This is a genomic window from Amycolatopsis sp. NPDC004625, assembly GCF_040609695.1.
GTDB lineage: Bacteria > Actinomycetota > Actinomycetes > Mycobacteriales > Pseudonocardiaceae > Amycolatopsis.
The window spans coordinates 64,537-121,363 of the sequence record NZ_JBEXKX010000021.1 but is presented as its reverse complement, the minus strand read 5'-3'; the positions used below and the strand labels follow the sequence as shown (position 1 = coordinate 121,363).

General features: G+C 73.3%; 46 protein-coding genes and 2 pseudogenes (2 of these 48 running past the window's edge). 33 read left to right on the top strand and 15 right to left on the bottom strand.

Going from position 1 to position 56,827, the window contains the following annotated elements:
- The 11 genes from ABZW17_RS24465 to ABZW17_RS24415 form a co-directional block, all read left to right on the top strand.
- A protein-coding gene (locus ABZW17_RS24465) for a hypothetical protein (RefSeq protein ID WP_354818408.1) crosses the window boundary here: on the top strand, positions 1–1,836 show its 3' portion. The gene continues 201 nt to the left of window position 1, outside the view; the window shows 1,836 of its 2,037 coding nt (coding positions 202–2,037); its start codon lies off the left edge, out of view; it ends in the stop codon at positions 1,834–1,836.
- Positions 1,836–2,198: a hypothetical protein gene (locus ABZW17_RS24460; protein ID WP_354818405.1), complete on the top strand. Its 363-nt coding sequence runs from the start codon at positions 1,836–1,838 to the stop codon at positions 2,196–2,198. The genes ABZW17_RS24465 and ABZW17_RS24460 overlap by 1 nt, the downstream gene beginning before the upstream one ends.
- 10 nt (positions 2,199–2,208) lie before the next feature.
- Positions 2,209–2,754, top strand: coding sequence for a hypothetical protein (locus tag ABZW17_RS24455; RefSeq protein ID WP_354818402.1), 546 nt, complete (start codon positions 2,209–2,211; stop codon positions 2,752–2,754).
- Positions 2,751–4,220 carry a hypothetical protein gene (locus ABZW17_RS24450; RefSeq protein ID WP_354818399.1) on the top strand — a complete coding sequence of 490 codons (1,470 nt, stop codon included), beginning with the start codon at positions 2,751–2,753 and terminating at the stop codon, positions 4,218–4,220. The genes ABZW17_RS24455 and ABZW17_RS24450 overlap by 4 nt, the downstream gene beginning before the upstream one ends.
- Before the next feature lie 3 nt (positions 4,221–4,223).
- Positions 4,224–6,476 carry a hypothetical protein gene (locus tag ABZW17_RS24445; RefSeq protein ID WP_354818396.1) on the top strand — a complete coding sequence of 751 codons (2,253 nt, stop codon included), beginning with the start codon at positions 4,224–4,226 and terminating at the stop codon, positions 6,474–6,476.
- The gene (locus ABZW17_RS24440) at positions 6,473–7,222 is read left to right on the top strand and encodes a hypothetical protein (protein WP_354818393.1); all 750 of its coding nucleotides are present in this window, start codon (positions 6,473–6,475) and stop codon (positions 7,220–7,222) included. Before ABZW17_RS24445 ends, ABZW17_RS24440 begins: the two co-directional genes overlap by 4 nt.
- 1 nt (position 7,223) lies before the next feature.
- Complete coding sequence (locus ABZW17_RS24435) at positions 7,224–7,931, top strand: hypothetical protein (protein ID WP_354818390.1); 708 nt, start codon at positions 7,224–7,226, stop codon at positions 7,929–7,931.
- 43 nt (positions 7,932–7,974) lie between these two features.
- Positions 7,975–8,913, top strand: a complete 939-nt coding sequence (locus ABZW17_RS24430; protein ID WP_354818387.1) for a RimK domain-containing protein ATP-grasp — start codon at positions 7,975–7,977, stop codon at positions 8,911–8,913.
- Positions 8,910–9,632, top strand: coding sequence for a hypothetical protein (locus ABZW17_RS24425; RefSeq protein WP_354818384.1), 723 nt, complete (start codon positions 8,910–8,912; stop codon positions 9,630–9,632). The genes ABZW17_RS24430 and ABZW17_RS24425 overlap by 4 nt, the downstream gene beginning before the upstream one ends.
- 124 nt (positions 9,633–9,756) lie before the next feature.
- The gene (locus ABZW17_RS24420; protein WP_354818381.1) at positions 9,757–10,698 is read left to right on the top strand and encodes a GH25 family lysozyme; all 942 of its coding nucleotides are present in this window, start codon (positions 9,757–9,759) and stop codon (positions 10,696–10,698) included.
- 163 nt (positions 10,699–10,861) lie between these two features.
- Positions 10,862–12,517 (top strand): long-chain fatty acid--CoA ligase, encoded by a 1,656-nt coding sequence (locus ABZW17_RS24415; RefSeq protein ID WP_354818378.1) that lies wholly within the window; start codon positions 10,862–10,864, stop codon positions 12,515–12,517.
- Here the strand turns inward: ABZW17_RS24415 and ABZW17_RS24410 are convergent.
- Positions 12,470–14,152 (bottom strand): GAF domain-containing protein, encoded by a 1,683-nt coding sequence (locus ABZW17_RS24410; protein ID WP_354818375.1) that lies wholly within the window; start codon positions 14,150–14,152, stop codon positions 12,470–12,472. The genes ABZW17_RS24415 and ABZW17_RS24410 overlap by 48 nt on opposite strands.
- A gap of 146 nt (positions 14,153–14,298) precedes the next feature.
- Between ABZW17_RS24410 and ABZW17_RS24405 the strand changes: the two genes are divergently transcribed.
- Both ABZW17_RS24405 and ABZW17_RS24400 read left to right on the top strand, forming a co-directional pair.
- Positions 14,299–15,666 carry an MFS transporter gene (locus tag ABZW17_RS24405; RefSeq protein WP_354818372.1) on the top strand — a complete coding sequence of 456 codons (1,368 nt, stop codon included), beginning with the start codon at positions 14,299–14,301 and terminating at the stop codon, positions 15,664–15,666.
- Between the two features lie 12 nt (positions 15,667–15,678).
- Positions 15,679–17,289 carry a tannase/feruloyl esterase family alpha/beta hydrolase gene (locus ABZW17_RS24400; RefSeq protein ID WP_354818369.1) on the top strand — a complete coding sequence of 537 codons (1,611 nt, stop codon included), beginning with the start codon at positions 15,679–15,681 and terminating at the stop codon, positions 17,287–17,289.
- Positions 17,290–17,292: 3 nt separating this feature from the next.
- On the opposite strand, the gene ABZW17_RS24395 is transcribed toward ABZW17_RS24400, so the two are convergent.
- The 3 genes from ABZW17_RS24395 to ABZW17_RS24385 form a co-directional block, all read right to left on the bottom strand.
- Entirely contained in the window at positions 17,293–20,940 is a 3,648-nt protein-coding gene (locus ABZW17_RS24395; protein ID WP_354818366.1) for a glycoside hydrolase family 3 C-terminal domain-containing protein, read from the bottom strand.
- Between the two features lie 173 nt (positions 20,941–21,113).
- Complete coding sequence (locus tag ABZW17_RS24390) at positions 21,114–21,332, bottom strand: hypothetical protein (protein ID WP_354818363.1); 219 nt, start codon at positions 21,330–21,332, stop codon at positions 21,114–21,116.
- Positions 21,333–21,349: 17 nt separating this feature from the next.
- On the bottom strand, positions 21,350–22,990 hold the full coding sequence (locus tag ABZW17_RS24385) for a phospholipid carrier-dependent glycosyltransferase (protein ID WP_354818483.1): 1,641 nt from the start codon (positions 22,988–22,990) through the stop codon (positions 21,350–21,352).
- A 215-nt stretch (positions 22,991–23,205) separates the two neighbouring features.
- Here ABZW17_RS24385 and ABZW17_RS24380 point away from each other — a divergent pair, with 215 nt between their 5' ends.
- The 6 genes from ABZW17_RS24380 to ABZW17_RS24355 all read left to right on the top strand — a co-directional run bounded on the left by ABZW17_RS24380 (position 23,206) and on the right by ABZW17_RS24355 (position 32,777).
- Positions 23,206–24,129 (top strand): ABC transporter permease, encoded by a 924-nt coding sequence (locus ABZW17_RS24380; RefSeq protein WP_354818360.1) that lies wholly within the window; start codon positions 23,206–23,208, stop codon positions 24,127–24,129.
- On the top strand, positions 24,129–25,124 hold the full coding sequence (locus ABZW17_RS24375; RefSeq protein ID WP_354818357.1) for an ABC transporter permease: 996 nt from the start codon (positions 24,129–24,131) through the stop codon (positions 25,122–25,124). The genes ABZW17_RS24380 and ABZW17_RS24375 overlap by 1 nt, the downstream gene beginning before the upstream one ends.
- Before the next feature lie 10 nt (positions 25,125–25,134).
- Positions 25,135–26,808: an ABC transporter substrate-binding protein gene (locus ABZW17_RS24370; protein WP_354818354.1), complete on the top strand. Its 1,674-nt coding sequence runs from the start codon at positions 25,135–25,137 to the stop codon at positions 26,806–26,808.
- A complete protein-coding gene (locus ABZW17_RS24365; RefSeq protein ID WP_354818352.1) occupies positions 26,805–28,514 on the top strand; it encodes an ABC transporter ATP-binding protein in 1,710 nt (569 codons plus the stop codon). The genes ABZW17_RS24370 and ABZW17_RS24365 overlap by 4 nt, the downstream gene beginning before the upstream one ends.
- A 272-nt stretch (positions 28,515–28,786) precedes the next feature.
- Entirely contained in the window at positions 28,787–31,105 is a 2,319-nt protein-coding gene (locus ABZW17_RS24360) for a beta-L-arabinofuranosidase domain-containing protein (protein WP_354818349.1), read from the top strand.
- 274 nt (positions 31,106–31,379) lie between these two features.
- Positions 31,380–32,777, top strand: coding sequence for an endo-1,4-beta-xylanase (locus tag ABZW17_RS24355; protein ID WP_354818346.1), 1,398 nt, complete (start codon positions 31,380–31,382; stop codon positions 32,775–32,777).
- A gap of 47 nt (positions 32,778–32,824) precedes the next feature.
- Here the strand turns inward: ABZW17_RS24355 and ABZW17_RS24350 are convergent, their stop codons facing one another.
- On the bottom strand, positions 32,825–34,021 hold the full coding sequence (locus ABZW17_RS24350; RefSeq protein WP_354818343.1) for a helix-turn-helix domain-containing protein: 1,197 nt from the start codon (positions 34,019–34,021) through the stop codon (positions 32,825–32,827).
- A 165-nt stretch (positions 34,022–34,186) separates the two neighbouring features.
- Here ABZW17_RS24350 and ABZW17_RS24345 point away from each other — a divergent pair, with 165 nt between their 5' ends.
- The 7 genes and pseudogenes from ABZW17_RS24345 (at position 34,187) to ABZW17_RS24315 (ending at position 41,063) form a co-directional block, all read left to right on the top strand.
- Complete coding sequence (locus tag ABZW17_RS24345) at positions 34,187–34,444, top strand: phosphopantetheine-binding protein (protein ID WP_354818340.1); 258 nt, start codon at positions 34,187–34,189, stop codon at positions 34,442–34,444.
- Positions 34,441–35,681 (top strand): annotated as a pseudogene (locus tag ABZW17_RS24340) (beta-ketoacyl-[acyl-carrier-protein] synthase family protein). The gene ABZW17_RS24345 and the pseudogene ABZW17_RS24340 overlap by 4 nt, the downstream one beginning before the upstream one ends.
- A 19-nt stretch (positions 35,682–35,700) precedes the next feature.
- Complete coding sequence (locus tag ABZW17_RS24335; protein WP_354818480.1) at positions 35,701–36,705, top strand: ketoacyl-ACP synthase III; 1,005 nt, start codon at positions 35,701–35,703, stop codon at positions 36,703–36,705.
- Positions 36,702–37,460 carry a glycosyltransferase gene (locus ABZW17_RS24330; protein WP_354818337.1) on the top strand — a complete coding sequence of 253 codons (759 nt, stop codon included), beginning with the start codon at positions 36,702–36,704 and terminating at the stop codon, positions 37,458–37,460. The genes ABZW17_RS24335 and ABZW17_RS24330 overlap by 4 nt, the downstream gene beginning before the upstream one ends.
- A complete protein-coding gene (locus tag ABZW17_RS24325; protein WP_354818334.1) occupies positions 37,457–38,638 on the top strand; it encodes a cytochrome P450 in 1,182 nt (393 codons plus the stop codon). The genes ABZW17_RS24330 and ABZW17_RS24325 overlap by 4 nt, the downstream gene beginning before the upstream one ends.
- Complete coding sequence (locus ABZW17_RS24320) at positions 38,635–40,173, top strand: class I adenylate-forming enzyme family protein (protein ID WP_354818331.1); 1,539 nt, start codon at positions 38,635–38,637, stop codon at positions 40,171–40,173. Before ABZW17_RS24325 ends, ABZW17_RS24320 begins: the two co-directional genes overlap by 4 nt.
- Positions 40,170–41,063 carry an NAD(P)-dependent oxidoreductase gene (locus tag ABZW17_RS24315; protein WP_354818328.1) on the top strand — a complete coding sequence of 298 codons (894 nt, stop codon included), beginning with the start codon at positions 40,170–40,172 and terminating at the stop codon, positions 41,061–41,063. Before ABZW17_RS24320 ends, ABZW17_RS24315 begins: the two co-directional genes overlap by 4 nt.
- Here the strand turns inward: ABZW17_RS24315 and ABZW17_RS24310 are convergent.
- Positions 41,053–41,622: a TetR/AcrR family transcriptional regulator gene (locus tag ABZW17_RS24310; protein ID WP_354818325.1), complete on the bottom strand. Its 570-nt coding sequence runs from the start codon at positions 41,620–41,622 to the stop codon at positions 41,053–41,055. The two genes, ABZW17_RS24315 and ABZW17_RS24310, sit on opposite strands and share 11 nt — an antisense overlap.
- Positions 41,623–41,746: 124 nt before the next feature.
- Between ABZW17_RS24310 and ABZW17_RS24305 the strand changes: the two genes are divergently transcribed.
- A complete protein-coding gene (locus tag ABZW17_RS24305; protein WP_354818322.1) occupies positions 41,747–42,283 on the top strand; it encodes a hypothetical protein in 537 nt (178 codons plus the stop codon).
- On the opposite strand, the gene ABZW17_RS24300 is transcribed toward ABZW17_RS24305, so the two are convergent.
- A complete protein-coding gene (locus ABZW17_RS24300) occupies positions 42,271–42,846 on the bottom strand; it encodes a TetR/AcrR family transcriptional regulator (RefSeq protein WP_354818319.1) in 576 nt (191 codons plus the stop codon). The two genes, ABZW17_RS24305 and ABZW17_RS24300, sit on opposite strands and share 13 nt — an antisense overlap.
- A 103-nt stretch (positions 42,847–42,949) precedes the next feature.
- Between ABZW17_RS24300 and ABZW17_RS24295 the strand changes: the two genes are divergently transcribed.
- The gene (locus ABZW17_RS24295) at positions 42,950–43,999 is read left to right on the top strand and encodes an aldo/keto reductase (RefSeq protein WP_354818316.1); all 1,050 of its coding nucleotides are present in this window, start codon (positions 42,950–42,952) and stop codon (positions 43,997–43,999) included.
- Positions 44,000–44,019: 20 nt separating this feature from the next.
- Here the strand turns inward: ABZW17_RS24295 and ABZW17_RS24290 are convergent, their stop codons facing one another.
- Together ABZW17_RS24290 and ABZW17_RS24285 are read right to left on the bottom strand one after the other, a co-directional pair.
- A complete protein-coding gene (locus tag ABZW17_RS24290) occupies positions 44,020–44,268 on the bottom strand; it encodes a hypothetical protein (RefSeq protein WP_354818313.1) in 249 nt (82 codons plus the stop codon).
- A gap of 21 nt (positions 44,269–44,289) precedes the next feature.
- Entirely contained in the window at positions 44,290–44,586 is a 297-nt protein-coding gene (locus ABZW17_RS24285) for a hypothetical protein (RefSeq protein ID WP_354818310.1), read from the bottom strand.
- Positions 44,587–44,852: 266 nt separating this feature from the next.
- Between ABZW17_RS24285 and ABZW17_RS24280 the strand changes: the two genes are divergently transcribed.
- Entirely contained in the window at positions 44,853–46,592 is a 1,740-nt protein-coding gene (locus ABZW17_RS24280) for a protein kinase (protein ID WP_354818307.1), read from the top strand.
- Positions 46,593–46,639: 47 nt separating this feature from the next.
- Here the strand turns inward: ABZW17_RS24280 and ABZW17_RS24275 are convergent, their stop codons facing one another.
- A complete protein-coding gene (locus tag ABZW17_RS24275) occupies positions 46,640–47,632 on the bottom strand; it encodes an SEFIR domain-containing protein (RefSeq protein ID WP_354818304.1) in 993 nt (330 codons plus the stop codon).
- Positions 47,633–47,950: 318 nt separating this feature from the next.
- Between ABZW17_RS24275 and ABZW17_RS24270 the strand changes: the two genes are divergently transcribed.
- Positions 47,951–50,653, top strand: coding sequence for a BTAD domain-containing putative transcriptional regulator (locus tag ABZW17_RS24270; RefSeq protein WP_354818301.1), 2,703 nt, complete (start codon positions 47,951–47,953; stop codon positions 50,651–50,653).
- A gap of 55 nt (positions 50,654–50,708) precedes the next feature.
- Positions 50,709–51,043 (top strand): annotated as a pseudogene (locus ABZW17_RS24265) (integrase core domain-containing protein); the annotation flags it as partial.
- Positions 51,044–51,082: 39 nt separating this feature from the next.
- Here the strand turns inward: ABZW17_RS24265 and ABZW17_RS24260 are convergent.
- The 4 genes from ABZW17_RS24260 to ABZW17_RS24245 form a co-directional block, all read right to left on the bottom strand.
- On the bottom strand, positions 51,083–51,946 hold the full coding sequence (locus tag ABZW17_RS24260; protein ID WP_354818298.1) for a helix-turn-helix transcriptional regulator: 864 nt from the start codon (positions 51,944–51,946) through the stop codon (positions 51,083–51,085).
- A 139-nt stretch (positions 51,947–52,085) separates the two neighbouring features.
- A complete protein-coding gene (locus ABZW17_RS24255; RefSeq protein ID WP_354818295.1) occupies positions 52,086–53,099 on the bottom strand; it encodes a TIR domain-containing protein in 1,014 nt (337 codons plus the stop codon).
- A gap of 133 nt (positions 53,100–53,232) precedes the next feature.
- Positions 53,233–53,583 carry a UBP-type zinc finger domain-containing protein gene (locus ABZW17_RS24250; protein ID WP_354818292.1) on the bottom strand — a complete coding sequence of 117 codons (351 nt, stop codon included), beginning with the start codon at positions 53,581–53,583 and terminating at the stop codon, positions 53,233–53,235.
- 46 nt (positions 53,584–53,629) lie between these two features.
- Positions 53,630–54,625, bottom strand: a complete 996-nt coding sequence (locus tag ABZW17_RS24245) for a LysR family transcriptional regulator (RefSeq protein ID WP_354818289.1) — start codon at positions 54,623–54,625, stop codon at positions 53,630–53,632.
- 141 nt (positions 54,626–54,766) lie between these two features.
- On the opposite strand from ABZW17_RS24245, the gene ABZW17_RS24240 reads away from it, so the two are divergent.
- Positions 54,767–55,564 (top strand): alpha/beta fold hydrolase, encoded by a 798-nt coding sequence (locus ABZW17_RS24240; protein WP_354818286.1) that lies wholly within the window; start codon positions 54,767–54,769, stop codon positions 55,562–55,564.
- 1 nt (position 55,565) lies between these two features.
- Positions 55,566–56,360, top strand: a complete 795-nt coding sequence (locus ABZW17_RS24235) for an SDR family oxidoreductase (protein ID WP_354818283.1) — start codon at positions 55,566–55,568, stop codon at positions 56,358–56,360.
- Between the two features lie 70 nt (positions 56,361–56,430).
- Here the strand turns inward: ABZW17_RS24235 and ABZW17_RS24230 are convergent, their stop codons facing one another.
- A protein-coding gene (locus tag ABZW17_RS24230) for an SDR family NAD(P)-dependent oxidoreductase (protein ID WP_354818280.1) crosses the window boundary here: on the bottom strand, positions 56,431–56,827 show its 3' portion. It continues 299 nt past the right edge of the window; the window shows 397 of its 696 coding nt (coding positions 300–696); the start codon falls outside the window, past its right edge; it ends in the stop codon at positions 56,431–56,433.

Sequence of the window (56,827 nt, the reverse complement as noted above, 5' to 3'; positions counted from 1 at the left end):
CTGACCGACGCCGACTACCAGCAGATCCACGTCGCTCCCGGCCGGCACCTGGCCGCCTCTCTCCACCTGTGGTGGCAGGACTCGCCGACCGGGGTGGCCGGCGACCTGGCCCGGTTCACCGGCCTCGACCACCCGCTCGGGGCGATCACCCCGGACCCGCCGCCGCTGAGCCTCGTCGCCGTCCTGCGCGTCGACCGGCTGTGGCGCCGCTCGGGCACCCGCCGGTTCGAGGCCGTGGTGAGCGGGCGTGAGCTGGTGACGGCGCAGCTGTCCGAAAAGGACGCCGATCCGGTGCCGCAGCCGGGGCTCCAGGACGCCGTCCGGGCCATCACCGGCAAGGCCGGGATCGAGCTCGTCCGCTACTACGGCCTCGCCGACGTCCCGCCGCCACCCGGCGCCCTCGCCCCGGTGCAGATCCCCGTGCGCGAAGGCACCTGCCTGCAGGCGCTGACCGGGGTGCTGGAGGACCAGGCGCGCAAGCTGCTGCGGCGCTACGGCCAGCCGCTCGCCCTGATCCGCAACGGCGTCCTGCACGTCGGCGTGTGGGCCGGCGACGCCGGACCGCGGCTGCCGGCGGAGCGCCGGGTCGACGACGACAGCGGCCTGCTCGTGATCGAGCGCGGGTCCGCCCGCCCGCGGGAGCAGGCGGCGGGTGACCGGCCGGACGCGCCGCAGTCCCGGCTGACGGTGTCGGTGACGACGCTCGGGCGGCCGGACTTCAAGCCGGGCGACACGCTCGTCGTCGAGCTGCCGCCGGAGGACTTCCCGCAGGTCGAGCCGCCGAGCATCGGGGCGACGCTGCTCGGCTCGCTGAACGTGCGGCCGTTCGGCGACCCCGGCTCCGGCGGCCCGCCGGTGCACTGCCGGATCACCGAGGTCAGCCACCGGATTTCGCGGGAGGAAGGCTTCGTCACGGTCGCGAAGGCGTTCGTGCTGGCCGACGGCGACGACGGCTGGGACCTCGGCGGCACCCCGGCGCCGGACGTCCGGGCCGCCCCGCAGGTCGGCGAGGCGGCCGCGGATCCCGCGCAGGCGTTCGCCGTCAGCCTCCGCGGTGCGACGGCCGGCCTCACCGCCGGGGTCGCCCAGCGGGCCCGCTCCCACGTCGGCCTGGTGCACGACCATGTGGCCGCCGAGGCCACGGAAACCCGGCACACCAGCGACTTCTGGGTTTCCCGGGACCCCGGTGACGGCTCGGGCAGCACCGCGCAGCGGGTCGTGATCGGCCGGGACGTACCCGCCGAAGCGCACCGGGTGCCCTACGCGACGCCGTTCGCGTGGGGGAACTTCGGCCTGGTGCTGCCGCGCTACCCGGGCACCCGGGCGCTGCTGGTCGACGGCGCGGGCGGGCCGGGGGAGTACGTCGACGCCGGGGCGCTGTGGGTGCTGGGCGCGGGCCCGGCGGCCCAGGCGGGCGACTACTGGCTGGCGCTGCCCGCGAACGTCGACGCGCCCGAGCACCTGCCCCACGACGGTTCGCCACCGTCCGAAGTGGACCAGGTACCGCTGGACGGCGCCGCGGCGCACGACCTGACCGACCGCCGGGGCAACCGGGTCGTCGAGACCGCCCGGTTCGTGCTGCGCGTCGTCGACGACCCCGCCGACCTGACCCCCGTCCCGCAGCGACCGGACCCGGAATCGGGCGCGCCCGCCGGCAGCGTGCTGATCGAAACCAAGCCCGGATCCGGGACCCCGGCCCGGATCCTGCTGCAGGCGGACGGGAGCGTCACGATCACCGGCTCGTCGATCGCCTTCGACGCCGGCGACGGCGAGATCACCTTCAAGGCCAAGGACGTCCGGGTGGCGCTGGCCGGCGGAACGATGGACGTGAGCTGATGGCCTTCCCCGTCACGATCTCCGGCCGGTTCACCTGCGCCCACCAGGGCGTCCGCCCGGCACCGGCCAGCGATGCGAAGCTCACCGTCGGCCGGCAGCCCGTGCTGCTGTTCTCCCAGGCCGCCGCGCCCGCGACCTACCTGGGGTGCGTCTTCCCGCCGGGTTCCCCGCCCACGCCGTGCAAGACGACGTCGGCCCCCGAACCGAATCCCGGGGCGGCGCGGCTGCTCACCGTCGGCGGCGCGCCCGTGCTCCTGGACGCGCTGCACGCCACCACCGAAAACCCCCCGTCCACCCCGCCACCGGACCCCACGAAGACCGTCACGGTCGACGCGGGCCAGGACAAGCTTTCCGCTTCGTGAAGGAACGACCATGACCGCTGCTCTGCCCCCGCCCCCGCCGGGCGACGACTCCGCCGTCCGCCGCCGCCAGCTGCTCGGGTTCGGCCCGCGCGCCGACCTGACCGACAGCGCGGACACCGCCCGCGACCTGGTGCTGCGGGCCGGCCCGGCCGGCGTCGACCTCGACCTCGTCGAGGGGGTGGACGCGCTCGGCCAGGACCTCGCGATCGGGCTCACCACGCTGCGCGGCAGCGACCCGTTCAACGTGCGGTTCGGCTTCCTCGGCCTGACCCCGCTGGTGCGCCAGACGTCGCCGGTGCTCGCGCGGGAAGGGCTGCGCAGCGCGGTGATCGAGATGGTCGCCGCCGACCCGCGGGTGCGGCGGGTGGTCGACCTGACCACGCCGACGCCGACCGAAGGCCCGGCCTCGCGGACGTTCGCCATCACCGTCTCCTTCGAGGCGATCACCGGCGACCCGGCGACGCTGGCCACCGGCGGCCTCGCCACCGGCGCCGAGTGGGGCGCCGTCGACACCCCGGGCGTCGAGGCGTCCGGCACCCCCGGGAGGACGCCATGAGCTCCGAAACCAGCATCGACCTGACCGACGTCCTGGCCGTCGACGAGAGCGTCACCCGCGCCACCGGCAGCGGCTCGTTCGGCGTCACGCCGTCGGGGTTCCTGCCCAAGCCGTTCACACGGCTGCTGGCCGAAAAGATCGCGCTCGCCCAGCAGCTGATCGACCCGGCCATCGACCTGACCAGCGGCAGCCTCGTGCGCAAGCTGCTGGAGGTCACCGCCCTGGAGGACGCGCGGACCTGGGCCGCGCTGGCGGCGGAGTACGACGACAGCTTCGTCAGCACGGCCCGCGGCCGCGCGCTGTCGGACCTGGGCGCGGAACTCGGCATCGCGCGGCCGTTCCGCACCGCGACCGGGGCCGTCACCCTGACCCTGGCCCAGGCGCTGCCCGCCGGCGTGCCGACCCTGGTGCTGCCCCGCGGCGCGCGGCTGTCCACCCCGGGCGGGCACCGGATCGCGCTCGCCGCGGCCGTGCAGCTGACCGCCGGTGTCACCTCCGCCGTCGCGCCGGTGACGAGCTTCGACCCCGGCCCGGTCGGCAACCTCGACCCCGCGGTGACCGACGCCGGCGGCGGGCACCCGCAGCGGATCGACCGGTGGGAGATCGCCGACCCGAAGCTCGCCCCGATGCTCGCGGCCGACGTCGCCGCGGGGTTCCCCGAGACGGCGTCGTCGGTCGGCCAGGGCCTGGTGCGCGTCTCGCACACGCAGCCCCTGACCGGTGGCAACGAGCAGTTCGACGACGACCGCTACCGGGCGCTGCTGCTCAACGCGCCCAGGTCGCTGTGGACGGCCGACTCGATCGCGGCCACCGTGTCGCTGGTGCCCGGCGTGCGGCAGGTGCTGGTGCGCGACGGCTGGGGCGGGCTCGACCTGTCGCAGTCGATCTTCGGCCAGTTCACCTTCCTGGAGCGGCTGTTCGCGGCCGACCGCGATCTGTCGTCGCCGTTCTTCGTCACGGTGCTCGTCGCGCCGACCGAAGCCGCGGTCTGGGAGGGGGCGTCCGGCCTGCGGGTGGCCGTCGAGCAGGCGATCCGGGACGTCCGCCCGGTCGGCATCTTCCCCGACGTCGTGCGGGCCGAGCAGGTGTTCGTCACCGTCGACGTCGACGTGGTGACTTCCGGCGTGCCGCTGCCGTCCGGCTCCATCGCCGTCCGCAACCTCAGCCCCGGCGCGCTGGCGCTCAAGCAGCGGCTGGCGGCCCGGCTGCGCGCGGTCGTCGACGGGCTGGCGCTGGCGGAACCGGTGCGGGCCGCCGCGCTGTCCGCGGCGATGATGGCCGAACCGGGGGTCGTCGACGTCACCGGGCTGCAGCTGGTGCGGTTCCCGTACTCGGTCGATCCGGTGGGCTCCGGCGGGGAGGACGACACCTCGCCCGACGTGCTCGACGTCGACGAGAACCTGGTCGTCGGCGCGGACCAGATCGCGGTCTTCGTCGAGTCGCCCGGCCGGCTGACGGTGCGGTGACCCATGACGAACTCCGTGCTCGACCCCGACGGCCTCGGCGCCGGCGTGCTCGCCGCGGCGGCGGCCGAGCTGATCGGCCCGCTCGCCCCGGCGGCCACCCCGCACCCCCTGACCCTGCGCCCGTCCGGGCCGCCGGGCCAGGCCGAGGCCGTGGTCGACGTCGTGACCACCCGGCCGCTGGTGCTGTGCACCGTACTGTCCGATGTGGACGTCCAGGGCCTGACGATCCTGCCCGCCCTCAAGTCCGGCGCCGGTGCACCGCAAACCCTGCCGGTGCTGACGTTCGCGCCGCACACCGCGGCCGGCACCGCGCTGGTCGCCGCCGTCCCGGCCCCGGGCAAGGGCGACGTCGTCACGCCGTTTTCCGTGCTGGTGCGCGGGATCCGCGGCGGGCCGGGCGGCACCGGGCTCGACGCGGCGCAGCTCATCGCCGCCGTGCGGTTCGACCTCGTCCAGGGCGTGCTCGGGCGGCTGCTCACCGTGCTGCTCGACGAGAAGGGCCGGATCCGGCGGACCGCGCGGCAGATCCGCGCGATGCGCGCACTGGCCGTGGCGAGCGGCAACGCGCTCGACCGGATCGGCGCCGACCTCGCCTGCCCGCGGTTCGCCGACGAGCTGTTCTGGGACGCCGACGACCAGACCCCGGCCACCCGGCCGCTGCAGCCGCCCGGCACCCTCGAAGACGACGTGTCCTACCGGGCCCGGCTGCGCGTCCTGCGCGGGGTGCGGCTGCCCAGCAAACCGTGGATCGACTCCGCGCTGAACGGCGGTTTCCTCGGCGACGTCGGCGTCGCGGGCCCGGTGACCGCCGACGAGACGGCCGACCCGCAGCTGATCGCGCTGCGGCTGGTCGCCCCCGGCGCGCCCGGCAAGATCCCCGCGCTGCTCAACGCGATCCGGCGGGTGCACCTGGTCTGGCCGGCCGGCAGCACCGAAGGCGACGACGCCCACGCCCACCGCCTGCTGCCGCCGGAGGAAGCCGCGCGCGTGGACGCCCAGCGGGCGGCCCTCGCCACCTGGCAGGTGCAGCCCTTCCAGCCCCTGGCCCCGACCGTGGCCGCGGCGCTGACCACCCTGGACGCCCGGTGCCGTCAGCTGGGCGCCCGGCCGTGGCCGCGCGTGCTCAAGGGGCAGGACAACGCGGGCGGCTCGCGGTTCGAGCTCGGGTTCGGGGCGCTGTTCGCCGCACCCGTCGCCGCCCAGCTCGACGCGGCGGTCACCGCGGCCGGCAAGCTGAAGGACCCGGACCTGGTGCCGGTGCCGCGCTCGGCGGACCCGGCCGGGGCGTGGCTGCTCAAGGCGTGCGGGCTGGTGACGGTCGAGCCGGGTGCCGACGGGACGGTGTTCACCAGCACCGCGCCGATGGGCCCGCTGGTCGTGGACGTCGACCCCGACTCCGACGGCGACGTCCCGCTGACGCTGACCGCGCGGCTGGTCTCGCCGGCCGACCCGGACCACGACGTGCCGGTGGTCTCGGTGATCACCGCGCTCGCGGGCGCGCAGCTGACGCCGGTCGCGGACCCGGCCGCGGTGCTGGCGAACGCGCGGGCCACCTCGGCCGTCCCCGGCCTGGACGCCGCGCTGGACAGCCGGGGCGTGCCGAAGGTGGCCGACGTCGCCGCGTTCCGCCGTCAGCTGGGCACCGTTTCGGCCCGCGACTACGTGCTCTTCGACCTCGGGGCCACCCGCACGGCCGCCGCGATCGCGAACTCCGCCGTGCTGAGCCCGCTGTTCACCACGGCCGCCGCGGCCGGCGCCAGCAGCGTCGTCGCGCTGGTCACCGGCAGCGGGACGCTCGCGCTCCTGTTCGGCGTCGCGGGCCTGCCGCTGGCGGGCAGCAACCTGGCCGGCGAGCACACGCTGATCCACCGCTGGCAGGTGCGCGGGCTCGGACGGCAGCACGCCACCCTCTCGTCGCGGCGGGGATCGGTCGTCACGATCCCGGTCGTCAACGACGGAATCAGCGTCGTGTCCTGCGTGCTGGGGCAGCGATCCGGGGCGAACAACCCCTACACCTGGCGGCCGGCGCTGCCCGGCGGCGCGCTGCTTTCCCTGCGCCAGTACGAACACCTGCTCAACATCGTCGAACTGGTGACGCCCGCCGGGGTGCGGGCGGACACGTTCGAAATCCGGCGGCGGCACGTCGACGTGGACGGCTCCGGCCACGCCACCGGCCTCTCGATCGCCGCCGCCCGGGCCTACCGGCACTACCGCCTGGCGCCTTCGGCCCGGGCAGGACAAGGAGAAAGCTCATGAGCGACGAGGAACAGCTCGTCTACGGCGTCCCGGCGCACACGATCGTCGACGCCCTGCGCGGCGCGGGCGTCGCGGAGGACGACGTCATCGCGGTGCTGGGCCGCGCCATCGCCCGGCAGTCCGGGCCGGGCCTGACGACGACGGTGACGCCGCCGTTCGTCTTCCAGACCAACGTCCCCCAGCAGGCGCCCCAGTGCGAGCTGCACTTCGAGCCCACGTTCACCCACCCCGACTTCGTCGACGGCGTGACCGTGGTGCAGGCCGGGGAGACCCCGACCGAGCTCGGCTTCAACCACCGGTTCCACGCGATCGAAGCCGACCTGGCCGCGGTCGCCGACGCCCTGCGCACGGTCAGCAACTGCATGAAGGAGCTGCGGCTGGAGCTGTTCGGGGTGGTCCAGGAGCTGCAGGTGAAGATCACCGCGATCGACCACCGGATCGACCCGCTCAAGGACAAGGCGGAGACCAAGGAGACGAAGGAAAAGGAGAAGGAGAAGGACGACAAGGAGAGCAAGGAGAAGGAAGGCAAGGACGGCAAGGAGAAAGAGGGCAAGGAGAGCAAGGACAAGGAGGACAAGGAGCGCGGCAAGGACGGGCGCAAGGAGTTCGTCGACCTCGCCGGGACCGCCGCGCCGGGGTCCCCGCCGCCCGCGTCCGACCAGCCCGAAGGCGACGAGCGGACGTTCATCTCGCTGGCGGACCGCCCCGAGGTGGGCCGGGACGCGCTGGCCGGCGAGGACGGTTGAGATGCTCCTGATCCTCGCGCACGCCCACGACCACGCCGCCCGGGCGCTGGCCGTCCGGTGGGGCAGCGACGCGCTCCTGCTCACCACCGGCGCGCTCGACGAGGTCCGGTGGCGGCTGGAGGTCGACCGCGACGGCCGGGCCCGCACCGGGCTGGCGACCGCCGGCGGGACGGAGATCCCGGTGACCGGCGTGGTCAACCGGCTGAGCGTGCTCACCGGCGCGGACCTGCCCGCGGTGCACTCGGAGGACCGGGCCTACGCCGGCGCCGAGCTGACCGCGTTCCTGCTGGCCTGGCTCGACGCCTGCCCGGCCCCGGTGCTGAACCCGCCCGACCCCCGCAGCCTCAACGGACCACCGTGGTTCCCGGAGCAGTGGGCCGCGGAGGCGCTGGCGGCCGGCCTGCGGGCCGAGGCCCCGGGCCGCCGGCTCGGCCTCGGTCTCCCTCCGCTGGCGGCGGTCCCGGCCTGGGGCGGGGCGGTCCGCGCGCACGTGGTCGGCGAGGTGTGCGTCGGTGACGTGCATCCCGAGGTGGGCGAGGGCCTGTGCGAGCTCGGCCGCAGGACCCGGACCCCCCTGCTCGCGGCGACGGTGTCCGGCCACGGGCCGCGCGCCCGGGTGCGGGACATCTCGGCGTGGCCGGACCTGTCCGTTCCCGAGGTGGCGGACGCGGTCCTGGCCGCGCTGCGCGGGGACGTGGAGGCGGGATGACGATTCTGGTGGCGGCCGGGCCGATGGCCGCGGAGGTGACCCGATGACGATCCTCCTCTGGGGCCTGCTCGCGGACGACCCGATGGCCGCCGTACTCGCCCGGCTGCGGCAGCTGGATGCTCCCGTCCGCTTCCTCGACCAGCGCCGTGTGCTCGACACGACCGTGCGGATCTCCGCCGGCCGGACCCGGGTGACCGTCGCCGGGGCGGAGTTCGACCTCGATGCCGTGCGGGCGGCCTACGTGCGCCCGCACGACAGCACCCGGCTGCCCGCCGTGCGGGTGCTGCCGCCGTCGTCCGCGCAGTGGCGGCACGCCGCCGAACTGGACCAGGTGCTGAACGCCTGGACCGACCGCACGCCCGCCTACGTCCTGAACCGGCCGGAAGCCGGCGCGAGCAACGGGTCCAAGCCGTACCAGCTGCGGCTCGTCGCGGCCGCGGGGTTCCGCGTGCCGCCGACCCTGGTGACGAACGACCCGGCGCGGGCCGAGGCGTTCCTGGCCGAGCACGGCGACGTCATCGTCAAGTCCACCAGCGGGATCCGCAGCCGGGTGCGCCGCGTCGGGGCGGCCGACCGCGCCCGGCTGGCGGCCGTGACCACCTGCCCGACCCAGTTCCAGCGGTACGTGCCGGGCACCGACGTGCGCGTGCACGTCGTGGGCACCGAGGTGTTCGCCGCCGAGGTGGACAGCGAAGCCGACGACTACCGCTACGCCCGCTCGCAGGGGTACCGCGCGCCGGTGCTGACCGGCGTCGACCTGCCCGCGTGCGTCGCGGACCGCTGCCGGGACCTGGCGAAACGGCTCGGGCTGCCGGTGGCCGGGGCCGACCTGCGGCGCACCCCGGACGGCGAGTGGTACTGCTTCGAGGTCAACCCGTCGCCCGGGTTCACCTACTACGAATCGAGAACCGGCCAGCCGATCGCGGCGGCCATCGCCGGGCTGCTCGCCGCGGCGGCGTTGTGCAAGGAGCGTTCCGCATGACCACAGTGGACACCGGCGTCCGGCCGGCCGGGGAGATCGCCTTCGGCCGCGCCCGCGCCTTCACCGCCGACCTGTTCACCCCGGCGGAGGTGGCGGCGGTGCTCGCCGCCGTCGATTCGGTGCCGGCCGCGCTGCGGCGGGGGGACACCCCGGGCCTGAGCACGATCGGCGAGGCATTCTACCGCAACCGCGAGCGCCCCGGCCACTACACGGCGTGCGCCCGCGCGGAGAACCGCCTGCTGTACCGGCACTTCCGGCTCGTCCACGAGCGGGTGGCGGCGTTCTTCGAGCGGCGGTACGGGCTGCCGGTGGTGTACGCCGAGGACCTCGCCGTCCCCGGCTTCCACCTGTTCGAGTTCCCGGCGCCCGGCGAGTACTCCGGCGGCGGCTGGCACGTCGACGCCCTCGAGACGCAGGTGCCGTCCCTCCTCGCGCGCCGGGCCGCGATCACCGCGGTGGTCAACTTCACGGTGCCGTTCGCCCTGCCGGACGGGGGAAGCGGCCTGGACCTGGAGGCCGACGTCCCCGGGGCCCCGCCCGGTCGCCGGGGCGGCGGCGAGCCGGTCACCGTGCCCTACCGCACCGGCACGATGGTGTTCACCGAAACCGAGCTGTGGCACCGGATTTCCGGCTCCCGGTGCCGGAACGCCGGCCAGCGCCGGGTGACCTACCAGGGCCACGGCGTGCGCCTCGACGGCCGCTGGCTCCTCTTCTGGTGACCCGTGACAGGAAGGCGTTTCCCATGAACCGGATCCGACGGCGGCCCCGGCCGGTGACCGGGCGGCCCGGACGGCCGCCCCGGTCCCGGCGACGTGTTCCGCGCCCGGTGCGGAGGAAAGCCTGATGGCCAGGGGAACCGACGTCCATCCCTTCTACCAGCGCGGCCTGCGCTGGGACCAGGTCTCCGACATCGCGTTCGCCTGGGTCAAGGTGTCCGACGGCGGGGAGCCCTACCGGCACGCCGAGGGCGGCCTGGTCTACCGCCCGGACACCCATGTGGCGGGCGCGAAGGCCCGGGGCATCCCCGTCGGCGGCTACCACTACGCGCAGCCGGCCCCCGGCCCGGAAGCGCAGGCGGACGTCCTGGCCGGCGAGGTCCGGCGGCTCGGTGCGACCGGGGTCGTGCCGCTGCTGGACCTCGAAGCGCCGTTCCGGCCGGACGCGGTGGCGGCGGAGTTCGCCACGGCGTTCTGCCGGCGGATCGCCGCGGTGGGCTTGCGCCCGGCGGTCTACCTGAGCGCGTCGTTCGCGGCGGCGTTGCGGCCGGACCGGTGGGACGTGCCGGGGCTGGTGATCGTGGTCGCCCGCTACGGCGCCCGCCCGGAAGCACCGGGACCGGGCCGCTACCCGGGCCGCTACGACGTCCACCAGTACACCAGCGGCGGCACCCTCCCGGGCTCGGCGGGTGCGGTCGACTTCGACGAGTCCTACACCGCGAACCACCTCGACCCGGAGGCACCCATGCCCTTCTCCAGCGACGACTTCGCCCACCTGATGTGGGGCAACGTCTTCGACGTCAACGGCAACCGCAACTACGCCGCGTTCATCAAGGACATGGACGCGAAGCTCACGGCCCTCGGCGCCTCGCTGGACGCGGTCACGAAGCTGATCACGGACAGCCCGGAGCACCCGGTCGACGCCCAGAAGCTCGCCGACGCCCTGGAGGGCAAACTGGTCGCCGACCTGGTCCCGGCGGTGACCCAGGCGGTCGCCACGGCGGCGGGCGGGGACATCGCGGACGAGGTGCGGAAGATGCTCGTCGAGCGCCTCGGCACGTCGGCCTGAGGAGGTGTCGCCGCCCGGACGTCCACGCTCGCCGTCCGGGGCAACGGCCCGCCGGCGTGGAGGTGATCACCACCGGCGGGGCCGGACGAGTGGGCGGTTCCGCCCTCTCGGCGCGGCCGTGACCGCTCCTAAAGTCACTGGCGACCGAAGGAAAGGGGGTGCCATGGACGGGTTGATGCAGCCACGGCCGCTCACCATCGCCCACATCCTGGAGCGCGCCGAGCGGCTCTACGCGCACAAGGAAGTCGTCACGGCGGGGGAGGGCCGGCTGACCTACGCCGAGGTGGCCGGCCACACCCGGCGTCTCGCCACCGCGCTGGACGTCCTCGGCGTCCCGCCCGGCGCCCGGGTGGCGACCTTCGCGAGCAACCACCGGCGGCACCTGGAGCTCTACCTGGCGGTCCCGGCCACCAAGCGGGTGCTGCACTCGATCAACATCCGCCTCCCGGCCGAGCACCTCGAATACATCGTCGGCCACGCCGAGGACGACGTCGTGTTCGTCGACCGCGGGCTGCTGCCCCGCATCTGGCCCAGCGCCGCGCGGCTGCCGGGCGTGCGGCACTGGGTGGTGCTGCCCGACGACACCGACGTCCCGATCCCGGCGGACCCGCGTGTTCTGCACTACGACGACCTGGTCTCCGCCGCCGCGCCCTTCACGGGTTCGTTCGAGGACACGTTCACGCTCGCGGACGAGCACCTCGCGTCCGGGCTGTGCTACACGTCCGGGACGACCGGCCGGCCCAAGGGCGTGCTCTACAGCCACCGGTCGACGGTCCTGCACGGCCTGGGCACCCTGGCCGCGGGCCTGATCGGGCTCTGTGAGAGCGACGTCGTGCTGCCGATCGTGCCCATGTTCCACGCCAACGCCTGGGGCCTGCCCTACGGTGCGATGCTGGCCGGCGCGGCCCTGGTGCTGCCCGGGCCGTCCGCGGACCCGGGCCACCTGCTGCGGCTGATGGCGGCCGAGCGGGTCACGGTCGCCGGGGCCGTCCCGACGGTCTGGACCGGCCTGGCGCCGGGGCTGCGGGACCACGATCTGAGCGCCACGCGGTTCCTGCTCGGCGGCGGTTCGGCCGTCTCGCCGGCCCTGTCGGAGACCTACCGCGCCGCGATCGGCGTGCCCCTCACGCACTCCTGGGGCATGACGGAGATCAGCCCGGTCGGCGCCATCGGCGGCACCCGCACCCAGCACCGGGACATCACCGAGGCGGACCGGGTGGCCGTGCGGGCCGCACAGGGCCAGCCGCTGCCGCTGGTGAACGTGCGGATCGCCGACGTCGAGACCGGCCGGGAGCTGCCACGCGACGGTGACGCCGTCGGCGAGCTGCAGGTGGCGGGCCCGTGGGTGGCGGGTGGCTACTACCGGGTGGAGGCCGGCGGCAGCTTCACCGCCGACGGCTGGCTGCGCACCGGCGACCTGGCCACCATCGACGCCGACGGCTACCTGCGGCTGGTCGACCGGATGAAGGACCTGATCAAGTCCGGCGGCGAGTGGATCTCTTCGGTCGAGCTGGAAAGCGCCCTCACCTCGCACCCCGACGTCGTCGAAGCGGCGGTGATCGCGCGGCCGGACCCGCGGTGGATGGAACGTCCGGTGGCCTACGTCGTCCTGCGCGAAGGCAGCGCGACGACGGCCGGCGAGCTGCTGGCGCACCTCACGCCGATGGTCGCGAAGTGGTGGCTGCCCGACGAAGTCGTCCTCGTCCCGAGCCTGCCGAAGACGGGCACCGGCAAGATTTCGAAGGCCGCTCTGCGCGAGTCGGCCGAAGCCTCAGGACGTGACCGCGCGGAGCTGGTGCAGCCGGAGGCCAAGCTGTAGTCCGAGGTCGTTCTCGTGCCGCCACCCGGGACCGATCACGGTACCGGCCCGGTCCAGCCGCTTGAGCAGCGTGTTGACGTGCAGGTGCAGCGCGCGGGCCGTCGCGGCGACGTTGGCGCGGTGGAGGTAGTACGCGCCGAGCGTGCCGACCAGGTCGGTGCCGCGCCGCTCGTCGTGTTCGAGGAGGGCGCCGATCGAGCCGGCCAGGAACCGGTCGAGCTCGCCGGCCCGCTCGGGGTCGAAAACCAGGGCGTACAAGGCATATTCGCCGGTGGTGGCGCCCAGGTCGGTGTGCCCGAGCGCGCGCAGCACGGCGCTGCAGCGGCCGGCCAGGGCGTGGGCCCGGGCCCAGTCGTGGTCGGCCGCCCGCTCCCCGACCACGAGGACCGGCCCGCCCACGGACCGCTTCAGTCCGATGTGGACATCCGCCGTGGTGCGGTCGGCGTCGGCGCCGGGCAGGATCATCGTGGCCCGGCCCAGGTGTTCGCCGGCCAGTCCATTGTGGTCGCGCGCGAGGGCGTAGAGGTGCCGGGCCAGGCCGGCCGGCGGCACCGCGGGGGAGTCCGCGACCAGCACCAGGTCCAGGCGGTCGACGTCGATGTCGCGGGCCCGGGTGCGGGCGCGCTGGGCCGGCCCGATCGTGGGGCCGCCGAGCATCAGCTCGGTCAGCAGCTCGCCGCTGACCCGCTCGCCGGCCTCGGCCACGGCCCGTTCCTTGAGGATGAGCAGCCCCAGGATGTGGGTGGCGCGCTCGAGGGTCCGCAGGTCCGTGTCGTCCGGCGGGTCGTGGCGGCCGGCGGTCCAGACCAGCGCGCCGAGGTAGCTGTCGCCGGCCTGGATCGCGGCCACGCTGCGGGTGGTGCCGTCCGCGGCCGCCGACACCGCGCAGCGGCCCGAGCGCCGGGCGTCCTCGACGGCACCGGCCAGGTCGTGCCCGTCCGCCGGGCCGAGGAGCGTGACGTTCCCGCCCAGCTGGTCGGCCAGGTGCTGGGCGACGTCGCCGGGTGTCCCGCCGCCCAGCACGACCCCGGTCAGGGCTTCGTGGATCGCCTGCGCCCGCTCGATCTTCCGGTAGGCGACCCGCAGCTCCCGCAGCGCGTTCCGGCTCTCCTCGTACAGCCGGGCGTTGTCGAGCGCGACCGCGGCGTGGTCGGCGAAAGCGTTCAGCAGCGCGATTTCCTCGGCCTGGAAGGACCGCTCGGACCGGTCCGCGGCGAACAGCGCACCGACCGCCTCGCCGCGGATCACCAGCGGCACCCCCAGCAGCGCCACCAGTTCTTCGGTGACGACCAGGCGGTCGAAGTCGGCGTCGTGCTCGATGCGCGTCGAGGTGGCGTAGTCGCGCACCCAGTGCGGGCTCTTCGACGCCAGCACCTTGCCGCCGAGCCCGATCGTGGCCGGGATGGTCGCGGCGAGGAACTCGGCGGAGATCGTCCCGTCCGACGCGCGGGCCGAGAGCCTTCCGTCCGGGCCGACCAGCGACAGGTAGGTGAAGTCGGTGCCGATGAGGTCGTGGGCGTGGTGGACGATCGACTGCAGGACCTCGTCGAGCTCGCCCAGGGCGGTGAGGGACTTGACGGTCGCGTACAACGACGCCAGTTCACGCTGCCGTCGTCCGGGCGAGCCACTGGTCACGGGCACCGTCCTCCGGGGCCTCGGGTGGGCGAAGGACCCACCGCCGGGTGTGGAGGAGTGGGTGGTCCACACCTCCGGAGGCAGCGTAACCGCGCCCTACCATGACCGCCATCACCTGCCGGCGCTCATCGACGAAGGCGGCACCCATGGCCATCCCGCTCACCCAACCCGACGGGCAGTCCGGCACCGCGGTGTCCGCGACCGGGCGCCGGGCCTTCCGCAAACTGCTGGCGGCCGGGCTCGTCGGCAGCTCGATAGAGTGGTACGACTTCTTCCTCTACGGCACCGCGGCCGCGCTGGTGTTCCCGAAGGTGTTCTTCCCGCACGCGACGGCGCTGACCGGGACGCTGCTGGCCTTCAGCACGTTCTGGGCCGGGTTCGTGGCGCGGCCGGTCGGCGGGGTGCTCGCCGGGCACCTCGGCGACCGGTACGGCCGCAAGCCGGTCGTCGTCGCGTGCCTCGCGCTGATGGGCGCGGCCACCTTCCTCATCGGCTGCCTGCCCGGCGCGGCGAGCGTCGGCGCGCTGGCCCCGATCCTGCTGGTCGTCCTGCGGTTCGTCCAAGGGCTCGCGGCCGGCGGGCAGTGGGGCGGGATCGTGTTGCTGCTGACCGAATCCGCCGGTCCCAAGCGGCGCGGGTTCGCCGGGACCTTCGGCCAGACCAGCGTGCCGGTGGCCGTGGTCCTGTCCAACCTGATCTTCGTCGCCGCGAGCGCCCTGATGCCGGACGCCGCCTTCCTGAGCTGGGGCTGGCGGATCCCGTTCCTGCTCAGCGTCGTGATGTTCGGCGTGGTGCTCTACATCCAGGCCAAAGTGGAGGACACGCCGGAATTCCGCGCCCTGCAACGGGAGACGGCGAAGCCGGTGGTCCGGGCGCCGCTGGCCGAGGTCGTCCGCCGCCGGTGGGGCACCATCCTGCTCGGCTGCGGGCTGCTGTCGGCCACCAACAGCCTGTTCTACGTCAGCATTTCCGGCCTGCTGAGCTACGGCACCGGTTCCCTGGGGCTCAAGCGCAACGCGCTGCTGGCCGTCGTGCTGCTCAGCTCCGCGGCGATGCTCGCGACGATCCCGTGGGCCGGGCACCTTTCGGACAAGGTGGGCCGCCGGCCGCTGATCCTGGTCGGCGGCCTGGGCGTGGCCGCCTGGGCCTTCCCGTACTTCGGGCTCGTGAACACCGCGTCGCTGCCGCTGATCTTCGTCGCCGTGACGGTCGGTTTCGTGTTCCAGTGCCTCACCTACGGCCCGATCGCGAGTTTCCTCGGCGAGCTCTTCGCCCCCCACGTCCGCTACTCGGGTGCGTCCCTGGCCTACCAGCTGTCGGCGATCATCGTCAGCGGCGGCACGCCGTTCCTGATGACCGCGCTCATCGCGGAGACCGGCAGCACCTGGCCGGTCGCCCTCTACATCACGGCGATGGGGCTGATCACCTTCGCCAGCGCGTGGTTCCTGCCCGAGACGAACCCGGCCGAGGTCCGCGCCGATCCGCACGCCGTCCCGGGCGCGCACCTCCACTGAGAAGGAGCCGCAATGAGCACGCGCAAGTTCCTCGTGTCGGCGGCCGTGGTGCTGGCGGCGAGCGCCCCGGCCCCCACCGCTGCCGCGGCTCCGGTGGCGCCGGACTGCACCGGGCTCGCCGGGGTGCGGATTCCGGCGTCGGTCATGAGCCTGCCGACGCGCGGCGGGCGTGTCACCGCGGCCGCGGTCGTGACCGGTCCCGTGGCGTACTGCCGGGTCGACGCGGACCTCTACCCCGTCGACCCGGCCGCACCGGCCATCAAACTGCGCGTCGCGCTGCCCGCCGCGTGGAACCACAAGGCGCTGATGTTCGGCGGCGGCGGGTACGACGGCACGATCCCCGACGTGGCGGCGAACGTGCCGTTCGGCCCCGCCGACCGGCCGGCGCCGCTGGCCCGCGGGTACGCGACCTTCGCGAGCGACTCGGGGCACCAGCAGAACCCGGCGTCCCCGCCGTCGCTGGACGGTTCGTTCGGCCTGAACGACGAGGCTCTGCTGAACTTCGCCGCCGGTGACGCCCTCAAGAAGACCCGGGACGCCGGCCTGTTCCTCATCCGGCGCGCCTACTTCGCGACGCCCAGCGAGGTGTTCTTCGCGGGCGGGTCGACCGGCGGCCGCGAGGCCCTCGTCGTCGCCCAGCGGTGGCCGGGCGCGTTCGACGGCGTGATCTCCGCCTACCCGGCGTGGAACAACCTCGCCGAGGTCCTGGACCTGGGCTACCTCACGCAGGTCCTCTCGCGCCCGGGCGCTTTTCCCGGGCCCGCGAAGCAGACTCTGCTCTACGACAGCGTCATCAACGCCTGCGACGGCTTGGACGGCGTGACCGACAAGGTCGTCTCGAACCCGGGCGGCTGCCACTTCGACCCGCGTGTGCTCCGCTGCCCGGGCGGGGCCGACACCGGCCCGGCGTGCCTGTCCGACGCCCAGCTCGGGGCGGTGCGCGCGATGTCGTCGCCGTTCCGGTGGCCCTACCGGATCGCCAGCGGGGAAACCGCTTACCCGGGCTTCCCGTTCCTCTCGGGCGCGGACCCGCGGACACCGTTCCTCGGCTTCGGCACCACGGCCCCGGCCGACCCGATGCCGGTGACCAGCGGGTACGGGATGCAGTACTGGGACCAGTGGGTCAAGTACTTCCTGACCCGGGATCCGGGGTACGGCGGACTGGCCGTCGATCCCCGCCACCCCGGTAAATGGCTCGGCCGGATCAGCGCCCTGTCGGCGATCGAGGACCGGAACGACGCGGACCTGCGCCCCTTCGCCCGCGCCGGCGGCAAGCTCATCCTGTTCCACGGCGCCGCGGACGAACTCGTCTCGCCGTACTCGACGAGCGATTACTACGAGCGGGTGCGTGCGGTGGCGGGTCCGGGGGTGACTCGCGGGTTCCTGCGTTACTACGTGGTCCCCGGGGCCAACCACGCGAACTTCGGGACACCGGCGTTCGCGGCGGGCTGGGATTCGCTGACGGCCCTCGAGCGGTGGGTGGAGCAGGGCCGGGCGCCGGCGGACCAGGTCGTCACCGACCTGGCCCACCCGCGCACACGGCCCCTCTGCGAGTACCCGGCGTGGCCGCGGTACCGGGCCGGTGACCCGGACCGCGCCACGAGCTTCACCTGCACCCGGTGAGGCTCACCCGATGGCCAGGCTGAAGATGTGCATGGCCGCCGTGCCCATGTTCGCGCCGTCGCTGACGTCCGGCAGGGTCACGTACTGCACGGTCTTGCCCGGCTGCAGCGGGATCGGGGCGTAGTACAGGCTCACCGGCTGGTTCAGCCGCCCGCTGCTGTTGTTGAGGTAGGGCAGCGTGGTGAGGATGTCGCCGCCGGTGGCCGCGTTGGCCCACCAGTCGGCGAAGCTGACTGAATGGGACTCCGTGGTGCCGTCGGTGTACGTCACCGTCGCGGTGCCGCTCGGGCTGCCGTAGTCGCCCGCGCCGATCAGGCCGAGGGTGTGGCCGGAACCGGAGAGCGCGATCGTCTGCCCGCCGGCCACCCCGCCGGCCACGACGTTGTCCTGGCCGCCCGGCGGGGCGTCCGGCCAGGTGAACGTCAGGCCGTCGTGGGTGAACGTGGCTCCCGGCGTGAGGCCGGGCGTCGCCGCGGCGAGCGCCTGCGCGGAGAAGCTGGCGTTGCCGCCGTCGAAGTTGCCCGCGCCGGGGGTGGCGTCGTCGCTGACGCCCACGTTGTTGAAGGCCGCCGCCAGCGACGGGTACGGCGGGTGCGGCAGCAGCACGGTCGTCGCGTCGACGGACGTGCCCGGCCCGTTGGCGGAGGTGAACGTGGCCTGCGCCGACACGGCGAACTTGCCGGGCTGCGCCGAGGCCGGCACGCCGACCTCCCACGTGGTGCTGACGGTCTGCCCGGCGGGCACGACGGCGAAGGTGGCCGGCGAAGTGGCCTTCGCGGTCCAGCCGGCGGGCACGTCGAGCGTCATGGTCACGTCCCGCAGCGGCCGCGCGCCCGCCGGGTTCGGCAGCGTGGTCGTCACGGGGTAGGTCGTGCCCGCCTTGACCTGGGCGGGCGCGGCGAGCGTGAACGGCTGCTTGACGACCACCGGCGTGGTGCCGGTGACCCCGTCGACCGTGACGGTGATGGTCGCGACGCCGGGCGCCACCATGGTCACCTGTCCGGTCCGGCTGACCTGGGCCACGCGCGGATCGCTGCTGCGGTAGCCGATCCGGGCGTGCGTCAGGTCGGTGAACGACTGGTCGTCGCGCACCGCCTCGACGACGTGGTCGGCCGGCACGTGCTGGGCCGCCTGGGCGGTGTCGTCGGCGATCCACGGGTTCCGGCCGGTCAGGTCGAGGCGCGCACCCGGCGCGAAGACGACCTGGCCGGGCTGCACGGTCACGGACTGCGTCTTCGGCGTGACGGCTCCGCTGACGGTCACCGCCGCGCTCCCGGAAAGGTGATCGGCGTCGGCGCCCACCCCGAACCGGTAGGCACCGTCGTACACGACCTGGCGGTGCTTGCCCTCGTCCCACGACGCCAGGTCCCTGATCCGGACCGGGATGGTCAGGTGCTGGGTCTGGCCGGGGGAGAGCACGCCCGTCTTCCGGAACCCGGCCAGGCGCCGGCGCGGCAGTTCCACGCCCGGGACGTCGAACGCCGTGGCGGCGTAGAGCTGGGCGACCGTGGCGCCGGGCGTGCTGCCGGTGTTGGTCACGTCGACGTGCACGGTGACCTGGCCGTCCGCGGTGACGTGCCGGGTGTCGGCGTGCACGCGCGAGTAGGCGAACTGCGTGTAGGAAAGGCCGTAGCCGAAGGGGTACGCCGGGGTGCCGGTGAAGTACTGGTAGGTGCGCCCGAGCCCGCCGGTCTGCGACGGCGTGAGGCCGTAGTTCTTCACGGCGGGCAGCTGCGTGTCGTCGGCGTACCAGGTGAAGTTCAGGTGCCCGCTGGGGTTCTGCCTGCCGAAGAGCACGTCGGCGAGCGCGGTGCCCTGGCTTTCCCCGTTGTAGGCGCTGAACACGACGGCCGGGACGCCGTCCTTGGCGTGGTCGAGGGAGACGGCGCCGCCCGCCTGCACGGCGAGCGCGGTGCGGGGGTTGCCGGCCGCCTTGGCCTGGTCGATCAAGGAGTTGTAGTTGCCCGGCATGGCGATGCTGGTGCGGTCCCGGCCTTCGGTGGCGGTGTTCGTGTCCGTGCCGGCGAACACCACGACGAGATCGGCGGTCTTCATCGCTTCGAGGGTCGGCGCCGCGCAGGCGGCCGCGGTGGTGGCGCCGGTGGACGTGCCGCAGGCGTCGAAGGTGACGGTGGCGGCGGGGTTGGCCGCCTTGAGCGCGGCCGTGATGCCCTGCACGGCGTTCACCTGCACGGCGGGTTCGCCGGAGTAGCCGCCGAGGGTCACCTTGCCGGCGAGGTCCCCGACGACGACCACGCTGCCGAGTTTCGCCGGATCGGCGGGCAGCAGCGGCTTCGCGGTGCCGGGCAGGGCGTCGTTCTTCAGCAGCACCAACGAGTTCGCGGCGACCTTCGCGGCCAGCGCGTGGTGCGCGGCGCTCTGGATCTGGTCCTTGGTGATCTTCGTGTAGGCCACGCGGTCCGGCGGGTCGAACTCGCCGGTCTGCATCCGCGTGGTGAAGACGTGCACCAGCGCGTTGTCCAGCACGCCTTCGGAGAGCACCCCGGCCTTGATGGCCTCCTCGACGTTGGCCACGGTGGCCTCGGACCCGGTGCAGTTGAGCTGGGTGCCGGCGCGCAGGGCGTACGCCTGCCCGCCGGCGGCGCCGGACACCTGCCGGCCGGTGGCGGTGTTCGTCCACTGCGTGGCGGCCCCGGCGGTGGTCGTGGTCCAGCCGGGCGGCGCCCAGTCGTGGCTGCCGGGGGCGTAGACGTCACCGACGGCGCCGCAGTCGGAGGTGGTGTAGCCGTCGAAGCCGTAGGTGCGCTGGGCGAGCGCGTTCGCGGTGTAGGTGTTCGCCGGGGCGGGCGTGCCGTTGACGGCGTTGTAGGAGGTCATCAGGCCGGACACGTGGGCGTCCTGGATGAGGGACCGGAACTGCGCGGTGTAGTAGTCGCGGATGTTGGCGTCGGTGGTGTCGGAGGAATCGGCGTGCCGGTCGTTTTCGACGTTGTTGAGCGCGTAGTGCTTGGCCGTGGCGGCGACCTTGAGGTAGGGCGTCAGCGGCCGCCCGGACGGGCTCTGCCCCTGGTAGCCGTTGACGAAGGCGCCGGCCATCTTCGCGACGAAGAAGGGGTCCTCGCCGAACCCCTCGTCGGTGCGGCCCCACCGCGGATCCCGGTCGAGGTTGACGGTGGGCGCCCAGTAGGTGAGCGAGCCGTACCCGTTCTTGTCGGGCCCGATGTTGTTCTGCGCGACGCCCCACAGCGACTTGTCGAGCATGCCGCGGGCCTCGTCGGAGATCGCGGTGGTCTCCTGGTAGAGCAGGTCGGGGTCCCAGGACATGGTGCTCGCGAGGTTGGTGGGGAAGCTGGTGGCGTGCACGCCGCCGGTGTCGGTGCCGTGGTCGGTGTTGGCCCCGAGCGTGTTGAGGCCGTGCTGGCCTTCGCTCCAGTAGGTGTACTGCTGCACGCCGAGCCGCGGAATGGCGGGCGCGCTGTTGGTGTGCAGCTGCAGCACTTTCTCGGGCAGGGTCATCCGCGAGACGAGATCGGCGGCCCGTTCGGCGAAGCTGTGGTGGGTGTCCCGGTAGACGGGAAGGTCTTCGCCGGAGCCGGCCGCGGCGGCGGCGGGGGCGGCGAGCGTGGCGGCGGCGATCGCCGCGGCGAGCGCGGTGGCGGTCAGCCGCCGGCCGGGGAGGAGCAGGGACATCGGATCTCCGTCACAGAAGGTCGATGGCACGTCAGCTGCGGCTTGGTCCGCTCGTCATCGTTAGCAGCCGCGCCGCGGGGGTGGCAAGGCGCGAGGGTGCCGGCCGTGGCCCGGATGCGGGTGCGAGGTGAAACTTTCAGCGCCGGCGCGGGTTCCGGCCGGGATCGCGCCGATCAGAAGCGCCAGACCAGCCAACGGCCGAGAAGCACGGTGAACTTCCGGAGGAACTCGAGGTGCGGCCCCTGGACGGCGCCGAGGATCACCACGACCGCCATCGCCAGGCGGCGCAAGCTGGCGAAGAGGTCCCCGGCGCCGCGGAAGACCGTCCCGGTGACGAAGCCGTAGTAGCCCCGGCGGTCACGGACGAGATCGGTGAGGCGCACGAGGGTCATGACAGATCCCGGACAGATCACCGCCGCCGGTACAGCGTGATCGCGTGGCCCACCTCGTCGACCTGGGTGCTCGTCGCGATCAGCGCCGCCAGTCTCCCGTCCGCCTTGGCGACCGCGGAATCCGACACCGCCAGCAGCCCGTGCACCTCCGACGCCGGGACCGCCAGGGGGTCCGCCGCGTCGATCCCGTAGTACGACGGCACTCCGCTGCCCTTGTAGACCAGCCACACCCGCTCGCCCGGATACGCCTCCCTCAGGCGCGCCCCCAGCCGGCCCAGGTCCTGTCCCCAGTCGACGTTCGAATCGTGCAGGCGCAGGTGCGTTGCCGCCGGGCCGCCGAACGCCTCGTTCGCGTACGGCAGGTAGTACGGGAACGTCCGCACCGAGCTCGCCGCCGTCACCAGGACCACCGCCGCCACCGCCACCTGCACCCGGCGCCGGCGCAGCTCGGCCACCGCGGCCGCCGCGATCGCCAGGAACATCGGGGCGAACACCACGTACCGGACGCCGAGGTCGCGGCTGCCCGTCATCGCCGCGGCCAGCAACGCGGCCGTGGGGAGGAGCACGTACCACGCCGCCGGGCGCAGGCGGGGAACCGCGAGCAGCACCACCGCTCCGGCCGCCCCCAGCACCAGCGCCCCCAACGGCGTCTTCACCAGCAGCGCCGCCGGGAGGTAGTACCACAGCGAGCCGGCGTGCTGCGTGCCGAACAGGAACGTCGTCCACACCTGGTCTTCGAAGCCGAACTGGATGCGCATCCCGGCCAGGTACGGCTCCGGCAGCGGCAGCCACGACGCGAGCGAACGCAGACCGGCGAGCGGCGGCAAGCCCGGTGGGCTCGTCCAGCGCAGCTGCGGGTCCACGACCAGGTAGGACGCCCACACGACCGCGATCGCCAGCAGGGCAACGGACACAGCCGCGCCGAGCCCGCGCAGCCACCTCGTCCACTGTGGACCGGCCAGCGCGTGCCGGACCGACAGCACCACCAGGACCAGAACGACGGGGATCGCGGCGAGGGCGCTCATCTTCGTGGCCACGGCCGCGCCCAGCGCGAGTCCCGTCAACGGCACGTACAGCGCGGGACGCCGCCGGGCCCGCCACGCCGACGTCACCAGAAACCCCGCCACCGGCACGTCCAGGGTGGCCAGCGACCCGTGCGCGATGACGTCGGGGGAAAGCGCGTACAGCGCCAGCGCGACCAGCCCGCCGGCGGGGCCGGTCAGGTCGCGGGCGAAGGCGAACACCACCAGCCCGAACAGCAGCGTCAGCACGATCACCGGCAGCCGGGCCAGCAGCAGCAGGCGGCCCGGGTCCCGGCCCGATTCGTAGAGCACGTGCCGGCCCAGCTGCGTCTGGTCGCCGGAAAAGCCGGGGTCGAGGTGGACGTCGGCGAAGGCGAGCCCGGTCGCGATGATCAGCTTGCCCAGGGGCGGGTGCTCGGGGTTGTACCGCAGGCTGTGCTGCTCCAGGTAGACGACCGCGGTGCCCGCGTAGACCGGCTCGTCGATGGTCGGTGACTGCTCCACGGCGGTGGTCAGCATCGCGATCGCCATTTCCGCGAGCAGCGCGAAGACGACGAGCGCGTACCACCGGCGCCGGCGTGCCTGCCGCGGCGGGGGCGCCGGCGTCCCGGCCGCGGGAGGCGGCCGGCTGATCACGAGGGACAACCCGCAGCGCCTCCTTCCGTCCTCGGGGGCGTCACCTCCATTAGACGCTCGGCCGGTGCGGTGGTTCAGCCGGTTGCCGATCCCCGTTCCCATGACACGGACCGCGCAAGCAAGTATCGTCCCACAGTGCGAGACAGTGGATTGATCACGCGCGAACTCCTTAAAGTCCTCGATCGTCACTCGATCGGCTGAACCTTGAAGGTGTTGTGTCCGTCCCCGCTCTGCCGCCCTCGGCGGCGCGTTCCCTGCCCGCCGCGGTGTGGTGCGCCGTCCGTTCCGGGCGGTGGACGTCCGTCTGCGCGGTGCTGGTCGTCGTCATCGTGCTGCTCGCCGCCGCGGCCGACCTGTTCGTGCTGGCCGAAGGGCAGAGCCTGACCCCGGACATCGGCACGCTCGGCCCGACCGGCCTGCCGGCCGGCCCGCTGGGCGGGCTGAGCGGCGCGCACTGGTTCGGCGTCGAGCCGCTGACCGGCGTCGACCTCTTCGCCCTGGTCGCCCACGGGGCCCGGACGTCGCTGCTGGTCGGGCTCGGGGCCACCGCGCTGGGCACCGTGCTCGGCGTCGTGGCCGGGGTCAGCGCCGGCTACCTCGGCGGCTGGTGGGACCGCGCGGTGACGTGGACCGCCGACGTCATCCTCGGCTTCCCGTACCTGATCTTCATGATCGCGCTCGGCGCGGTCCTGCCGGTGGACTTCCCGCGCCAGGTGACGCTGATCGTCGTGCTCGGGCTGTTCGGCTGGCCGCGGGTGGCCCGGATCGTTCGCGCCCAGACGCTCAGCCTGGCCAAGCGCGACTTCGTCGCCGCGGCCCGGGTGGTGGGCGCCGGGCCGTGGCACGTGTTCACGAAGGAGCTGCTGCCCAACCTGTGGGCGCCGGTCATCGTCGTCGCCAGCCTGACCGTCCCGTCGATGATCGGCAACGAGGCCGCGCTGTCGTTCCTCGGCGTCGGCGTCCTGCCGCCGACGCCGAGCTGGGGCCGGACCATCAGCACCGCCATCGACTTCTTCGAGACCGACCCGATGTACCTGGTCTTCCCCGGCCTGCTGCTGTTCGGCGTCACGCTGGCCTTCAACGTCGTCGGCGACGCGCTCCGCGACGCGCTCGACCCGCGCTCGGGAGGTGCGGCCTGATGCGCACCGCCCGCTTCGTGGCCACCCGGTTCGCCGGGATGCTGCTCGTGCTGTTCGTCGTCGCCTTCGTGACGTTCGTCGTGTTCTACGTCCTGCCCGCCGACCCCGCGCGGATGGCGTGCGGCCGCCCGTGCTCGCCGGAAGGCCTGCAGCTGGCGCGCGAGTTCATGGGCTACGACGTGCCCTGGTACGCGCAGTTCTTCGACTTCCTCGGCGGCATCCTCGGCGGCCGCACGTTCGGCACCGGCGCCGCGGCGATCCACTGCACCGCGCCGTGCTTCGGCTGGGACTTCCAGAACAACGTCGACGTGCTGAGCGAGATCGGCGGCCGGATCGAGGTCAGCTTCTCGGTGGCGCTCGGCGCGGCCGCGATCTGGATCGTCGCCGGCGTCGGGCTCGGCGTGCTGTCCGCGCTGCGCCGCGGCACCGCCGCCGACCGGATCACCATGGCCGCCGCGATGGCCGGCGTTTCCATGCCCGCCTACCTGGCCGGGATGATCGGCATCACGATCTTCGCGTTCGCGCTCGACGTCGTCCCGAAGAACGGGTACGTGCCGCTGACCGAGGACCCGGCGCAGTGGGCGTGGCACCTCGTGCTGCCGTGGTTCGTGCTGGCCTTCCTGCACGCCGCCATCTACGCCCGGCTGACCCGCGGCCAGATGCTGGAAACCCTCGGCGAGGACTACATCCGCACCGCGCGGGCGAAGGGGCTCACCGAGCGGAAGGTGGTCGGCCGGCACGCGCTGCGCAACGTCCTGCTGCCGGTGGTCACGGTGTTCGGCGTCGACCTCGGCGGGCTGCTGGCCGGGACGGTGATCACCGAGCGGATCTTCGGCATGGCCGGCGTCGGGCGGCTGCTCGTCGACGCCATCGCCTCGCTCAACCTGCCGGTGCTGCTGGGGGTCACGCTGTTCTCGGCCCTGCTGGTCACGGTCCTGAACTTCCTGGTCGATCTCTGCTACGGCGCGCTCGATCCGCGGGCGCGTCTCGTCTGAAGGGGACACGATGAAACGGGGACAGAAACTCGCCGTGGGGCTGACGGCCGCCGTCACGCTGCTGACGGCGTGCGGCGCCAACGACACACCGGCCGGGCCGGGCGGCACCGTCAAACCGGGCGGCGAGCTCCTCCTGCTCAACGACGCCCCCTCGATCACGTGGGACCCGGCGAAGAGCTCGAACCTGGTCGTCACCACGCTCGGGCTGATCCACCGGCGGCTGACGTCGTGGGACGTCGCGCCGGGCAAGGACACCACCATCGTGCCCGACCTGGCCACCGACACCGGGCGGCCGAGCGACGGCGGCAAGACGTGGACGTTCACCCTCAAGGACGGCCTGAAGTACGCCGACGGCACGCCGATCAGGAGCGAAGACGTCAAGTGGGGCCTCGAGCGCTCGTTCGCGCCCGCCTTCTCCGGCGGCCTGGCCTACCACAAGGACCTGCTTTCGCCGGGCCTGGCGTACAAGGGCCCGTTCGAGGGCAAGGAACTCGACACCATTCAGACGCCGGACGCGAAGACGATCGTCTTCCACCTCGCCCGCGCGTACGGCGACTTCAACTGGGTCGCCAGCACGCCGGCGTTCTCGCCGGTGCCGAAGGGCAAGGGCGCCGAGGCGAACTACGGTGACCACCCGGTCGCGTCCGGCCCGTACCAGCTGCAGAACTACCAGCGCGGCAAGTCGGCGAAGCTGGTGCGCAACCCGAACTGGAGCCGGGACGAGGACAAGACGCGCCTGGCCTACGCCGACACCGTCGACTTCGAGCTCGGCCAGGACACCAGCGTCATCTCCAAGCGGCTGATCGACGACACCGGCAAGGACCGCGCCGCCTTCGGCATGTCGTTCGCGTCACCGGCCGAGCTGGCCCAGATCCAGGGCAACGCGTCGGCCAAGTCCCGGCTGGTGACGTCCGAATCCGGGGCGCTGGCCTACCTTTCGCTGAACACCCAGCGCGGCAACCTCACGAACCCGAAGGTGCGCCAGGCGTTCCAGTACGCCGTCGACAAGGCCGCCTACCAGGTCGCCAGCGCGGGCAGCGCCCAGTTGGCCGGCGACGTCGCCACCACGCTGATCACGCCCGGCCTGCAGGGCCGCGAACAGTACGACCTGTACCCGGCGCCGCCGTCCGGCGACCCGGCCAAGGCCAAGCAGCTGCTCGCCGACGCGGGCTTCCCGAACGGCCTCGACGGGCTGGTCCTGGCCACCCACAACGAAAACGGCTACCCGGAGAAGGCCGCGGCGATCCAGGCCGCCTTGGCCAGGGCGAACATCAAGGTCACCATCAAGCCGCTCGACGACGACACCTACACGTCCGAAGTGGACACCAAGGGCCTGTCGGACTTCGACCTGACGCTCACTTCGTGGCAGCCGGACATCCCGTCGGCCAACGCGAACATCCAGCCGCTGTTCCAGTCCACCGAGATCGGCAACGGCGGGTACAACGAGTCCCGGTACAGCAACCCCGACGTCGACAAGCTGATCGGCGAAGCACAGGCCACCGTGGACCCGGCCGAGGCAGGCAAGAAGTGGGCGGCGCTCGACAGGAAGATCCTGGCCGACTCGCCGGTCGTGCCGCTGATCTACACGCGCAACTCGTTCCTGCACGGCTCGCAGGTGGGCGGCGTCCAGATCGGGCGCTTCCCGGCCTACGTCGACTACCGCAAGTTCGGGCTCGTCCAGTGACCGGTGCCGGGCTCCTGCGGCTGCACGACGTGAAGGTCTCGTTCGGGGACGTCGAGGCCGTCCGAGGGGTCGGCTACGAGGTCGGCGCGGGCGAGGTCGTCGCGGTGGTCGGGGAGTCCGGCTCCGGCAAGACGGTCACCGCGATGTCCCTGCTCGGCCTGCTCCCGCCCACGGCCCGCGTGACGGGCCGCGCGGAGCTGGCCGGGCGGGACCTCTACGCGATGCCGGCGGCCGAGCTGCGGGCGGTGCGCGGCGGCGAGGTCGGCATGGTGTTCCAGGAGCCGATGAACGCGCTGAACCCGGTGTTCACGGTCGGGGACCAGCTCGTCGAGGCCGTCCGCACGCACCGGCCACTCGCGGCGGCCGCGGCCCGGGACCGGGCGATCGAGCTGCTGGGCCTGGTCGGGCTGCCGGACCCGCGCGAGCGGTTCCGGTCCTACCCGCACGAGCTGTCGGGCGGGCAGCTGCAGCGCGTCGTCATCGCGATGGCGGTGGCGAACGAGCCGAAGCTGCTGATCGCCGACGAGCCGACCACCGCGCTGGACGTCACCGTGCAGGCGGAGATCCTCGAGCTGCTGCGCGACCTCCGCGCGCGGCTGGGGACGGCGATCCTGCTGATCACCCACGACATGGGCGTGGTCGCCGACCTCGCCGACCGGGTGGTGGTGATGCACGACGGGCGCGTCGTCGAGCAGGGGCCGGTGGGGCGGATCTTCGGGGCCCCGGCCGAGGAGTACACCCGGCAGCTGCTGGGTTCGGTCGTCTCGCTGAGCACCGCGGCGACCTCCGGGCTCGAACGCGCGGTGACGGCGGAGATTTCGGTGGGGCCCGGGCACGTCGCCGCGGCGGAGCACCCCGCGGCGGCGTCGGTCCCCGACGTGCCCGCCGAGGCGCCGCTGCTGCGCGTGACGGACCTGGCGGTCACCTACCGCGGCCGGTTCCGCGCGGTGGCGGTGCACGCCGCGGTGGGGGTGCACCTGCACGTGGAGCCGGGGGAGGTGCTCGGGCTGGTCGGGGAGTCGGGCTCGGGCAAGAGCACGGTGGCCCGGGCGGTCACCGGGCTGCTCGCGCCCACGGCGGGAACCGTGCACATCGGGGACGCGGACATCGCCCGCGCCCGCGGCCGGGCGGCGAAGGCCCTGCGGCGCCGGATCGGCGTGGTGTTCCAGGACCCGCTGTCGTCGTTGAACCCGCGCACGACGGTGGGGGAGAGCGTCGCCACGCCGCTGCGGCTGCACCGCGCGGGGTCCGAGTCCGAAGTGGACGGACGGGTGGCGGACCTGCTGGATTCGGTGCAGCTCTCGCCGTCCCTTGCGGGGCGCTACCCGCACGAGCTGTCGGGCGGGCAGCGCCAGCGCGCGTGCATCGCCCGCGCCCTGGCGCTGCGCCCGGACCTGCTGGTGGCCGACGAGCCGACGAGCGCGCTCGACGTGACGATCCAGGCCCGCATCCTGGACCTGCTGCGCGAGCTGCGGCACCAGTTCGGCTTCGCGTGCCTGTTCATCAGCCACGACCTGGCGGTGATCGAACAGCTGGCGGACCGGGTCGCGGTGATGCACCGGGGAAAGGTGGTCGAGCAGGGCCCGGCGAAGGAGGTGCTGACGGCCCCGGCCCACGCGTACACGCAGCGGCTGCTGTCGGCGGCCCCGGTCGCGGACCCGGAGGCCCAGCGCCGGCGCCGCGAAGCCTGGCGGCGGCTGCGCTGAGGCGGCTCCGGCGGCGTGCCGGGCGATTCGGGGCGGCCGGCGGCGAGTCGTCGAAAGAGGCGAAACGGCCGCGGAACGTCCGGGGGAGAGGCTCGCGCCCGGGTGCGCCGCCGCGCGCAGTCTCCGGGGCGGGGCCGGGTAACTTTCCTGCGTCGCAGGCCCTGCTCACGCGCCGATGCCTCCCCCTCCCTTCCGGCCGGGTCGTGACAGCGGCGAATGTTAGCGCTAACGTGCCCACCGCGTCCTCCTCTCAGCGACGAACGGAGAACCCGGTGAACCCCTCCTTCACCCGGCGGCGACTGCTGCAGGCCGTCGGTGCCACCGCCCTCGCCTCGGCCGCCGGACCCGTCCTCGGCGGCTCGCCCGCCCTGGCGGCCACCGATCCGGTCCGGTCGGAGACCGGGGTGGCCGCGTTCCCGTTCGACCTCGGCCAGGTGCGGCTGACCGCGAGCCGGTGGCTGGACAACCAGAACCGGACGCAGAACTACCTGCGGTTCGTCGACGCCGACCGGCTGCTGTACAACTTCCGGGCCAACCACCGGCTCTCCACCGGCGGTGCGGCCACCAATGGCGGCTGGGACGCCCCGAACTTTCCCTTCCGCAGCCACGTCCAGGGCCACTTCCTGACCGCGTGGGCGCAGCTGTGGGCGGTCACCGGGGACACCGCCTGCCGGGACAAGGCGACGTACGTGGTGGCCGAACTGGCCAAGTGCCAGGCCAACAACGGCGCGGCCGGGTTCGGCGCCGGGTACCTGTCCGGCTTCCCCGAATCGGACTTCACCGCCCTCGAAGCCGGGAACCTGTCGAACGGCAACGTGCCGTACTACTGCATCCACAAGACGATGGCCGGGCTGCTCGACGTCTGGCGCTACGCCGACAGCACGCAGGCCCGCGACGTGCTGCTGAACCTCGCCGGCTGGGTCGACCGCCGGACCGCGAAACTGAGCTACAGCCAGATGCAGTCCGTCCTCAACACCGAATTCGGCGGCATGAACGCGGTGCTGACCGACCTCTACCAGTACACCGGCGACGCGCGGTGGCTGACCGTCGCGCAGCGGTTCGACCACGCCGCCGTGTTCGACCCGCTGGCGGCGAACCGGGACCAGCTCAACGGCCTGCACGCCAACACCCAGGTCCCCAAGTGGATCGGCGCGGCCCGCGAGTACAAGGCCACCGGCACCACCCGCTACCGGGACATCGCCACCAACGCGTGGGCCATCACCGTCGGCGCGCACACCTACGCCATCGGCGGCAACAGCCAGGCCGAGCACTTCCGCGCCCCCAACGCCATCGCCGCCTACCTCAACCAGGACACGTGCGAAAGCTGCAACACCTACAACATGCTCAAGCTGACCCGGGAGCTGATCTCACTCTACCCGGACCGCGCCGACCTCGCCGAGTACTACGAGCGGGCGCTGCTCAACCAGATGATCGGCCAGCAGAATCCGGCCGACGGCCACGGGCACATCACCTACTTCAGCTCGCTCAACCCGGGCGGCCGCCGCGGCCTCGGCCCGGCGTGGGGCGGCGGTACGTGGAGCACCGACTACAACTCGTTCTGGTGCTGCCAGGGCAGCGGCCTGGAGACCCAGACGAAGCTGGCCGACTCGATCTACTTCCACACCGACACGACGCTGATCGTCAACCTGTTCCTGCCGTCGGTGCTCACCTGGACCCAGCGCGGCATCACCGTCACCCAGACGACGTCGTACCCGGCGAGCGACACGACGACGCTGACGGTCACCGGGACCGCGAGCGGCAGCTGGGCCATACGCATCCGCATCCCGAGCTGGGCCGCCGGAGCGACGATCAGCGTCAACGGCATCGCCCAGAACGTCACCGCCACGCCCGGCAGCTACGCCACCCTGACCCGGTCGTGGGTCTCCGGCGACGCGGTCACCGTGCGGCTGCCCATGAAGGCGATCCTGCGGCCCGCCAACGACAACGCGAACGTCGCCGCGGTCACCTACGGCCCGGTGGTCCTGGCCGGCAACTACGGCACCAGCACGCTGAGCGCGCTGCCGTCCCTTGACCCGGCGTCGATCACGCGGACCAGCAGCAGCTCGCTCGCCTTCAGCGCCAAGGCGAACGGCTCGACCGTCAACCTCGTCCCGTTCTACGACGCCCAGGGGTTCAACTACACGGTCTACTGGACCACCGGCGGGTCCGGCGCGGCGACGTCCCGGCTGGTCAACGTGGGCAGCGGGCTGCTGCTGGGGATCGAGAACATGTCCACCGCCGACGGCGGCCGCGCGCTGCAGTGGTCGGACAACGGGACGGCCGACCACAACTGGGAAATCGTCACCGACGGGACCGCCGTCCGCTTCCGCAACGCCAACAGCGGCAAGGTGCTCGGCGTGCGGGACATGTCGACCGCGGACGGCGCCCAGGTGCTGCAGTGGGCGGACAACGGCACGGCCGACCACCGGTGGACCGTCGTCGACCAGGGCGACGGAACCGCGAAGATCCGCAACGTCAACAGCGGCAAGCTGCTGACCGTCGAGAACAACTCGACCGCCGCGGGGGCCTACGCCATGCAGGGCCCCGACAGCGGCGCCGCCGCGACACGGTGGCGGATCGTGCGCAACTGACCGGGCCGCGGCCGGCCGGAGACGAGTCCCCGGCCGGCCGCGCCTTCACCCGGCGGTGGGCGCCGCTCGTCGTCAGCACCACGGCGGCGACGACGGCGACCGGATGTCTCCAGCTCGTGCAACCCTCCCGGCCGGATTCCTTCGCCGGGGACATCGCCGCGCCGGGGTGATCGGGTGCAGGTAATTTTCACGCTTTCGAAAGTTGGCCGAAACTTTTTGCGTGCCCGCGGAACGCCGTGCTGTGCTGGCCTTTCAGCCCGGAAGGAGACCACGGATGGCAGAAAGTTCCCCGGACCCGCGTCGGCGGCGGTGGTGGCGGTTGCCGGCCACCCGCGTGCTGGCGGGGGTGACCACCGTCGCCGCGACCGCGGCCGTGCTGGTGACGGCGCCCGGTGCGGACGCCGCCGCGAGCACGCTCGGGGCCGCGGCCGCCCAGTCGGGCCGCTACTTCGGCACCGCGATCGCCGCGGGCCGGCTCAGCAACTCGGCCTACACCACGATCGCGGCCCGCGAGTTCAACATGGTGACGCCCGAGAACGAGATGAAGCCGGACGCGACCGAGCCCAACCAGAACCAGTTCAACTTCTCGGCCGGCGACCAGGTCTACAACTGGGCGGTCAGCCACGGGTCCCGGGTCCGCGGGCACACGCTGGCCTGGCACGCGCAGCAACCCGGCTGGATGCAGAGCATGAGCGGCAGCAACCTGCGCAACGCCATGATCAACCACATCCAGAAGGTGATGGCCCACTACCAGGGCAAACTCGCCTACTGGGACGTGGTGAACGAGGCGTTCAACGAAGACGGCAGCCGCCGGTCGTCGAACCTGCAGAGCACCGGCAACGACTGGATCGAGGTCGCGTTCCGGACCGCGCGGGCGGCCGACCCGTCGGTCAAGCTCTGCTACAACGACTACAACATCGACAACTGGAGCTACGGCAAGACCCAGGGCGTCTACCGGATGATCCAGGACTTCAAGTCGCGCGGCGTGCCGATCGACTGCGTCGGCCTGCAGGCCCACTTCACCGGCGGCAGCTCGGTGCCGGGCAACTTCCAGCAGACGATCTCCAGCTTCGCGGCGCTCGGCGTCGACGTGGCGCTGACCGAGGTCGACGTCACGAACGCCAGCACCTCGCAGTACTCGGCGCTGACCCAGGCGTGCATGAACGTCGCGCGCTGCGTCGGCATCACCGTGTGGGGTGTGCGGGACAGCGACTCGTGGCGGTCGGGCGAGAGCCCGCTCCTGTTCGACGGCAACGGCAACAAGAAGGCCGCCTACACCTCGGTTCTCAACGCCCTCAACGCCGCCGGGCCCGGCCCGAGCACGACACCGACCACACCCACGACCCCCACGACCACCCCGACGGACACCACGACCCCGACGACCACGCCCACCACACCGGGTGGCGGCAGTTGCACGGCCACGCTCTCGGCCGGGCAGTCGTGGGGTGACCGGTACAACCTCAACGTCTCGGTCAGCGGGTCCTCGTCGTGGACGGTCACGATGAACGTGCCCAGCCCCGAACGGATCAGCGCCACCTGGAACGTCAACGCCACCTGGCCGAGCAGCCAGGTGCTGATCGCGACACCCAACGGCAACGGCAACAACTGGGGTGTCACCATCATGACCAACGGGAACTGGACCTGGCCCAGCGTCAGCTGCAGTTCTTCCTGACACCGCACGAGTTCGTGCAGGCCGCCTCGGAGTCCGCGAGGCGGCCTTCACGGCTTTTCGCGGTGGGCCATCAAAGCGAGCCGGCAACAGAGCTGGTGGCGGTCGTCCTCCAGGGACGCGCCGGTGAGCTGCTCCAGCTTGCGCAGCCGGTTGAGCACCGTGTTCCGGTGGCAGAACAGCAGTTCGCCGGCACGGGTGGGGGAGCGGCCCGCGCGGAACCACGCCCGCAGCGTCTCCAGCAGGACGTGCCGTTCTTCGTCCTCGAGCTCCAGCACCCGGCCCAGCGTCCGGGCCGCCAGCCGCTGGGCCAGCCGCGGGCTGGCGACGACCAGCGCCTCGGGCAGCCGGTCGTCGAGGACGGCGAGGCCCGGCACGTCCGGCGCCTGGGTGGACAGCGCGATTTCGGCCAGCTGGTAGGCGATGCCGATCTCGGCCAGGCCGTCGACCTCGCCGGAGAGGCCCGCGCGGTGGCGCAGGTGGGGCGCCAGCACGGCGGCCAGCCGGTCGGCGGTGACCCCGCCCAGCTCGACCAGCCACACCACCCGGTCCCGGTACGGCGCCACGACCACGCGCGCGCCCAGCGCGGCCAGTTCCGGCATCGGCGCCGGGTCTTCGGCGCCCAGGTCGCAGACCACCAGGACCACGACGTACCGGCCGTGCCCGGGCAGGCCGAGGTCGGCCTCGGCGTCGGCGGCCACGGCCGGGTCCGCACCGCGGCCCTCGACGAGCACCCGGACCAGCCGCTCCCGGCGCCGGTTCGCCCGCGTCTGCAGCTGGATCTCCCGCGACCGGTAGCCCTCGACCATCGCCGTCGAGACGCGGTCGGTCGCCTGCCAGAGCACCATCACGCTGTCGACGAACTCGGTCAGCTCGTCCGGTGACCGGCGGCGGGCCGCGGCCAGCAGCATCTCCCACAGCAGCTCGGTGCCGAGCCGGAACAGGTGCAGCACGGCTTCCAGGGGCACGCCCTGTTCGGCGCGGCGGCGGCCGGTGGCCAGCGGCGCCGCGATCCAGTCGGCCCGCGTGCCGGGCCCGTCGCGCATCAGCACCAGCGCGCTGCGGGCGTTGTCCATGAAGGACTGCCGCATGTCCGCGGGCGCCACCCAGTCGCCGTGCGCGTAGAACGTCGTCTCCTCGACCGCGCCCCGCTCGACCAGGCGGTCGGCGAACACGGGCAGCTCGGTGAGGACGACGGTGGCCACCTCGCGGATGACCCTCCTGGACGCGTGCGGATGCCCCGGCATCCGCCGACCCTAGCGCCGGCGGGCTGGGCGGAAGCCGCGAACCGGCTGTGCGCGGCGCACAACGGGCCCGGAACCGGCGCCACCCGTCAGCTGTCGGTCAGCGGCCGTTGCCAGCGTGCACGGCGTGGCCGACCGGGCCGCGCACCCGACCCGTGAGAGTGACCCGTGAGCCCGTCCGACGACATCGAGCACACCCTGGCCCAGCTGATCCGGAAGGTGTCCGGCACCGACCCGCTGGCGCTGTCCGCCGGGCGCCCGCTGACCGGGCTGTCGCTGCGCGAGGAACTGGACATCGACTCCCTCGCCATGGTCGAGCTGACCGACGAGATCGAAACCAGCTACGGCCTGACGATCCCCGAGGACGGCCTGCACCGGCTGCAGACCTTCGGCGACGTCGCCGACTACCTGCGTGCGGCGGCGTGAACAGCCTGCCGCGCACCGGCATCGAGGTCGTCGTCACCGGCGTCGGCGCGACCACCCCGCTGGGCGGCGACGTGCCGGCCACCTGGCGGGGGCTGCTCGACGGCCGCTCCGGCGCGTCGGCACTGGACACGGAGTGGACCCGCGACCACGGCTTCCCGGTGCGCATCGCCGCGCGGCTGGCGGCCGAGCCCGAGCTGGACTACGTCGAGCTCAAGCGGATGGACCGGGCCGAACAGCTGGCCGTCGTCCCGCCCGGCAGGCGTGCCGGGACGCGGACCTGGGCGAGGACACGGTGGAACCCGAGCGGTGCGGCGTGGTGATCGGCACCGGGATCGGGGGCGCGACGACGCTGGTCGCCCAGCACGACGCCCTGCGCGACCGGGGGCTGCGGGCGGTGTCGCCGCAGCTGATCCCGATGGTGATGCCCAACGGGCCGGCCGCGCTGGTCGGGCTCGCCCTGCGGGCCCGGGCCGGGGTGCACGCGCCGATGTCGGCCTGCGCGTCCGGGGCCGAAGCGATCGCCTGGGCCTGGCGGATGATCATGGCGGGCGAGGCCGACGTCGTGGCCGCGGGCGGCACCGACGCCTGCATCACCCCGGCCATCATGGCGGGCTTCACGCGGGCGCGGTCGATGAGCACCCGCAACGCGAGCCCGGAGACGGCCTCCCGCCCGTTCGACGCCGGCCGCGACGGCTTCGTGCTGGGGGAGGGGGCCGGCGTCGTCGTGCTGGAGCGCGCGGACTTCGCCGCGGCGCGCGGCGCGAAGGCGTACGGCCGGCTCGCCGGCGTGGGCATGAGCAACGACGCCCACCACATCACCGCCCCCGACCCGGACGGCGCCGGGCAGGCCACCGCCATCACCACCGCCCTGTGCCGCGCCGGCCTCGCCGCCGCCGACATCGGCCACGTGAACGCGCACGCGACGGCCACACCCCTGGGCGACCTGACCGAGAGCGCCACGATCCGCCGCGTCCTCGGCGACGGCCCGGTGGTCACCGCGCCGAAGGGGGCGCTCGGCCACCTGCTCGGCGGCTCCGGCGCGGTCGAGGCGATCGCGACCGTGCTGTCGGTCCGGGACGGCCTGGTGCCGCCCACGGCCAACCTGGACAAGCTCGACGACCGGATCGGCCTCGACGTCGTGGCCGGCGCGCCCCGCGAGGTCCGGCTCACCGCGGCGATCAGCAATTCGTTCGGTTTCGGCGGGCACAACGTGACGCTGGCCTTCACCGGCGTCTAGGAAGGACACTGTCTTGAACGTGACGATCGGCGGCGTGTCCGCCCACCTGCCCCCGGCCCTGCTCGCCGACCGGGAGATCGAGGCGCGCATCGGCCGCGAGAGCCCCGGCTTCACGCCCCGGCCGGGTGCCATCGGCAAGCTCAGCGGGATCCGGACGCGGCACCGGGCCGCCGAGGGCGAACAGGCGTCCGACCTCGCCGTGACCGCGGCCGCGAAACTGCTCTCCGACACGGGACTGGCCGCGTCCGATGTGGACCTGCTGCTGTTCGCCTCGGCGTCCCAGGACCTGATCGAGCCGGCCACGGCGCACATCGTGGCGGCCAAGCTCGGCGCGTCCTGCCCGGTGTTCGACGTCAAGAACGCCTGCAACAGCTTCCTCAACGGGATGCAGGTCGCCGAAGCGCTCATCCGCGGCGGGCAGTACCGGCGCGTCCTGGTCTGCACCGGCGAGACCGGTTCCCGGGTGGTCCGGTGGTCGGTCGCGGACCGCGAGCAGTTCGTGGACTCCCTGGCCGGCTACACATTGTCCGACGCCGGCGCGGCGATGCTGCTGGAGGCGTCGGACGAAACCGGCGTCTTCTACCGCGACTTCACGGCGGACTCGGCGAACTGGAACGTCAGCTCGATCCCGGGGCACGGCGGCGCCGACTCCCGCGACCCGGTCGCCGACGGCTACATCCGCGGCGAAGGCCGCGCGCTGATGGAGTCCGTGGTGCGCGGCATCCGGCCGCAGCTGGACGCCGCGCTGGCCCGCACCGGGCTGAGCCGGGACGACTTCGCGGTGTTCTTCGTGCACCAGGTCGGCGTGCCGCACCTGCGGGTGTTCGTCGAGCACAGCGGGGTGCCGGAGGACAAGCTCGTCGTGACGGTCGCCGACCACGGCAACGTCGCTTCGTGCAGCCTGCCGCTGCAGCTGAGCCTGGCGCTGGAGTCCGGCCGCTGCGGCCCCGGCGACAAGGTCGCGTTCGTCGGGCTGGCCGGCGGCACCAGCATCGGCGTGCTCTTCGCGGAGCTGCCGTCGTGAGCGACCGGCTGTGGGTGGTCATCCCCGCGTACAACGAAGAAAAGTGGATCGAAGGCCCGCTGCGGTCGCTGGCCGCCCAGCGCTGCACCGACTTCACCGTGCTGGTGGTGGACAACGCGAGCACGGACGCGACGGCCGACGTGGTCCGCGCGTTCGCCGCGGCCCACCCGGAGATGGACGTCCGGGTGATCGGCGAACCGCGGAAGGGCACCGGCGCGGCCTGCGACACCGGCATGCGGCACGCGATCGGCCTCGGCGCGACGCACCTGGCCCGGACCGACGCGGACTGCCTCGTCGCTCCACAGTGGACAGAGGCGGTGCTGCGGGGCTTCGCCTCCGGGCTGGAACTGGTCGCCGGCCGGTTCAAGGCGCGCACCGACGACTTCGCCGTGCCGCGCTCCGAGCGGGCCGTGCTGGCGTTCCTGGTCGCGTTCGGCGGGTACGCCGCCCGGTTCAAGCGCGCCAACCGCGGCCCGGAGTACACCGGGCCGTACCTGCTGTGCGCCGGCGGGAACACCGCCATCACCGCGCGCCTGTACGAGCGGTGCGGCGGCTACCCGCGGACCTCCATCGAGGAGGACCACGAGGACCGCACGCTGGTGAACCGCGTCCGGTGCGTCACCCGCTCCGACGGCAGGCGGCGGGACATGGTCGTGTACTGGTCGCAGCGGCGCACGAAGGCGTGGGGCATCCGCAACACCTTCGCCTGGTACACCAGCCACGGCTACCGCGGCGAGACGGTGGACGTGCGATGAGGGCGGCCGCGCACGAACTGCGGGTGCAGCTGGCGGCCCACCCGCTCGCGTACCCGGCGATCCGGCTGCTCGGCCGGCTCGGCCCCGCGGTGCGGGTCCCCGGGCTGGGCGTCGTCGTGAACGAGGCGGCCGTGGCCCGGGAGGTGCTGACCGACACCGGGACCTTCCGCAGCGGCGGCGGTACCGACGCGGACCTGTGGACGCCGGTCTTCGGCCCGTCGATGCTGGTCAACATGGACGGCCCGGAACACCGGGCGATGCGGCGCAAGCTGGCGGAGTTCTTCACCCCCGGCTACGTCCGCCGGCTGGTCGAGGCGGTGTGCACGGAACCGCTGGCCCGGGTGGCCGAGGCCCTGGACCGCGGCCGGCCGGTGGACGTCGTGCGCACCACGAAGATCGTCGCCGGCGCGCTGACCAGTGCGCTGGTCGGGTTCACCGTCACCGGCTCGACGGCCGAGCGGGAGGCGGCGTACCTGCGGATGACCGGCCAGGCCACGGCGATCATCGGCCTGGTCAAGCTGGGCCGGCTCAGCCTGACCGCCCAGGAGGTCACCCGGGCCCGCGCGATCGTCGCGGAGATCGGCACCACGACGTCGCTCGCCTGGGCGGCGGGCGACGAAAACACCGCGGTCGGCCGGATGCGCACCTTCGGGCTGACCGAAAGCGAGGCCCGCGGGCTCGCGTCGGCGTTCCTGATCGCCGGCACCGAGACGATCGCCGGCCTGCTGCCCCGGCTGGTCGCGGTGCTGCACGACCACGGCGAACTGGCCCGCGTCGCGGCGGCCCACCGGGCCGGTGACCCGGAGCCGGTGGCGGCCGCGATCGCCGAGACGGCCCGCCTGATCACCCCGGCACCGATCATCCTGCGCAACGCGGTCCGGGCCGGCCGGATCGGCGGGGTCGCGGTCCGGCCCGGTGACCGGGTCGTCGTGTCGACCCTCAACTGCGCCCGGGCCTACGGCCGGTTCGACCTGGGCCGGGCGCACCCGCCGGAGCTGCGGCACCTGTGGTTCGGGGCCGGGCCGCACTTCTGCCTCGGCTACCCGCTGGCCATGGCCGAAATCCACGCCGTGCTCGGCGCCCTGTTCGACCACACGCCGCTGCGGATCACCGCCCGCCGGGCCGAATCCGGCGTGCTCTTCCCCGCCTACCGCCGACTGGAGGTCAGCCGCGCATGAACGACCTGGTGACCCGGTTCCTGGACACCGCCGGGGAGCGGCCCGGCGAGGTGGCCGTGATCGACCCGGACGGCCGCACGACGACGTTCGGCGAGCTGCGCCGCCTGGCCCTGGAGGTGAGCACCGGCCTGCGGGCCGAGGGCCTGGCCCCCGGCGACGGCGTGCTGTTCGCCGTCCGGAACTCGGCCACCGCGATCGGGGTGTTCCTGGGTTCGCTGCGGGCCGGTGCGGTGGTCATCTCGGCGGACACGGCCGTCGGGCCGGCGCTGGTGTCGGCGCGGCTGCGCGCGTACCGGCCGCGGTGGCTGATCGCGGAGTCGCCGTTCTTCACCACCAGCGTGGTGGGGCCGGTCCGCGCCTTCTGCCGGCGCCGCGGCTGGCCCGTGCCGGACCTGCGGCAACCGATCGCCGACCCGGGGATCCGGACCGTCCACATCGGACGTCGGTGGCCCGGGGTGCCGCGCTCGGCGCTGGCGCTGAAGGACCTCTTCGACCGGGTGCCCGCCGCTCCCGCCGAACCGGACGAGGACGCGCCCGCGCTCGTCGTGTTCACCTCGGGCACCACCGAGCAGCCGAAGGGCGTCGTGCACTCGCTGCGGTCCCTCACCGCGGCGGTGACGATGCTCGGCGGCCACCTGCCGTTCGCGCCCGGGGACGTGATGCACGCCGACGGCATCCTGGCCGGCCTGCCCGCGTTGCTGGGCGGCGCCCGGCTGTCCCTGCCGAAGCCGTCCGCGCCGCCGAAGCGCTTCGCCGCGGACCTCGCGGACCGGCGGGTGACGCACGCCTACGGGGTGCCGGTGCACCTGGCCGAGGTGTTCGGCGTGCTGCCGCGCTGGCCGGACCACGTCCGCCACCTGGTGATGGGGTCGGCGCCCGCGGCCCCGGCCGTGCTGCGGCAGGCGCTGGCCGCGGTCCCCGGCGGACAGGTGCGTTCGATCTACGCGATGACCGAGGCGATCCCGCTCGCCGTCGCCCGCGCGGAGGAGAAGCTGGCGCACCTGGAGCAGGGGCGGCCGGGCGATCTGCTCGGAACGCCGTCGCCCGGGGTGACCGCCCGGATCGCCGCCGACGGCGAACTGCTGGTGTCGGCGCCCAACGCGTGCCTCGGCTACCTGGGCGGCCCGCCGCTGACCGAGCTGGCCACCGGCGACCTGGCCCGGCTGGACGACGAAGGCCGGATCGTCATGACGGGCCGCAAGAAGGACATGCTCATCCGGGGCACGTACAACATCTACCCGGGGCTGTACGAGCCGTCGATCGCCCTGCTCCCCGGCGTCCGCGAGGCGGCGATGGTGGGGACGCCCGATCCGGTGACCGAGGACGAGACCGTGGTGCTCGCGGTGGTGGCCGACAGCGACGAGGCCGACCCCGCCCGGCTCGTCCGGCGGCTGCGCCGGCAGCTGCCGGGCCTCATCGACGCCGAGGCCGTGCCGGACCGGATCGTCGTCCTGCCGGACCTGCCGCGCTCGGGCCGCTCGCGCAAGCTCGACCGCGGCCGCCTGCGCGAGCTGGTCACCGCGAGCCGGCCATGAGACTGGCGGTGACGGGCGCGACGGGTTTCGTCGGCGGCGCGGTCTGCCGGGCCGCCACGGCGGCGGGCTGGGCGGTGACGGCGTTCGGCCGGCGTGCGACGGCGGACGGCCGCGACCTCGGCGGCGCGGCCTACCGCTCCTGGGACATCGGGGCGGCCAAGCTGGCCGACCCGCCCGAGGTCGACGCGGTGGTGCACTGCGCGGCGTCGGCGACCGACACCGGCGTCGCGGCCGAGGTGTGGCGGACGAACCTGCTCGGGACCCACCACGTGCTGGTGTCGTTCCCGGACTGCCGCATCGTCCACGTGAGCAGCGCCAGCGTGTACGACCCGTTCCGGCCGACGGTGCGCGCGAAGGAACACGAAGCCCCGGTCAGCCGCTACCTCAACGCGTACGCGGCGGCGAAGGCGGCGGCCGAGCGCCTGGTCCTGGCGGTCGGCGACCACCCGGTCGTCCTGCGGCCGCACGCGGTGTACGGCACCGGGGACACGACCCTGCTGCCGCGGCTGCTGGAGAACGTCCGCGCGGGCCGCTTGCTGGTGCCGGGCAACGGCCGGGTCCTGGTCAGCATGACGGCGGTGACCGCCCTGGCCCGAGCCTGCCTGCTGGCGGCGGCCGGCCCGGCGGCGGGGGTGTTCAACATCGCGGACAGCGAACCGGTCCCGATCGACTGGGCGCTGCGCGGCCTGCTGGCCTCGGCGGGTGTTTCCGTCCGCCCGGCGTACGTCCCGGCGGCGTTGCTGGCCCCGGTGGCGCGGGTGTTCCCGAAGGGGCGGTTGAACCGGTACGTGATCAGCCAGTTCGCGGTGGAGCGGACCTTGGACATCACGGCGGCGGTCGACCGCCTGGGCTACCGGCCGGGCCCGACGGTTTTCCCGGCTAGGTCGTGACCCGGGCGTCCCGGTACCGCAGAATCCCTTCCACGCCAAGGAGAAAGGTCTCGCAGATCGGCGCCGGGTCCGTCAGGCAGCCCGCCGCCATCGCGCCGTCGCGGAGCAGGACGAAATGGCGGGCCGCCGGTTCCGGGGCCGGTTCGCCCGTGGCCGACAGCAACTCCGTCACCGTGCTCAGGAACCACTCGCGGTGGGCCAGCACCGCCCGGTGCACCGGGTGGTCCGGGTCCGGGTACTCGGCCGCGGCGTTGAGGAACGCGCAGCCCCGGAAGCCGGGGGACCGGATGCCGTCGGCGATCGTGGCCGCGACCGCGCGGACCACGTCCGCCGGTTCGCCGCCGGCCGCGCGGGCCGCGTCGACCTGGGCGCGGATCGCCTCGTCGGCCGCCGACAGGTACGCCACCAGCAGGTCGTCCTTGCTGGGGAAGTGCCGGTACAGCGTGGCGCGGGTGACGCCGGCGTCGGCGATGACCCGGTCGATGCCGACCGAGTGCAGTCCCTCGGTGTAGAACAGCCGGCTCGCCGAGGCGAGCAGCCGGGCTCGGGCTTCGGACACAGTTCTCCCGTTTCGCCGTCGGTACGTCCGCAGCCTAGCAGATAGAACGGTCGGTCTTGACGGCGGCGACGTCCCGCTGCCATAGTCGCCGACGAGACAGATCGTTCTATCTACCGGAGGACCCATGGACGCCGAGATCGCACCGACCCTGCGCCGGCTCTACTTCGCCCGCTTCGCCTTCGCCCTGATCTGGGCCGGCCTGCTGTTCACGACGGCGTCGAGCCTCGGGCCGGTCAGCGTCGCGCTGCTGGTGCTCTACCCGCTGTTCGACGTGGCCGCCGCCGTGATCGACGCGCGCACGTCGAAGGCGGGGACGCTGTACGTGAACGTCGTGATCAGCCTGCTCGCCGCGGCGGGGCTGGCCGTCGCTGCCGCGTCCGGGATTCCCGGCGTCCTGCGCGTGTGGGGGATCTGGGCCGTCGTGGCCGGTCTGGTCCAGCTCGTCGCCGGGGTCGCCCGGCGCGGACTGGGCGGGCAGTGGGCGATGATCCTCAGCGGCGGGATTTCCGTGCTGGCCGGGACTTCCTTCGTCATCCAGGCCACAAAGGACGGTGCATCGCTGGCCGCGCTGGCCGGGTACGCGACGCTGGGCGGCGTGTTCTTCCTCGTCTCCGCGCTGCGCTTGGGGACGCGGAGCCGGCGCGCGGCTCAGGTCGGCTGAGGCGGCGCCTGCAGACCGGTGAACACCGCGGCGATCAGGCGCCGCCCCTGGGCGGCGCCCTCGTCGTTGTTCGCGACGCGCCACAGGAAGCTCATCAGCATGATGATGTCCGCCGGATCGTGCCCGGCGGCGATGGTGCCCTCGGCCACGCAGGCGTCGGCCAGCTTCTTCACCGCCGCGGACGTCGGCCCCCAGGACGCGTCGATCATGTCCTGTGCGGCGGCGCCGTGCAGGGCGTCGCCGAGGCCGTGCTTGATGCGGATGTAGCCGGCGAGCGTCTCGAACCACTCGACGAACGCGGCCTTCGCCGACGCGTGCCGCGCCAGCACCTCGTCGGCCGTGGTGGTCAGGCGCTCGATGTCGTGCTGGTAGGCGGCGAGGATGAGGTCTTCGCGGGTGGGGAAGTGGCGGTAGAGCGTGCCCGCGCCGACGCCGGCGCGCTTGGCGACGTCGCTCAGCGGCACGAGCGGGTTCTGCGCGAACAGCTCGTGGGCCGCCTCGATGATCGCGACGCGGTTGCGCGCGGCGGCCTTGCGCTGGGTGCCGTACGTGCCGTCGGTCATGGGCCGATCATGCCTCATCTTTGACTTGCGGAGAATCCTCCGCTAGTTTGGCGGTCACTTGCGGAGGATCCTCCGCAAGTTTCCGGCCCCCGGGAGACCTCTCATGCGTTACGTGAAGCTCGGCACCACCGGCCTGGACGTCTCGCCCATCGCGGTCGGCGCGATGAGCTACGGCGAACCCGACCGCGGCCACCCCGTGTGGTCGCTCGGCGAGGAGCGGGCGCGCCCGTTGATCAAGCACGCCCTGGACGTGGGCATCAATTTCTTCGACACCGCGAACATGTACTCGAACGGCTCCAGCGAGGAGATCCTCGGCCGCGCCCTCAAGGACTTCGCGGTCCGCGACGAGGTGGTGATCGCGACCAAGCTCCGCCACCCGATGCGGCCCGGCCCCAACGGCCGCGGCCTGTCGCGCAAGGCGGTCATGACCGAAGCGGACCATTCCCTGCGCCGTCTCGGCACCGACTACATCGACCTCTACCAGGTCCACCGCAACGACCACGCCACGCCGCTGGAGGAGACCCTCGAAGCGCTCGGCGATCTGGTGAAGGCCGGCAAGGTCCGCTACCTCGGCGCGTCGTCCATGCCCGCCTGGGAGTTCGCCAAGGCGCTGCACCTGCAGCGGCAGCACGGCTGGGCCCGGTTCGTCTCGATGCAGGACCACTACAACCTGCTCGCCCGCGAGGAGGAGCGCGAGATGATCCCGCTGTGCCTGGACGAGGGCGTCGGCACGATCGTCTGGAGCCCCCTGGCCCGCGGCCGCCTCGCCCGCGCCTGGAACGACGCGAACGCAACGGCCCGCGCCACGACGGACGGCGCCTTCGCCGACCTGCTCTATTCGCCCGCGGAGGAGGAATCGAACCGCGCGATAGTCGACGCGGTCGGCCACATCGCGGCGGCCCGCGGCGTGAGCCGCGCCCAGATCGCCCTGGCGTGGCTGCACCGCCACCCGGTGGTGACGGCCCCGCTCGTCGGAGCGGGCTCGGCGCAGCAACTCGACGACGCGGTGGCGTCGTTGGACGTCGTCCTGACGGACGAGGAGGTCCGGGAGCTGGAGGCACCGTACACGCCGCGCTACGACTTCCAGGGGGTTTCGGACGAAGCCGGCCTGGACGCGATCCGGGCCCGCATCCCCGGCATGGCGGTGAAGTAGCGCGGCGGGACCCGGCGGTTTCAGAAGATGATGAAGAAGATGAGCCGGCGCGCCTGCCAGGTCCAGATCCGGTAGGCGTAGTAGCCGGTCGCGCCGGACAGGGCCAGCGCGAGCAGGCCCTGCCCGACCATGTCGGCGGTGAACATCGTGAACGCCCCGATGACCAGGGCGATCGTCCAGAACGTCCAGGTGAGGCCGTAGAACGCGCGCTTTCCCTGGCTGTAGGGAGTCGCCGGGCGGGTCCGGGCCGGCTGCTGTCCGGTGGTCATTTTCTGCTCCTAGGGTTTTCGTCAGCGGAGACCGAACGAGATTTCGAGCTCGTTCAGCCGGTCGTCGGGGTGTTTCGGGCAATAGGCCAGGAAATCCTTCCGGAAGCCCCCGGTCGCGATGCGGTCGATTTCGGTGGTCTGATCACGGGATTTGGCCGACCAGCGGGCGGCCAGGTCGAGTTGCTCGGACTCGGTCCTCGTGAGGTAGTCCGAACACTTGATGTTCAACGGGTCCGCGCTGCAGGAAACGGCGGACCCGCCGATCGTGGCGGCCGCCATGGTGGCGGCGATAATGCGTTTCGGGTTCATCGTGGCCATCCGTTCGAACAGATTGTTCCCGGCAGTCGCGACGGCGTTCCCGGTCGTTACGGCCCTGCTCTCCGGCGTCTCGGGAATGTGATGTGGCCACTCCACCGCGTCTCCGGTTTTCCTGGAGCTTTCCTCCGGGAAACTGGTCAGATCCCGGACATTTAGCGGGAGGATCCCGGTTTTCGGTAGCGAGTGTGCTGTCGTCTCCGACTGTCGTGCCACAACGCCAGGTGCTGTCGGGCGGATGGGCGAGTGCTGTCGAAGGGTGGAAAAGAATGGAGCCTGAGTTCGCCGGGCGCTACCGGCTCGGGGCGGAACCGGCGCGGGGTACGGGCGGGACTTTCCGGGCCGCGGTGGATCCGGACGGCCGGGAGTTCGTGTGCCGGCAGCTGCCGGCCGGGCGCGCCGAGGGCCGTGCGGCGTTCATGCGCGAGCAGTCCGTCCTCTTGGGACTCGTCGACCCGAACCTCGTGACGGTGCACGACCTGCTCACCGAGGGGGACGTGGTGACCCTCGTGCAGGACCCGGTGCACGGGGGTTCGCTGCGCGACCGGCTCGACGCGTCGGGAACGCTGCTGCCGAAGGAGATCGCGCGGATCGCCGCCGGTGTCGCCGGTGCACTGGCCGCGCTCCACGGTGCCGGAGTCGTCCACGGCGACCTGCGCCCGGAGCACGTGCTGATGGACGACTCCGGATCCGTCCGGGTGCCCAAGCTCACCGGCGCCGGGTTGTTCCGGATCGTCCCGAAGGACCCCGGAACCTCGATGCGGGAAGCGTCGAAGTACCTCGCGCCGGAGGTCGTGGGCGGTGGCGAACCGGCCGAGGCGGCGGACGTCTACGCGCTCGGGGTCGTGATCTACGAGCTCTACTGCGGGGTCGTGCCCTTCCCCGGCGGGTACGTCCGGCGCGAAGACGAAGAACCCGGCCGGCCGGGCGACATGCCGGACCCGCTCTGGGAAGTCGTGCGGTTGCTGCTCGCGGTGGACCCGGCGCTGCGCCCGGCCGCCGGCCGGATCGGTGCGGTGCTCGAAGCGATGGTGCCGGACCTGGCGAACAGCCCCGTCGGGCCACGGCTGGCGCGTCCGCCGGTGCCGACCTACGGGCGGCAGCAGAACAGGACCGGCGCGATGCCGCCGCCGGGGATCGGAGAAACGGTGTTCGACACGCCCCTCACCGGCCCGCCGCCCGCGCGGCGGCGGAAGCGCAAGCTGGTCCCCGTCCTGGTCGTCGGGGCGCTGGCGGTCGCCGGGACGATCACGGCGCTCAACCTGGGCTCCACGCCGGCGCCACCCGCCGCGCCGCCGGTCGCCGCGGCCTCCCCCTCGGCGGCGGTCACCACTTCGGACGTGGCCACGACGACCACTTCGGCGGCGCCGTCCGTCGCGCCCGACCTCGTCGGCAAGAAGCTGTCGGAGGCGCAGGACCTGCTGGGCAACGGGGTCCAGGTCGAGACGGTCGACTCCATCGAGCAGACGGCGGCTCCGGGCACGGTGATCGGCCAGGACCCGAAGGCCGGTGCCGCCCTGTCCGGGCACATCAAACTGACCGTCGCCCAGTCCGCGGTCGAGGTCTACCTGGCCGACCTGCGGCCGGTCAACGGCAGCTCCTGGTCGAACGACAGCCAGCCCGGGAACATCGCGGGCAAGAGCTACCTGCACACCGTTTCGAAGAGCGTCTCCTCCTGCCCCGACACCGGAGCGATCGAGTACAACGTGTCCAAGGGGTACCGCCGGTTCGTCACGACGGCGGGCATGGACGACAACTCGGGAGACTCCGGGCTCAAGGTGCAGTTCGAGGTGTTCGGTGACGGCCGCAAGCTGAAGTCCGTCACGCTGGAGCTGGGGAAACCGACTCCCCTCGACGTCGATCTGAGCGGCGTGCTCCGGCTGCGCCTGTCCTGGCAGATCGTCAACCCGAGCTGCAGCGGCGGTGTCGGCGGGGACGCCTTCGACCTGGGTGAGGCGAAGCTGCTCGGCTTGCCGGGCGAGGCGCCGACGCCGACGACGACGAGCTGAGCACGGCGGTCGAGGGCCCGGCGCGGATCCGCGCCGGGCCCGTCGCGCTATTCGACCAGCGTCGGGTCGCCCCAGGCCAGCGAAGGCAACTGGTTCGACCGGCCGACCGCCATCGCCGCGCCGGCGGCCAGCGGGTGCAGGGTCATTCCGGGACGCCACGCGACCAGCTTCATCCGCAGCACGTTGATGAGGTCGCACTGGATCCAGGCCGGCTCGCCGATGCGTGTTTCGTACTGGCCCTGGGGCACGTTGTCGAGGAACACCTGGAAGTGGCCGACCTGGTCGGCCTCGTCGGCGTCGTCGAGCACCCCGGCGACCGACTCGAAGCGCCGGTACCGGCGGCTCAGGTTGAATTCGACGACACCGCGCGGGTCGTTGGCGAACAGCTGCGGCCGGTAGACGATGCTGGTGCCGCGGTGCATGCCGTCGATCTCGGCCCCGGTGAACCGGATGTCCGACGTGCTCGCGACCGGTTTGAGAACCGTGGTGAGCAGCTGGGCGCCCCCCGCCGGCCGGCTCGCCTGCCGCGCCCCCACCCAGTCGCCGATCCTCGGTGGCGTGAACCGGGGGACCCCGGTGAACGCGGCCAGCAGGCTCGCGGTCCCTTCCAGGGTGAATTCGGTGATCTCGTACCGGGTGGTCGAATGGGCGTTTAGGAACGAGGGAATCTCGGCCACGCTGCGCCCGGGCAGCACCACGGGAAGGATTCTCCGGGTTTCGCGCGGCAGATCCCGGGTCAGGTTGTCCCGGATCATCGCCGCCTCGAACTGGGAGCCGCGGCCGACGTCGGAGAGCTCGTCGCCCTCGGCGCGGCGCTTGTAGGCGGGAGAGGCGATGGCCAGCACGAAGTCGGCCTTGGTGAGGTGCTGGGCGGCCCACAGCGACCAGTCGAGCCGGTACCCGTCGACCCATTGGTCGAAAAATACCTCGACGCCCAGCTGGGCTTGCAAGAAAGTGGCGAACTGCCGGACGAGGTCCTGGTGTTCGGTCGAATCGTGCGCGTAACTGAGGAAAACCCGCGGGTGTTCTCCGATGCTCATCCAGTTTTTCCTTGGGCTCCGGTGCCATTTGCTCCGATTGAACACCGAGAATTGCGGTGCGGCCGTCCGCAGGCCGGATTGTCCGGCTTCTGTCCAGTCTCCGGCCGCTCGCCGCGGCCGCCGGGTCCGCGCCCGGCGGTCCCGGTGGAGGGCGCGACCCCCAACGACGCGCCCGCCACCGGGTCGCCCCGGCATTCCCCCTCTTTCGCCGTGGCCCTAGGGTTCCGGACGCCGTCCTCGTTTCGTCCTCGCGGTGGTTCACCTGCGGGTTCCGGGACCCGGGGCGCGGGCGACGGGCTCGAGGCGAGGGGGAGATCGATGCGGTTCCGGATTCTCGGGACGCTGGAAGTGTGCGCCGACGGGGATCGGGTCGCCCTCGCCAGCCCGCGTCAGCAGCGGGCGCTCGCCGCGCTTCTGCTCAACGCCAACTCCGTCGTCCCGGTCGAGCGGATGATCGATGCGCTCTGGGAAGACGAGCCGCCCGTGACCGCGGCCAAGCAGGTGCGGAATTCCGTTTCGGCGTTGCGCAGCCGGCTCGGTGCGGCCGGTGCCTCGATCGTCACCGACGGGCCCGGGTACCGGCTGCGGACCGACGACGGTGAGCTCGACGCCCTCCGGTTCCGCCGGCACGTCGCGGCCGCGCGGGCGCTCGCCGGGCAGGCGAAACTCGTCGACGCCGTCGAGGAGATCCGGGCCGGGCTCGCGCTGTGGCGGGGTCCCGCGCTCGACGGGTTGCGGACCACCACGCTCGCCGGGCGGGCCGCCGTGCTCGACGAACACCGGGCCGAAGCCGTGGAACTCGGTGCCGGGTGGCAGCTGCGGCTCGGTGAAGCGGGGGAGGTCGTCCGCCGGCTGACGGAGTTCTGCGGGGAGCACCCGATCCGCGAATCGTCCCACCTGCTCCTGATGCGCGCCCTCGCCGAGGAGGGCCGCTACGCCGAGGCGTCGACGCTCTTCCACGGCCTGCGCCGGCGGCTGGCCGACGAGCTCGGCGTCGACCCGAGCCCCGGCCTGCGGCGGCTCCACGAGCGGATCCTCGCCGAGGCCACCCCCGCCGAGCCGCCCGCCACGGTTCCGGAACCCGCGCCGCACCACCGCTTCGACCGCGCGGTCGCCGAACTGGCCGAAGCCGTCACGTGGCAGTGGCGCGCCGAAGCCGAGCTGCGCTCGCTGCACCGGCCGCAGCCGATCGCGCTGCGCTGGTCGGCCGTCACCCGCCCCGGAAGACCCGCGCTGCGGGGCGATCTCGACGACATCGCCGACGCTTTCGCCGCGTTGCCGCTGCCGCAGCTGGTCGTGCTCGGCGAGCCCGGTTCCGGCAAGTCGGTGCTCGCGCTGATGCTGACGCTGGAGCTGCTGCGCGTCCGCACTCCGGGCGCGCCGGTCCCGGTCCTGCTGTCGCCGGCGTCCTGGGACCCGCGGCGGGAGCACCTGGACCGGTGGCTGGCGGGCCGGCTCGCCGACAACCACCCGGCGCTGCTCAACCCGCGGGAGTACGGCCGGGACGCGCCCACCCGGCTCGTCCTCGGCGGCCACGTCCTCCCGGTGCTCGACGGCCTCGACGAGCTGCCGCCCGACCTGCGCGTCGCCGCGCTCGACGCGCTGGACCAGGCGATGGCGGTGGGCCGGTCGCTGGTGCTGACCAGCCGCTCGGCCGAGTACGAGCAGGTCAGGCGCGAATCCGGGCCGGTGTTCAGCGGCGCCACCGTGGTCCGGCTCGAACCCGTCGCCCGGCAGGAAGCGCTCACCTACCTGGCCTCGCGCCAGGGCGCCGGCCACGACCGGTGGCGCCCGGTGGCCGAGCGGCTGGGCCGGGAACCGGACGCGCCGCTGGGCCGGGTGCTGCGGACGCCGTTGATGGTCGACCTCGCGCGGATCGCCTACGGCCGTCCCGGCGCCGATCCCGCCGAGCTGCTCGACGCCGACGACGCCGGTGTCCTCGAAGGACACCTGCTCGACTCCTTCGTCCCCAACGCCTACGCGCAGGTGCCGCAGCCACCGGGCCGGAACCCGAAGACCAGCCCGTCCGGGCGGTACACCGCGGAGCAGGCGACGCACTGGCTGGGGTTCCTGGCCCGGCACCTCGAGCGGACGCGCAGCCGGGATCTGGCCTGGTGGCAGCTGTACCGGGCGGTGCCGGTCCGCACCCGGTCGGGGCTCGTCGGCGCCCTGGTCGCGCTGTTGTTCGCCGTCACCGGCTGGGTCGACGACGGCCCGGGGCTGGCCGCGATCTACGGCCTCTCGTTCGGCGGCGCCGCCTACCTGACGCACCGCTTCGGACGCGCGCCGGAGCCGCTGCGCACCGAACTGCGTTTCGCGGGCGCCGCGGGCAGGTTCGCCGGCCGGTTCGCGCTCGGCGCCGTCATGGGTGTCCTGCTCGGACTGGGCTGGTCGCTGGCCACCGGCCTGGTCGCCGTGCTGGCGCTCGTGTTCGGCCTGGTGGTCGCGGTGCACGTGTGGCTGGCGAAGCCGGTCGACGCCAGCCGCGTGGCCGGCCCGGGCACGATCCTACGCAACGAACGGACCGGCGCGATCGCGTTGTCGGGCTCGTTCCTGGTTTCGCTGGGGTTGTTCGACGGGATGGCGTTCGCGTTCACCGCGCAGACGCGGTTCCTGCCCGTCCTGGGCGGCCGGTACGACCTGGCGCTGGCCGTCGCGGGCGGGCTGGCCGGCGCGCTGTTCGGGTTCTTCATGGCCCGGGGCGTCGCCGCCGTGTGCTACGGACTCGCGGGCGCGATCGCGGGCGGCCAGGTGTTCCCGCCGGCGACGAACCCGGTCCTGCCGCTCGTGGTCGGCGTGTGCTTCGGGGGCGGGATCGGCCTGGCGGTGCTGGTCACGCGGGCGTGGGGCAGCTACTTCGTCCACCACGTCTGGCTCGCGGCGACCGGCCGCCTGCCGTGGCGCCTGATGCACTTCCTCGACGACGCCCACCGCCGCGGCGTCCTCCGGCAGGCCGGTGGCGTCTACCAGTTCCGCCACGCGCGGGTGCAGGAGCGGCTGGCCGCCACCGAGCCCGGCTGATCTAGCTGTGATGTCCGGGGACACGACCATCCCGGATCGCGCCGACGAAACCGCCGCCACCGCTGTCCTGCATCGGGTGGTGGCCTGGTTCGCCGCCCGCGTTGTCACCGTCGAACGAGTGCTTTCCGACAACGGCTCGGCCTACCGCTCGCACGCCTGGCGCGGCACCTGCGCCGAACTGGGATCGTCCCGAAACGGACCCGGCCCTACCGGCCGCAGACCAACGGCAGGATCGGCCGCTTCCACCGCACCCTGGCCGACGGGTGGGCCTACGCCCGCTTCTACCCGTCGGAGACCCTGCGGCGGGCGGCGCTACCGGGCTGGCTGCACCTCTACAATCAGCACCGACCCCACAGCTCAACCGGCGGCAAGCCGCCGCTCACCCGGCTGATCCGGCGGCGCGTCCGGCGAGGCCCGACCGCTGAACCGCTACCAGGTCACGGCGTCGATCCCCACCAGCAGCGGCTGGTCGGACTCGCTCCAGAACTGGATCCCGATCGTCGTCACCCGGTCCACCTCGGGCACCGTCCAGCTGAACGGTGCCCAGCCCGCGTGGTCGGGCAGCGGGGTTTCGGTCTGCTGGTCGCCCGCCGACTGGTTCTCCACCGACCAGTGGTTCTTCCCGCGGGAATCGTGCACCAGGAAGCTGATCCCGCCGCGTTCCGGGCCCGGTACCCAGATGGCCGCGTGCACCTGCGTGCCCGGGCGGATCGAGCCGACGTCGTGGGAGATGCCGACCGCCGAATAGCCCTTGGCCGCCGAGGCGCCGGTCACCGTCACCAGCAGTGAGTGCTCGCCTTCCGCCGCGAGGCTCGACGTCGTCTCCACGTGGGCGACCTGGGCGCCGTAGAGGATCCACCAGCGGACCGCGTCGGTTTCGAACCCCATGCGCGCCGCCGGGGCCGGCCGCGAGGCCGGCCAGCCGATGGCGATCGCCGCCAGGGCGACGACGACGCCGGAGACGGCGAGCAGGCGCCGCCGCGGGCGGGGGCGCTCAGCCGGGGCACGCGGGGCGAGCAGCGCGGTCGACGCCCGGGCCGCCCGTTCGGCAAGCGCTCTCGCACGCAGGTCGCGCAGGGATCCGTCGTCGATCCCCAGGACCCTTTCCAGCGCGGCGACGAGGTCGTCCGGCGGGATCCGGCGGCCGTGTTCGTAGTCGACGAGCGTGCCGTGCCCGGCCAGCCCGACCTGCCGGGCCACGGCCCGCAGGGAAAGCCCGCGCGCCATCCGCGCCTCCCGGATCCGGGCGCCGAGCACCTGGGCGGATTCGCTGTGCACACCGGGGATCGCCACCGTGGCCCGGACCTCCCTGTCGGATCACGGGGGAGAATTTTATCCGGGGTGCCGCGGGCCTGTCACGCCGTCGGGCCGGCTCGCCCACGACCGGGGCAGCCGGTTCCGCCGTTCGCCGCGGAGCCGGTGGGCCGCCGGCTCAGGGTCGCCCGGGCGGCCGCGGCAGGGAGCGGGGCGGGAGGTGCGGGACCGCGCCGAGGGCGGGCCGCACGTACCGCGGCTGCCCGGTCAGCGTGCGCAGCAGGTCTTCGGCACCGGCGTCGGACAGTTCCGTGAGGTGGTAGTGGTCGGCGCAGTAGGGCTGGAGGAACAGCGGGATGTCGTCGACCGAACGGCCGGGCAGCACCACCGGCAGCAGCTTCGCCGTCCACGCGTGCCGGTCCCGGTGCAGCAGGTCGCGGAGGGTGGCCGACTCCGCCTGCGTGCCCCGGTTTTCGTTCGTCTTCACGAGACCGTCGCCGACGCGCCGGTAGGCGGGCGAGGCGATGATCAGCACGAAGGCGGCCCCCGAAATCAGGCTCGTCGCCCACGCCTGCCAGTCCTGGCGACCGGCGCCGGTCCACTGGTCCAGGTCGACGTCGATCCCGTTGCGCACCAGCAGTTCCGCCAATGTCCGGACGGCTTCCTTGTGGCCGTCGTCGTCGTGGGAGTAGGAGATGAACACCTTCGGGCCGGACACCGGTGCCCGGCACACCACCCGGATTTCCCGCGGCCCGCCGTCCGGGCGGAGCACGATTTCGCCGCCGTGTGCGGCTTGGGCGAGGCGGGCCGCCACCTCGGCCGGTGCGGCGGGGTCCGGGCCGGGCGGCACCGTGCCGTGCAGCACGAGGCCCGTCGCCGTGACTTCGGCCCGCTCCAGCGAAAACAGCCGGCTCGCGACGCCGGCCGGAAGGACGCCGGCCCCGAGGTGCCGCAGGACCGTCGCGGTGATCGCCCCGAACACGGCGGCGCGGTCCACCTTCCCCGTGCCACTGCGGATTTCGTGCGCGGCAGCGCTTCCGGCGTGGAAATCGAGCGAATCCTGCAGCGTCACCAGCAGTTCCGCCTCGGCCACCCCGAGCGCGGCGGCGAGTTCGGCCGCGAGCGCGGTGTCGAGGGTGACCCGGTCGCTCGCCGCCGAGGCGAGCCGAGCCAGCCAGTCGTCGAGCGTCACGGCGGACATTCAACCGCATCCGGCCGCCTTGTCGTAGCCGGCCAGGGAAACGGCACCGGGGACGGACAGGCCGGCTTCGGTGAGGGCGTTCAGCACCTCCATCACGACGATGTCGGCGCCGGCGCCTGACCCCTCACCGGTGCAGGTGCCGGTCCCAGTCCTCGGGGACGCGCCCGGCCGGCCCCGGCGCGGTCTGGGTGAGCGGCCGGTGGGCGGGCTCGGCGAGCGCCGGGCCGGACTCGAACATCGCCTGCTCCTCGTAGTCCCAGAACCACTCCTCGCCGGGCTCGAAGCTGCGCACGAACCGGTGACCGGTGGCCGCGGCGTGCGCGCTGGCGTGCTGCCCGGGTGAGGAGTCGCAGCACCCGATGTGCCCGCAGCCGGCGCAGCGCCGCAGGTGGAACCACCAGCCCTGCGGGTCCGCGGCGTCGCAGTCCGCACAGCCCGTGCCACTGGGCGGCACCGACGGGTCGACTCCCTGCATGCGCACTCCTCTGCTCGTTCCTCGCGGCCATGCCTCCAGCGAAAGGCTACGGCCCGGCGTCGTCCGGTGCAGCGGCGGCGGACCACCCGGTCGTGAGGTCCTCGGGCGGGGCCCACAGCGGTGCGCTGCCGGTGCGGTCGGGGTGCAGCCAGTGGTGGCGGGTGGCGGTTTCGTGCGCGAGGTCGAGGAAGGCCTGGACGGGTTCCGGTTGCTCGCCGTCGCGCCAGGCCAGGGACCAGGGGTAGACCGGCTGCAGTTCGCGGGGCCGGTGGGCCGGGATGCCCGCGGCCGCGTACCGGCGGGCGTAGCTGTCGAACTCCAGCAGGTACGCGCGGCCCGGCGCGCGGGTGAGCGCCGCGCGGCAGGTGTCGAACGTGCCCGGGTTGCCCAGCCAGTTCAGGCCGAGGCCGGTGTGCCGCTCCAGGGAGCTGAGGTACCGGCCGTGCACGTTGTACAGCGCCGTGCCGGGGGCGTCCGCGAAGACCTCCAGGGGACGCTCGTGCACCGACGCCGCCGCCCGGTGGGGGTCGCCGGGCCTGCCGACCAGCCAGAACGGTTCCAGCCGCAGCAACGCGTGCTGCCACCCGGCCGGGTGGGCGGTCCGCATCGCCCCGGTCACCCGGATGATCGCCACGTCCAGGTGGTCCTCGAGCAGCGCGGTGAGCTGACGGCCGCTGTCCATCTGGCTCTGCACGAGCCGGACGCCGGGGTGCGCGGCGAGGAACGCGTCGGCGACCACGCGGCTGGTGTCCAGCTCGAAGATGTGGGCGATCCGGAGGTGGTGCGGCGCCGGCTCGCGCAGCATCCGGTCCGCGGTGGCCAGCAGCTGCCGGGCGAGCTGCAGGAACCGGTCGCCGCGCGGGGTCAGGGCGACGTGGCGGCTGTCGCGCACCAGCAGGGGCCCGCCGACGTCGGCTTCGAGCTTGCGGATCTGCTTGGACAGCGTCGGCTGGCTGATGAACAGCTTGGCGGCGGCCCGCCCGAAGTGCAGCTCGTCGGCGACGGTGACGAAGTACCGCACCAGCCGGAGGTCGAGGTCCATGCGGGCCTTCCCGCGCGCAGGGGTGGAGCCGGGCACCGACGATGCCACCACGGCTATCGATGCGCGCGCAACAGGTCTTGGACGCCGGGCCCGCGCATCGGGTTGGCTTCGGGGGAACCCCCCCCGAGCACTGGAGGACCGATGACCCCCGTCGTGTTCGTCCACGGGCTGTGGCTGCACGCCACCTCGTGGAACGCCTGGATCGAGCACTTCCGCGCGGCCGGGTACGACCCGGTCGCGCCCGGCTGGCCGCACGAGCCCGAGACCGTCGAGCTGGCCAGGGCGCACCCCGACGCCGACGCCGTCGCCGACGTCGGCATCGACGACGCCACCGGCCACTTCGCCTCGGTCATCGAAGGACTCGGGCGGCCGCCGGTGATCATCGGCCACTCCTTCGGCGGCCTGATCACCGAGAAGCTGCTGGGGCAGGGGATCGGCCTGGCCGGCGTCGCCATCGACCCCGCCCAGATCAAGGGCGTCCTGCCGCTGCCGCTGGCCCAGCTGCGCGCCGGCCTGCCCGCGCTGGGCAACCCGGCGAACCGCCACCGGTCGGTGTCGCTGACGGAGAAGGAGTTCCGGTTCGGCTTCGGCAACGCGCTGAGCGACGAGGAGTCGGCGGAGCTGCACCGGCGCTGGACGATCCCGTCCCCGGCCCGCCCGCTGTTCCAGGCCGCGGCGGCCAACTTCGTGCTGCACTCGGAGGCGCAGGTGGACACCCACCGCGCGGACCGCGGCCCGCTGCTGCTGATCTCCGGGACCGCCGACCACACCGTCCCGGACGTGGTCACCCGCTCGACGTTCAAGCAGTACCGGGACTCCACCGCGGTGACCGAGCTGAAGCAGTTCGAGGGCCGCGGCCACTCGCTGACCATCGACCACGGCTGGCGCGACGTCGCCGACGCGGTGCTCGGCTGGCTGCACGAGCAGGGGATCCGCTGACGTGGACCTCGGCCTGGACGGCGCCGTCGCCGTCGTCACCGGAGCCGGCCGGGGCATCGGCCTGGCCGTCACCGAAGCCCTGATCGCCGAAGGCGCGCACGTCGTGGCCGGCGCGCGCGTCCCCGGCCCGGCCCTCGAAGCCCTGGTGCGGGCCGGGAAGGCGCACGCGCTGGCCGTCGACCTCGGCACCCCCGACGGCCCGGGCCGGCTCGCCGAACTGGCCCTGGCCGAGCGGGGGCGGATCGACGTCCTGGTCAACAACGTCGGCGCCGTGACGCCGCGGCCGAACGGCTTCCTGCTGGTCACCGACGACGACTGGGCCCGCTCGGTGACGCTGAACCTGCTGAGCGCGGTCCGCGCCACACGCGCGGTGCTGCCGACGATGGTGACCGCGGGCCGGGGGAGCATCGTCACCATCGCCTCGGTCAACGCGCACCTGCCCGACCCCGGCGTCATCGACTACAGCGCGGCGAAGGCGGCGCTGGTCAACTTCACGAAGTCGGTGTCGAAGGAGTTCGGGCCCCGCGGCATCCGCGCCAACGCGATCAGCCCGGGCCCGGTCGCGACGGACCTGTGGCTCGGCGCCGGCGGCGTGGCGGAAACCCTGGCCGCCGCGACCGGCGCGGATCCGGAGGCCGTCGCCGGCGAAGCCGCCGCCCACGCGGTGACCGGCCGCTTCACCCGGCCGGCGGAGGTGGCGAACCTGGTGGCGTTCCTGGCGAGCGACCGGGTGGCCGGCAACCTCACGGGGGCCACGCTCACCGTCGACGGCGGTTTCAGCACCGAGACGCACTGAAGTCGTCCCCGGATTCGGGGGCCGCGACGGCGGTCGGGAATCCTCGTCGCGACCGGGGTGATGGGGTTTGTCAAGCGGGAAGCACTGGGCCGCCGACGCTGAGCGTGGCCGCCTGAACGACGTCGAGGGCCGCTTCCGCGGGGGAGCGGTCGTCGGCGTCGTCGCCGCGCTCCGGGTGCGTGGCGACCGAGCCGGGATCGACTCCGGTCACTGCGATGCCGCTTTCGCGCAGTTCGGCGGCGAGCGCCGTGGTGAGCGCGTCGAGGGCGTACTTCGCCAGTGAGTGGCCGGGTGCCCGGACGCCGCCGGTCCCGGCGGTGAGCTGCCCGGCGGCCGCGCTGGAGACGTTGACGATCCGCGCGGTGGGCGCGGCCCGCAGCAGCGGCAGGCACGCCTGCACCAGCGCCAGCGGGCCTACGACGTCGACGTCGTAGGCGGCGCGGACCTCGGCGAGGTCGGCGTCGAGC

What these genes read in the sequence shown, in the direction of transcription:
- ABZW17_RS24300 (WP_354818319.1), bottom strand. Translation starts at nt 42,846, where the DNA reads ATGACCGACGGCACGTACGGCACCCAGCGCAAGGCCGCCGCGCGCAAC.
- ABZW17_RS24315 (WP_354818328.1), top strand. Translation starts at nt 40,170, where the DNA reads ATGAGACTGGCGGTGACGGGCGCGACGGGTTTCGTCGGCGGCGCGGTC.
- ABZW17_RS24275 (WP_354818304.1), bottom strand. Translation starts at nt 47,632, where the DNA reads ATGAGCATCGGAGAACACCCGCGGGTTTTCCTCAGTTACGCGCACGAT.
- ABZW17_RS24455 (WP_354818402.1), top strand. Translation starts at nt 2,209, where the DNA reads ATGACCGCTGCTCTGCCCCCGCCCCCGCCGGGCGACGACTCCGCCGTC.
- ABZW17_RS24320 (WP_354818331.1), top strand. Translation starts at nt 38,635, where the DNA reads ATGAACGACCTGGTGACCCGGTTCCTGGACACCGCCGGGGAGCGGCCC.
- ABZW17_RS24405 (WP_354818372.1), top strand. Translation starts at nt 14,299, where the DNA reads ATGGCCATCCCGCTCACCCAACCCGACGGGCAGTCCGGCACCGCGGTG.
- ABZW17_RS24250 (WP_354818292.1), bottom strand. Translation starts at nt 53,583, where the DNA reads ATGCAGGGAGTCGACCCGTCGGTGCCGCCCAGTGGCACGGGCTGTGCG.
- ABZW17_RS24285 (WP_354818310.1), bottom strand. Translation starts at nt 44,586, where the DNA reads ATGGCCACGATGAACCCGAAACGCATTATCGCCGCCACCATGGCGGCC.
- ABZW17_RS24280 (WP_354818307.1), top strand. Translation starts at nt 44,853, where the DNA reads ATGGAGCCTGAGTTCGCCGGGCGCTACCGGCTCGGGGCGGAACCGGCG.
- ABZW17_RS24350 (WP_354818343.1), bottom strand. Translation starts at nt 34,021, where the DNA reads ATGCCGGGGCATCCGCACGCGTCCAGGAGGGTCATCCGCGAGGTGGCC.
- ABZW17_RS24435 (WP_354818390.1), top strand. Translation starts at nt 7,224, where the DNA reads ATGCTCCTGATCCTCGCGCACGCCCACGACCACGCCGCCCGGGCGCTG.
- ABZW17_RS24415 (WP_354818378.1), top strand. Translation starts at nt 10,862, where the DNA reads ATGGACGGGTTGATGCAGCCACGGCCGCTCACCATCGCCCACATCCTG.
- ABZW17_RS24420 (WP_354818381.1), top strand. Translation starts at nt 9,757, where the DNA reads ATGGCCAGGGGAACCGACGTCCATCCCTTCTACCAGCGCGGCCTGCGC.
- ABZW17_RS24400 (WP_354818369.1), top strand. Translation starts at nt 15,679, where the DNA reads ATGAGCACGCGCAAGTTCCTCGTGTCGGCGGCCGTGGTGCTGGCGGCG.
- ABZW17_RS24395 (WP_354818366.1), bottom strand. Translation starts at nt 20,940, where the DNA reads ATGTCCCTGCTCCTCCCCGGCCGGCGGCTGACCGCCACCGCGCTCGCC.
- ABZW17_RS24440 (WP_354818393.1), top strand. Translation starts at nt 6,473, where the DNA reads ATGAGCGACGAGGAACAGCTCGTCTACGGCGTCCCGGCGCACACGATC.
- ABZW17_RS24245 (WP_354818289.1), bottom strand. Translation starts at nt 54,625, where the DNA reads ATGGACCTCGACCTCCGGCTGGTGCGGTACTTCGTCACCGTCGCCGAC.
- ABZW17_RS24240 (WP_354818286.1), top strand. Translation starts at nt 54,767, where the DNA reads ATGACCCCCGTCGTGTTCGTCCACGGGCTGTGGCTGCACGCCACCTCG.
- ABZW17_RS24445 (WP_354818396.1), top strand. Translation starts at nt 4,224, where the DNA reads ATGACGAACTCCGTGCTCGACCCCGACGGCCTCGGCGCCGGCGTGCTC.
- ABZW17_RS24370 (WP_354818354.1), top strand. Translation starts at nt 25,135, where the DNA reads ATGAAACGGGGACAGAAACTCGCCGTGGGGCTGACGGCCGCCGTCACG.
- ABZW17_RS24460 (WP_354818405.1), top strand. Translation starts at nt 1,836, where the DNA reads ATGGCCTTCCCCGTCACGATCTCCGGCCGGTTCACCTGCGCCCACCAG.
- ABZW17_RS24290 (WP_354818313.1), bottom strand. Translation starts at nt 44,268, where the DNA reads ATGACCACCGGACAGCAGCCGGCCCGGACCCGCCCGGCGACTCCCTAC.
- ABZW17_RS24375 (WP_354818357.1), top strand. Translation starts at nt 24,129, where the DNA reads ATGCGCACCGCCCGCTTCGTGGCCACCCGGTTCGCCGGGATGCTGCTC.
- ABZW17_RS24325 (WP_354818334.1), top strand. Translation starts at nt 37,457, where the DNA reads ATGAGGGCGGCCGCGCACGAACTGCGGGTGCAGCTGGCGGCCCACCCG.
- ABZW17_RS24430 (WP_354818387.1), top strand. Translation starts at nt 7,975, where the DNA reads ATGACGATCCTCCTCTGGGGCCTGCTCGCGGACGACCCGATGGCCGCC.
- ABZW17_RS24305 (WP_354818322.1), top strand. Translation starts at nt 41,747, where the DNA reads ATGGACGCCGAGATCGCACCGACCCTGCGCCGGCTCTACTTCGCCCGC.
- ABZW17_RS24270 (WP_354818301.1), top strand. Translation starts at nt 47,951, where the DNA reads ATGCGGTTCCGGATTCTCGGGACGCTGGAAGTGTGCGCCGACGGGGAT.
- ABZW17_RS24295 (WP_354818316.1), top strand. Translation starts at nt 42,950, where the DNA reads ATGCGTTACGTGAAGCTCGGCACCACCGGCCTGGACGTCTCGCCCATC.
- ABZW17_RS24390 (WP_354818363.1), bottom strand. Translation starts at nt 21,332, where the DNA reads ATGACCCTCGTGCGCCTCACCGATCTCGTCCGTGACCGCCGGGGCTAC.
- ABZW17_RS24355 (WP_354818346.1), top strand. Translation starts at nt 31,380, where the DNA reads ATGGCAGAAAGTTCCCCGGACCCGCGTCGGCGGCGGTGGTGGCGGTTG.
- ABZW17_RS24450 (WP_354818399.1), top strand. Translation starts at nt 2,751, where the DNA reads ATGAGCTCCGAAACCAGCATCGACCTGACCGACGTCCTGGCCGTCGAC.
- ABZW17_RS24425 (WP_354818384.1), top strand. Translation starts at nt 8,910, where the DNA reads ATGACCACAGTGGACACCGGCGTCCGGCCGGCCGGGGAGATCGCCTTC.